57 protein-coding genes (1 of these 57 running past the window's edge) are annotated in these 55,901 nt (G+C 63.4%); 28 read left to right on the forward strand and 29 right to left on the reverse strand.

Annotated elements, in window-relative coordinates:
- The 6 genes from ABEA02_RS00005 to ABEA02_RS00030 all read right to left on the reverse strand — a co-directional run.
- Positions 1-2,064 (reverse strand): retention module-containing protein (locus tag ABEA02_RS00005; protein WP_345530760.1); only part of this gene is annotated, 2,064 nt, incomplete at its 3' end.
- Between the two features lie 148 nt (positions 2,065-2,212).
- Positions 2,213-2,839 (reverse strand): response regulator transcription factor, encoded by a 627-nt coding sequence (locus tag ABEA02_RS00010; RefSeq protein ID WP_345530761.1) that lies wholly within the window; start codon positions 2,837-2,839, stop codon positions 2,213-2,215.
- Positions 2,840-2,851: 12 nt separating this feature from the next.
- Positions 2,852-4,228 (reverse strand): HlyD family type I secretion periplasmic adaptor subunit, encoded by a 1,377-nt coding sequence (locus tag ABEA02_RS00015; RefSeq protein ID WP_345530762.1) that lies wholly within the window; start codon positions 4,226-4,228, stop codon positions 2,852-2,854.
- Positions 4,225-6,411: a type I secretion system permease/ATPase gene (locus ABEA02_RS00020; protein ID WP_345530763.1), complete on the reverse strand. Its 2,187-nt coding sequence runs from the start codon at positions 6,409-6,411 to the stop codon at positions 4,225-4,227. Before ABEA02_RS00020 ends, ABEA02_RS00015 begins: the two co-directional genes overlap by 4 nt.
- Before the next feature lie 21 nt (positions 6,412-6,432).
- Positions 6,433-6,747: a hypothetical protein gene (locus ABEA02_RS00025; protein WP_345530764.1), complete on the reverse strand. Its 315-nt coding sequence runs from the start codon at positions 6,745-6,747 to the stop codon at positions 6,433-6,435.
- A gap of 252 nt (positions 6,748-6,999) precedes the next feature.
- A complete protein-coding gene (locus ABEA02_RS00030) occupies positions 7,000-8,613 on the reverse strand; it encodes a phospholipid carrier-dependent glycosyltransferase (protein WP_345530765.1) in 1,614 nt (537 codons plus the stop codon).
- A gap of 275 nt (positions 8,614-8,888) precedes the next feature.
- On the opposite strand from ABEA02_RS00030, the gene ABEA02_RS00035 reads away from it, so the two are divergent.
- From ABEA02_RS00035 to ABEA02_RS00075, 9 genes are all read left to right on the forward strand, one after another.
- On the forward strand, positions 8,889-10,679 hold the full coding sequence (locus ABEA02_RS00035; RefSeq protein WP_345530766.1) for an ABC transporter ATP-binding protein: 1,791 nt from the start codon (positions 8,889-8,891) through the stop codon (positions 10,677-10,679).
- Between the two features lie 164 nt (positions 10,680-10,843).
- Positions 10,844-12,310, forward strand: coding sequence for a pectinesterase family protein (locus ABEA02_RS00040; protein WP_345530767.1), 1,467 nt, complete (start codon positions 10,844-10,846; stop codon positions 12,308-12,310).
- Positions 12,311-12,647: 337 nt separating this feature from the next.
- Positions 12,648-14,156, forward strand: coding sequence for a pectinesterase family protein (locus ABEA02_RS00045; RefSeq protein WP_345530768.1), 1,509 nt, complete (start codon positions 12,648-12,650; stop codon positions 14,154-14,156).
- Between the two features lie 58 nt (positions 14,157-14,214).
- On the forward strand, positions 14,215-15,342 hold the full coding sequence (locus ABEA02_RS00050; protein ID WP_345530769.1) for a pectate lyase: 1,128 nt from the start codon (positions 14,215-14,217) through the stop codon (positions 15,340-15,342).
- Positions 15,343-15,475: 133 nt separating this feature from the next.
- Positions 15,476-16,948, forward strand: a complete 1,473-nt coding sequence (locus tag ABEA02_RS00055) for a pectate lyase (protein WP_345530770.1) — start codon at positions 15,476-15,478, stop codon at positions 16,946-16,948.
- Positions 16,949-17,079: 131 nt separating this feature from the next.
- Entirely contained in the window at positions 17,080-18,141 is a 1,062-nt protein-coding gene (locus tag ABEA02_RS00060; protein WP_345530771.1) for a pectate lyase, read from the forward strand.
- 101 nt (positions 18,142-18,242) lie between these two features.
- On the forward strand, positions 18,243-18,959 hold the full coding sequence (locus tag ABEA02_RS00065; RefSeq protein ID WP_345530772.1) for a discoidin domain-containing protein: 717 nt from the start codon (positions 18,243-18,245) through the stop codon (positions 18,957-18,959).
- 238 nt (positions 18,960-19,197) lie between these two features.
- Positions 19,198-20,307 carry a pectinesterase family protein gene (locus ABEA02_RS00070; RefSeq protein ID WP_345530773.1) on the forward strand — a complete coding sequence of 370 codons (1,110 nt, stop codon included), beginning with the start codon at positions 19,198-19,200 and terminating at the stop codon, positions 20,305-20,307.
- A gap of 236 nt (positions 20,308-20,543) precedes the next feature.
- Complete coding sequence (locus ABEA02_RS00075) at positions 20,544-21,287, forward strand: PEP-CTERM sorting domain-containing protein (RefSeq protein WP_345530774.1); 744 nt, start codon at positions 20,544-20,546, stop codon at positions 21,285-21,287.
- A gap of 69 nt (positions 21,288-21,356) precedes the next feature.
- On the opposite strand, the gene ispH is transcribed toward ABEA02_RS00075, so the two are convergent.
- From ispH to ABEA02_RS00120, 9 genes are all read right to left on the reverse strand, one after another.
- Positions 21,357-22,295: a 4-hydroxy-3-methylbut-2-enyl diphosphate reductase gene (gene ispH / locus ABEA02_RS00080; protein ID WP_345530775.1), complete on the reverse strand. Its 939-nt coding sequence runs from the start codon at positions 22,293-22,295 to the stop codon at positions 21,357-21,359.
- Between the two features lie 96 nt (positions 22,296-22,391).
- Positions 22,392-22,820, reverse strand: a complete 429-nt coding sequence (locus tag ABEA02_RS00085) for an FKBP-type peptidyl-prolyl cis-trans isomerase (protein WP_345530776.1) — start codon at positions 22,818-22,820, stop codon at positions 22,392-22,394.
- Entirely contained in the window at positions 22,817-23,314 is a 498-nt protein-coding gene (gene lspA, locus ABEA02_RS00090) for a signal peptidase II (protein ID WP_345530777.1), read from the reverse strand. The genes ABEA02_RS00085 and lspA overlap by 4 nt, the downstream gene beginning before the upstream one ends.
- Positions 23,311-26,124 (reverse strand): isoleucine--tRNA ligase, encoded by a 2,814-nt coding sequence (gene ileS / locus ABEA02_RS00095; RefSeq protein WP_345530778.1) that lies wholly within the window; start codon positions 26,122-26,124, stop codon positions 23,311-23,313. Before ileS ends, lspA begins: the two co-directional genes overlap by 4 nt.
- 20 nt (positions 26,125-26,144) lie before the next feature.
- On the reverse strand, positions 26,145-27,080 hold the full coding sequence (locus ABEA02_RS00100) for a bifunctional riboflavin kinase/FAD synthetase (protein ID WP_345530779.1): 936 nt from the start codon (positions 27,078-27,080) through the stop codon (positions 26,145-26,147).
- 70 nt (positions 27,081-27,150) lie between these two features.
- Positions 27,151-28,272 carry a rhomboid family intramembrane serine protease gene (locus ABEA02_RS00105; protein WP_345530780.1) on the reverse strand — a complete coding sequence of 374 codons (1,122 nt, stop codon included), beginning with the start codon at positions 28,270-28,272 and terminating at the stop codon, positions 27,151-27,153.
- A gap of 20 nt (positions 28,273-28,292) precedes the next feature.
- On the reverse strand, positions 28,293-28,643 hold the full coding sequence (locus tag ABEA02_RS00110; protein ID WP_345530781.1) for a hypothetical protein: 351 nt from the start codon (positions 28,641-28,643) through the stop codon (positions 28,293-28,295).
- A gap of 65 nt (positions 28,644-28,708) precedes the next feature.
- Entirely contained in the window at positions 28,709-29,161 is a 453-nt protein-coding gene (locus ABEA02_RS00115; RefSeq protein WP_345530782.1) for a hypothetical protein, read from the reverse strand.
- A gap of 110 nt (positions 29,162-29,271) precedes the next feature.
- On the reverse strand, positions 29,272-30,108 hold the full coding sequence (locus ABEA02_RS00120; protein ID WP_345530783.1) for a hypothetical protein: 837 nt from the start codon (positions 30,106-30,108) through the stop codon (positions 29,272-29,274).
- Positions 30,109-30,330: 222 nt separating this feature from the next.
- Here ABEA02_RS00120 and ABEA02_RS00125 point away from each other — a divergent pair, with 222 nt between their 5' ends.
- On the forward strand, positions 30,331-31,098 hold the full coding sequence (locus ABEA02_RS00125) for a ParA family protein (RefSeq protein ID WP_345530784.1): 768 nt from the start codon (positions 30,331-30,333) through the stop codon (positions 31,096-31,098).
- A gap of 115 nt (positions 31,099-31,213) precedes the next feature.
- Positions 31,214-32,026 carry a polyphosphate kinase 2 family protein gene (locus ABEA02_RS00130; protein ID WP_345530785.1) on the forward strand — a complete coding sequence of 271 codons (813 nt, stop codon included), beginning with the start codon at positions 31,214-31,216 and terminating at the stop codon, positions 32,024-32,026.
- 103 nt (positions 32,027-32,129) lie between these two features.
- Here the strand turns inward: ABEA02_RS00130 and ABEA02_RS00135 are convergent, their stop codons facing one another.
- From ABEA02_RS00135 to ABEA02_RS00160, 6 genes are all read right to left on the reverse strand, one after another.
- Complete coding sequence (locus ABEA02_RS00135; protein WP_345530786.1) at positions 32,130-32,342, reverse strand: DUF3565 domain-containing protein; 213 nt, start codon at positions 32,340-32,342, stop codon at positions 32,130-32,132.
- A gap of 2 nt (positions 32,343-32,344) precedes the next feature.
- Entirely contained in the window at positions 32,345-32,752 is a 408-nt protein-coding gene (locus ABEA02_RS00140; protein ID WP_345530787.1) for a cupin domain-containing protein, read from the reverse strand.
- A gap of 55 nt (positions 32,753-32,807) precedes the next feature.
- Positions 32,808-33,212 carry a hypothetical protein gene (locus ABEA02_RS00145; protein WP_345530788.1) on the reverse strand — a complete coding sequence of 135 codons (405 nt, stop codon included), beginning with the start codon at positions 33,210-33,212 and terminating at the stop codon, positions 32,808-32,810.
- A gap of 74 nt (positions 33,213-33,286) precedes the next feature.
- Positions 33,287-33,550 (reverse strand): hypothetical protein, encoded by a 264-nt coding sequence (locus tag ABEA02_RS00150; protein ID WP_345530789.1) that lies wholly within the window; start codon positions 33,548-33,550, stop codon positions 33,287-33,289.
- Positions 33,551-33,590: 40 nt separating this feature from the next.
- Complete coding sequence (locus ABEA02_RS00155; RefSeq protein ID WP_345530790.1) at positions 33,591-33,806, reverse strand: hypothetical protein; 216 nt, start codon at positions 33,804-33,806, stop codon at positions 33,591-33,593.
- Positions 33,803-35,080, reverse strand: coding sequence for a glutamate-5-semialdehyde dehydrogenase (locus ABEA02_RS00160; protein WP_345530791.1), 1,278 nt, complete (start codon positions 35,078-35,080; stop codon positions 33,803-33,805). The genes ABEA02_RS00155 and ABEA02_RS00160 overlap by 4 nt, the downstream gene beginning before the upstream one ends.
- A gap of 172 nt (positions 35,081-35,252) precedes the next feature.
- On the opposite strand from ABEA02_RS00160, the gene ABEA02_RS00165 reads away from it, so the two are divergent.
- Positions 35,253-36,563 (forward strand): MFS transporter, encoded by a 1,311-nt coding sequence (locus ABEA02_RS00165; RefSeq protein WP_345530792.1) that lies wholly within the window; start codon positions 35,253-35,255, stop codon positions 36,561-36,563.
- Here the strand turns inward: ABEA02_RS00165 and ABEA02_RS00170 are convergent.
- From ABEA02_RS00170 to ABEA02_RS00185, 4 genes are all read right to left on the reverse strand, one after another.
- The gene (locus ABEA02_RS00170) at positions 36,536-37,591 is read right to left on the reverse strand and encodes an extracellular solute-binding protein (RefSeq protein ID WP_345530793.1); all 1,056 of its coding nucleotides are present in this window, start codon (positions 37,589-37,591) and stop codon (positions 36,536-36,538) included. The genes ABEA02_RS00165 and ABEA02_RS00170 overlap by 28 nt on opposite strands.
- 245 nt (positions 37,592-37,836) lie before the next feature.
- A complete protein-coding gene (gene holA / locus ABEA02_RS00175) occupies positions 37,837-38,847 on the reverse strand; it encodes a DNA polymerase III subunit delta (RefSeq protein WP_345530794.1) in 1,011 nt (336 codons plus the stop codon).
- A 10-nt stretch (positions 38,848-38,857) separates the two neighbouring features.
- A complete protein-coding gene (locus ABEA02_RS00180; protein ID WP_345530795.1) occupies positions 38,858-39,409 on the reverse strand; it encodes an LPS-assembly lipoprotein LptE in 552 nt (183 codons plus the stop codon).
- 71 nt (positions 39,410-39,480) lie between these two features.
- Entirely contained in the window at positions 39,481-40,299 is an 819-nt protein-coding gene (locus ABEA02_RS00185) for an effector binding domain-containing protein (RefSeq protein ID WP_345530796.1), read from the reverse strand.
- A gap of 159 nt (positions 40,300-40,458) precedes the next feature.
- Here ABEA02_RS00185 and phnC point away from each other — a divergent pair, with 159 nt between their 5' ends.
- The 9 genes from phnC (at position 40,459) to ABEA02_RS00230 (ending at position 46,898) form a co-directional block, all read left to right on the forward strand.
- Positions 40,459-41,286 carry a phosphonate ABC transporter ATP-binding protein gene (phnC, locus tag ABEA02_RS00190; protein WP_345530797.1) on the forward strand — a complete coding sequence of 276 codons (828 nt, stop codon included), beginning with the start codon at positions 40,459-40,461 and terminating at the stop codon, positions 41,284-41,286.
- Positions 41,287-41,320: 34 nt separating this feature from the next.
- The gene (gene phnD, locus ABEA02_RS00195) at positions 41,321-42,295 is read left to right on the forward strand and encodes a phosphonate ABC transporter substrate-binding protein (RefSeq protein ID WP_345530798.1); all 975 of its coding nucleotides are present in this window, start codon (positions 41,321-41,323) and stop codon (positions 42,293-42,295) included.
- An 87-nt stretch (positions 42,296-42,382) separates the two neighbouring features.
- On the forward strand, positions 42,383-43,210 hold the full coding sequence (phnE, locus tag ABEA02_RS00200) for a phosphonate ABC transporter, permease protein PhnE (protein WP_345530799.1): 828 nt from the start codon (positions 42,383-42,385) through the stop codon (positions 43,208-43,210).
- Between the two features lie 9 nt (positions 43,211-43,219).
- Positions 43,220-43,759 carry an HD domain-containing protein gene (locus ABEA02_RS00205; protein WP_345530800.1) on the forward strand — a complete coding sequence of 180 codons (540 nt, stop codon included), beginning with the start codon at positions 43,220-43,222 and terminating at the stop codon, positions 43,757-43,759.
- Positions 43,756-44,232 (forward strand): GNAT family N-acetyltransferase, encoded by a 477-nt coding sequence (locus ABEA02_RS00210; RefSeq protein ID WP_345530801.1) that lies wholly within the window; start codon positions 43,756-43,758, stop codon positions 44,230-44,232. The genes ABEA02_RS00205 and ABEA02_RS00210 overlap by 4 nt, the downstream gene beginning before the upstream one ends.
- Positions 44,233-44,240: 8 nt before the next feature.
- Positions 44,241-44,888: a DapH/DapD/GlmU-related protein gene (locus tag ABEA02_RS00215; RefSeq protein ID WP_345530802.1), complete on the forward strand. Its 648-nt coding sequence runs from the start codon at positions 44,241-44,243 to the stop codon at positions 44,886-44,888.
- 51 nt (positions 44,889-44,939) lie between these two features.
- Positions 44,940-45,986, forward strand: coding sequence for a permease (locus ABEA02_RS00220; RefSeq protein WP_345530803.1), 1,047 nt, complete (start codon positions 44,940-44,942; stop codon positions 45,984-45,986).
- A 10-nt stretch (positions 45,987-45,996) separates the two neighbouring features.
- Positions 45,997-46,227 carry a thioredoxin family protein gene (locus ABEA02_RS00225; RefSeq protein WP_345530804.1) on the forward strand — a complete coding sequence of 77 codons (231 nt, stop codon included), beginning with the start codon at positions 45,997-45,999 and terminating at the stop codon, positions 46,225-46,227.
- Positions 46,228-46,364: 137 nt separating this feature from the next.
- The gene (locus tag ABEA02_RS00230) at positions 46,365-46,898 is read left to right on the forward strand and encodes a sigma-70 family RNA polymerase sigma factor (RefSeq protein ID WP_345530805.1); all 534 of its coding nucleotides are present in this window, start codon (positions 46,365-46,367) and stop codon (positions 46,896-46,898) included.
- Between the two features lie 219 nt (positions 46,899-47,117).
- On the opposite strand, the gene phnN is transcribed toward ABEA02_RS00230, so the two are convergent.
- The 4 genes from phnN to phnF all read right to left on the reverse strand — a co-directional run bounded on the left by phnN (position 47,118) and on the right by phnF (position 50,601).
- Positions 47,118-47,669, reverse strand: a complete 552-nt coding sequence (phnN, locus tag ABEA02_RS00235; protein WP_345530806.1) for a phosphonate metabolism protein/1,5-bisphosphokinase (PRPP-forming) PhnN — start codon at positions 47,667-47,669, stop codon at positions 47,118-47,120.
- Positions 47,666-48,388 (reverse strand): DUF1045 domain-containing protein, encoded by a 723-nt coding sequence (locus tag ABEA02_RS00240; protein ID WP_345530807.1) that lies wholly within the window; start codon positions 48,386-48,388, stop codon positions 47,666-47,668. Before ABEA02_RS00240 ends, phnN begins: the two co-directional genes overlap by 4 nt.
- The gene (locus ABEA02_RS00245; protein ID WP_345530808.1) at positions 48,381-49,529 is read right to left on the reverse strand and encodes an alpha-D-ribose 1-methylphosphonate 5-triphosphate diphosphatase; all 1,149 of its coding nucleotides are present in this window, start codon (positions 49,527-49,529) and stop codon (positions 48,381-48,383) included. The genes ABEA02_RS00240 and ABEA02_RS00245 overlap by 8 nt, the downstream gene beginning before the upstream one ends.
- A 337-nt stretch (positions 49,530-49,866) precedes the next feature.
- Positions 49,867-50,601: a phosphonate metabolism transcriptional regulator PhnF gene (gene phnF, locus ABEA02_RS00250; protein WP_345530809.1), complete on the reverse strand. Its 735-nt coding sequence runs from the start codon at positions 50,599-50,601 to the stop codon at positions 49,867-49,869.
- Positions 50,602-50,761: 160 nt separating this feature from the next.
- On the opposite strand from phnF, the gene phnG reads away from it, so the two are divergent.
- The 7 genes from phnG to ABEA02_RS00285 all read left to right on the forward strand — a co-directional run.
- Positions 50,762-51,238 (forward strand): phosphonate C-P lyase system protein PhnG, encoded by a 477-nt coding sequence (phnG, locus tag ABEA02_RS00255; RefSeq protein WP_345530810.1) that lies wholly within the window; start codon positions 50,762-50,764, stop codon positions 51,236-51,238.
- Positions 51,238-51,849: a phosphonate C-P lyase system protein PhnH gene (gene phnH / locus ABEA02_RS00260; RefSeq protein ID WP_345530811.1), complete on the forward strand. Its 612-nt coding sequence runs from the start codon at positions 51,238-51,240 to the stop codon at positions 51,847-51,849. The genes phnG and phnH overlap by 1 nt, the downstream gene beginning before the upstream one ends.
- A 2-nt stretch (positions 51,850-51,851) precedes the next feature.
- A complete protein-coding gene (locus ABEA02_RS00265) occupies positions 51,852-53,096 on the forward strand; it encodes a carbon-phosphorus lyase complex subunit (protein WP_345530812.1) in 1,245 nt (414 codons plus the stop codon).
- Entirely contained in the window at positions 53,093-54,004 is a 912-nt protein-coding gene (locus tag ABEA02_RS00270) for an alpha-D-ribose 1-methylphosphonate 5-phosphate C-P-lyase PhnJ (protein ID WP_345530813.1), read from the forward strand. The genes ABEA02_RS00265 and ABEA02_RS00270 overlap by 4 nt, the downstream gene beginning before the upstream one ends.
- A gap of 205 nt (positions 54,005-54,209) precedes the next feature.
- A complete protein-coding gene (gene phnK, locus ABEA02_RS00275) occupies positions 54,210-54,989 on the forward strand; it encodes a phosphonate C-P lyase system protein PhnK (protein ID WP_345530814.1) in 780 nt (259 codons plus the stop codon).
- Between the two features lie 104 nt (positions 54,990-55,093).
- Positions 55,094-55,807 (forward strand): phosphonate C-P lyase system protein PhnL, encoded by a 714-nt coding sequence (phnL, locus tag ABEA02_RS00280; RefSeq protein WP_345530815.1) that lies wholly within the window; start codon positions 55,094-55,096, stop codon positions 55,805-55,807.
- Between the two features lie 10 nt (positions 55,808-55,817).
- Positions 55,818-55,901, forward strand: partial view of an alpha-D-ribose 1-methylphosphonate 5-triphosphate diphosphatase gene (locus tag ABEA02_RS00285; RefSeq protein ID WP_345530816.1) — the start only. 1,065 nt of this gene lie beyond the right edge of the window; the window shows 84 of its 1,149 coding nt (coding positions 1-84); the start codon lies at positions 55,818-55,820; its stop codon lies beyond the right edge, outside the window.

The raw sequence follows: 55,901 nt of genomic DNA on the forward strand, positions 1-55,901 counted from the left end.
ACCGGAGATCGTCACGCCATTCGAGAACGCGGCGTTGGTCAGGGCGGAGGTGTAGTCCGTGCCGCCACCCGTGGCGGTCACATCGGCGAGCGACAGGGTGTAGGTCGTTGCGACGCTGGAGGCATTCGACAGCGTTACCGTATGCACGATGGCGCTGGCTTCTGTCGCGCTATTGCTCGTGACGGAGGCAATCGTCGGTGCGGCGTCGTCGTCGGTGATCGTGCCGGTGCCGATTGCGCTGGTGTTGGTCGTTGTGCCGGCCGTGCGCGTCGCTGTCAGCGTGAAGGTTTCGTCTGGCTCGTCGACGTTGTCGCTGGTGATCGGCACCCGAACGAGCACCGGGCCTGTCGAGCCGGCAGCCAGCGTGCCACTGCTGCTACTGACCCAGGTCGTACCCCCATTCGTGGAGACCTCCATCGAACTGGTGTAGTCGCTGCCCGCTGTGGCTGTGCCGTTGGCAAGCGTGAGGTTGAAGCTGGTGGCCGTGGCGCTTGCATTCGAGAGCGCGACCTGGAAAACGGCGAAGCCGCCGTTTTCTGCAACGGTCGGACTGGAGACGGTCAGCGTCGGTGTGTTGTCGTTGTCGACAATGGTCGTCGTCACGCTGCCCGCGGCACCGCCGGAAAGTGCGAGGTTCTCGAAGTTGCCGCCGCTGGCCGACACGAGGCTGACCGTGAAGCTTTCGGCACCTTCGGCGAGCGCATCATCGATGGTCGCGATGGTGAAGTTCGCACTGCTGCTGCCAGCCGGGATGGTGACCGTAGTCGTGCCGTTGAAATCGCTGCCGTTGGCGGCCGTGCCGCTATAGCTGAGCGTGACGGTGACGGCTGTCTGTGCGGCGCTCGTCAGGGACAGGGCGTAGCTGCCGCTGGCGCCTTCCGTGATGCTTGCTGCACCAGTGAGCGACAGCGTTGTGGTGTTCAGGGTGTCGGTGACGCTGGTCGTCGCAGCGGTAGGGCTGATCGTGACCGCTTCGAAGTTGCCGCCTGTAGTGGAACTGATTGTGGCAGAGACCGTGCCGGCGTCGATGTAGACGTCTTCAGTTGGCGCTGCAACGGAGACGGTGCCCGTGCTGCTGCCCGCGGCAATGTTGATCGTGGCGCCGGTGGACAGCGTGACGGTCATGGCTGTGCCGGCCGGGTTGGACAACGACGCGGTATAGACGATGCTGCCGCCTTCGGCCACCGACGGCGTGGCGCTCAGCGAGACGGTGGTGGCGTCGGCGTCGTCGACGACGTTGACGCTGATGGGTGCGGGCAGCACATAGGTCGTGAAGTTGCCGCCAGTTGCGCTGGTCACACTGGTGGTGACAACGTCGGTGCCTTGTACGTAGGAGTCGTCGGCGCGCACGGTTTGCGGTGCGCTGGTCGCCGAAGTGGCGCCAACCGGAATGGTGACCGTCATGCCGTTGCTGAGCGTGACGACCAGTGGCGAACCGGTGGGTGCGCTGCCCGAGGTGACGGTGTAGACGATGCTGCCGCCTTCGGTGATCGTGGCGGCAGCGACCGAGATGGTGACCTCGTTGGGGTCGAGCGGCTTGGCGGGTTGCTCTTCGCGTGCAGCAGGTTCGTTGGCGGCGCCCGTGGGCAATTCGTCGGTTTGCGGCGGGCCATCGTTGGGGCGTTCGAAGCCCAGCGGGCTGATGTCTTCGACGATGCGCAGCAGGCGCACGAAGCCGTGGCCGTTGTCTGCACCGCCACCGGCGAGACCGGCGGCAGGGGCTTCAAGGTCGGCGAGCGGATCCTGGCCGGCATTGAGCGCGGCGATGATGCGATCCGCTTCGGTGCTTTGCTGGGTGATCGCTGCTTCGCTGCGATCAGTCGGTGTCTGGGTGACGACGCTGTCGTCGATGCTGACCGTACGGTCGCTGCCGATATCGACAAGGCCGCCGTCGCCGCGCTTGATGCTGACGTGTGCGCCAGACGCCGTCACGATGACCTGTCCTGCGCCGACGTGGTCGCCCACGCGCAGGGCGACGAGGCGTCCGTCAGCCATGCGCAGCCATGCCTGGCCATCGATGCGCTGGATCGTGCCTTGTTGGGCGGGGTTGTTGGTTTCAGCCATTGCAGGGACTCCGGTCAAAGGTCGGGAGAAGTCGGAAAACGGAACTTCTCTTTTAACGGTCAATGAACCGGAGACTAGAGCGATGCAAGGCGGGGCGCATCGTACCCGGGTACTAGGGGTTATCCGCTGCGGCGTGAATTTGTGTGACTTACTTCACGCCATGCACGCGCAGGGCGAGCTGCAGACGGTCACCGAGCTGCAGCTTCTCGAAGACTGTCGTGAGGTGCGACTTGACCGTGCGTTCGGTGATGCCGAGTTTTTCGGCGATCACGAGGTTGGATTCGCCATTGGCGGCAAGCTGAGCGACCTCGGCTTCGCGATCGGTCAGCGAGCGGCGCCAGCTCTGATCGGGTCGGCGCGGCAAGTTCTCGCTGACACCTCGCAACAAGCGCGTCAGCAGGCTGCGACCGACCCACAGTTCGCCTGCGGCAACAACGTCGAGCACTTGCAGCAGGGTCGCTTCGTTGGCGTAGGTGTGGCAGTAGCCGGCGGCACCGGCTTCCATGGCGCGAATGCCTTCGGTGTCGTGCGGTTCGCTGCTGGCCACGATGATGGAAAGGTGGCCACACCAGCTGCGCCAGCGTGCGTCCTCCCAGGCGGGCAGTGCGGCGCAAGCGGTATCGACGAAGACGAGACTTCCGGTCGGCAGACTGCCCAGCTCGCCCGTGCTGCCCAGTCGATGCGCTTGCCAGCGTTTGTCGAGGTTGTGCATGCGCCGTGCGACCGTATCGTCATCGGTCAGCAGGTAGAGGGCGGGAAGGTCCAGGCGACGCATGTGGTGGTCTTGTCAGCGCTCCGTCATGGCACGTTCGTGCGCACGCAGTACGGGCTTGAGCAGGTAGCTGAGGATGGACTTCTTGCCGGTCAGGATGTCGACTTCAGCGACCATGCCGGGGATGATCGGCAGTTTCTCGTGACCCAGGGTAGAGGAGGCGGTGCGCACGCGCACGACGTAGTAGGTGTTGCCTTTCTCGTCGGTGATGCTGTCTGCACCGATGTGTTCGAGCGTCGCTTCGAGTCCGCCATAGATGGAGAAATCGTAGGCGGTGAACTTGACGAGGGCTGCCTGACCCGGGCGCAGGAAGGCGATGTCGCGCGGTGAGACACGAGCTTCCAGGACGAGAGCGTCGTCGCTGGGCACAACTTCGATGATGTCCTTGCCGGGCTGAACGACGCCGCCAACTGTGTTAACGAAAAGTTGCTTGACTGTGCCATTGACGGGCGAACGGATATCCGATTGCTTGACGCGGTCGGCGAGGCCGACGCTGCCCTCGGACAGGCGCGAGAGCTTGGCCAGGGTGTCAGACAGCTCAGTGCGTGCGAGGTTGCGGAAGTTGATCTCGACTTCCTGGATCTTGCGCTGAGCCTCGCTGATGGCGGCCTGGATGCGCGGGATCTGTGCGTTGGCAGAGTCGCGCTCGCCACGGTAGCGGCCTACATCGCGTTCGAGGCGCAGCAATTCGACTTCCGAGACCGCACCGGTGCGGATCAGCGGGCGTGTCTTGTCCAGCTCGCTTTGCGTGAGGTCCATGCTCTGCGCGGCGTTGTCTCGGCGCCCACGCATCTCGATGAGCTCCTGCTGGCGCTGCTCGAGTTGCTGGCGCGCGATGCCGAGGTTGGCGTCGAGTTCGCTGCGCTTGGCGTTGTAGAGGCTGCGTTCTTCCTCGACCGAGGCGGCAGCTTCGGATTGCACTTCGGGCGGTACTTCGAAGGGTTTGCCGTCGGCCAGTGCACGTAGCCGCGCGGCCTTTGTCTGCAATGAGAGATAGTCGGCACGGTTTTCGTTGAGCGTGGAGACGAAGCGCGTCGGGTCAATCTTCAGCAGCAGCTCGCCCGCTTTTACCGTTTGACCTTCTTTCACGAGAATTTGCGAGACCATGCCCCCGTCCAGGCTCTGGATGATCTGCAGTTGGCGTGAGGGGATGACCTTGCCGTCACCGCGTGTCACTTCGTCGAGCTTGGCAAAGGCGGCCCACAGGATGACGACGCCGACGAACGCGAGTGCAAACCAAACGACGATGCGTGCGCCGCGCGGTGTCTGGTTGTTCAGCGTCCACTCCGCATCGGCATCGAAGTCGTCTTCGGCGTGGCGAGCGAGGGGCTCGTGGCGATCGAGCGCTTCCTTGATGTGCAGTGTGAACCAGGCGAGGAATCCGGACTTCATGCGGCCCTCCCGATGCGGCCATGCTGCAGGGCTTCGACAACCTGGGCCTTGGGACCGTCGGCGACGATGGCTCCGTTGTCGATGACGATGATGCGGTCGACGAGGTCGAGCAGGGATGTGCGATGCGTGATGAGCAGGACGGTTTTGCGCGTGGCGTAAGCGCGCAGGCGCTGTTTGAGCTGTTCCTCACTCTGGTGGTCCATGCTGGCACTGGGTTCGTCAAGCAGCAGGATGGAGGGGTCGCTCAGCAGGGCGCGGGCGATGGCGACGGCTTGCTTCTGACCGCCGGACAGGGATTCGCCACGCTCGCCGATCAGCATGTCGAAGCCTTGCGGATGGGCATTGACGAATTCGGATAGACCGGCGAGTTCGGCTGCGGTGATGATGGCGTTGTCATCGGCAAAGGGGGCTCCCATGGCGATGTTCTCGCGCAAGGTGCCGTAGAACAGGGTCGAGTCCTGGGCGACGAAACCGATGGCCCGGCGCAATTCGGCCGGGTCGATCTGGCGTGTGTCGATGCCGTCGATGAGTACCGAGCCATCGGTGGGGGGGTAGAGGCCGAGAATGAGCTTTTCGAGTGTGGTTTTGCCTGAACCGACGCGACCGATGACGCCGACCTTTTCGCCAGCCTTGATCTTGAAGCTGATCTTGCGCAGCGCTTTCTGCTCGCGGCCGGGGTAGGCGAAGCCAACGTCCTTGAACTCGATGTCGCCATTGAAGTGGGCGCGATGCACAAAGGGGGCTCCCTCGGGGCGCTCGACCGGTAGCTGCATCTGATTCTCGAGTGAGGTCAGGCCGGTGCGTGCCCCCTGGAACTGCATCATCAGCCCGGCGACCTGACCGAAAGGCGAGATGGCGCGGCCCGACAGCATGCTGGCGGCAATGATCGCGCCCATCGAGATCTGGCCCTCGGAGAGCAGGTAGACGCCCAGCATGATTGTCGTGATGTTGACCAGCTGCTGTACGGTGGAGGAGAAATTGACCGTGCCTGACGAGAGGAGGCGCGTCTGTGTGCTGACCTGGGCGATGAATTGCGTGGCGCGCTCCCAGCGGCGCTGGAATTCTCCTTCAGCGCCGAGTGTCTTGATGGTTTCCAGCCCGACCAGGCTCTCGATGAGGGTGGCGTTGCGTTGCGCACTGGCGCGATAGGTGGTTTCGGTCAGTGCGTGCATGCGTGCCTGCGTTATCCAGGCGGTACCGATGATGAGGATCATGCCGATGACGGTAGGGATCAACATCCAGGGGGAGAGCCACAGCAGCACGAGCAGGAAGACCAACACGAAGGGCAGGTCGATCAGGGCGGTGACGGTGGCCGAAGCGACGAAGTCGCGCACGCCTTCAAAGGACTTGAGGTTGGCCGAGAACGAGCCCACGGAAGCGGGGCGCGATGACATGCGCATCCCCAGTACGCGCTCCATGATGAGGGCGGAGAGGCTGACGTCGACGCGCTTGCTGGCAGTGTCGATGATCCAGGCACGCACGGTGCGAAGGACCAGGTCGAAACCCAGCATTATCAGCGCGCCGATGGAGAGTACCCACAATGTATCGAAGGCGTGATTGGGCACCACGCGGTCGTACACGTTCATGGAGTAGAGAGGGATGATGGTGGCGAAGATGTTGACCAGCAGGGCGGCCAGCAAGGCGTCGCGGTAAAGGCGCCAGTTGGCGAAGATGGCGCTCCAGAACCAGTGCTTTCCCGCCGAAGGACGTACTTCCGGTGTGCGGCTGTCGAAGCGGAAGCGCGGGCGTACGATGGCCATGGTGCCGTTGTAGCGCGGCAGGAGTTCGCTGATGGGCATTTCGACCAGCTCGTCAGGATTCTCGGGCTCACGGATGACGCACAGGCCATTGCCGCGTCGTTCGACCAGAAGGCAGGCGCCACGGTCCTTGAGTAGCAGCACGACGGGTAGCTGGCGGGGTTCGATACGCAGAAGCTCGCGGCGCACCATGCGTGAGTTCAGACCGGCGCGGTTGGCTGCGCGGGCGAACTGCGAAGGTGGCAGCAGGTGATCGACGCGCGGCAGACCCGCTGCGAGCGCCTCGGCCGTCCAGGGCTGGCCGAAGTCGCGGGTGAGCATCACCAGGCATTCGATCAGGGGGTCGACGTGAGTCGCATGCGGATTGACCTGCCAGCCGGGAGCCCGGGAGCGGGTGGGGTCGAACGTGCGAGCGGTTTCGGTCATGGCAGGCGGATGGTGTCCTGGTCAGATGACGTCGCGGTCGCCCAGCAGGTCCAGTGCGCCGTTGAGACGGCGGCGCATGTCCTTGCGGGCCAGCAGTTTGCGTTGGGCTTCAGGAGGCAGGTCGGTCAGGCGCAGTACGCCTTTTTCAATCAGCACATCAATGAGGTCTTCCATGACGCGAATGAAACTGGCGTCGAGGCCGGTGAATTCGTCGGCCTGGGCAAAGAACTCCCGCAGCTCGGGGTGCGTTCCGGGAAGGAACTCGTCGTTACCCAGCTCAGGTGATTCCAGCAGGGCGACGATACGCCCCCCGGCATTTCTGCGTACATACGGCATGGCTGCTCGCTTTGCAAGGGACAGCGGAATTTAGCATTCGCGGACGTGACTGGCGCCGGGCAGTTTGTCAGGCTCTGTTTCTGCTACGACGGCCGTGAAGGGTGTCACGGTTTCCCCGGAACACAGGGCGACTGGGAGCTTAACGGCAGCCGCCCCGCCGGGCTTGAGGCCGGGCGGGGCGGGCAGTCGTTCAGCATCCCTGGGGTTTCAGGGGTGGCAAGGGCAGTTTATCGCGCAGTAGTTCAGCCGGTTTTATTGGCAATCGACGATATGGCTGAAGATATTGCGGCGCTCGCACTGGCTCTTGGTGAGGGGCTGGTGATTGGTCAGCGGCAGGAAGAACTGGTTGGTGCCGATGATGCACAGCGCCAGCACGATTGCCGAGCCCACCCGTATGCGGGCTGTCGCCTTGTGCAGGTTGCACAGGTACTGCCAGCACAGCACGACCAGGATGTAGGTGATCAGCAGGCCGATGAAGTAGTGATACAGGTACATCACGCGCTGCGTGCCCAGGTAGAGGTGCAGCAACATGAAGACGCCGTACAGGCCGGTGAAGAGCTCGATGTAGGTATAGGTTTTCTGGTCGCTGACCGGCAGCTTGTTGAGCCGGTGGTTCATGATCAGCATCAGCGAGTAGATGACGGCGGCAAGGCCCAGGAACCAGCTGAACTGGTTGCCGGCGAGCTGGACGTAGCGGGTGAAGCCATCAGCCGAGTCCCAGCGGTAGTTGATGGTTTTGTGGTGCCAGAGCCAGTTGGAGGGGTGGGAGCCGTTCTCGCCGGGTTTGCAGACGTCCAGCTTGGGTACGCCCAGGTGGTCCTTGTCCATGAACTTGAAGTAGTCGCGACCAACGCTGGCGACGAGGCCCGGGGTGACGGCGCCGCCTTGTGTGACGTACTCCTTGTAGATGGGCGACATGTTTTCCAGATCCTGCTTGCCGGCGGAGCTGGCCGGGTCGGGCATTTTTGTGCCGATGGCCGTGTGCAGGCTGAAGACGATGCCGAAAACGACAAGGATCGCAAGGATGGTGCTGCCCGTCTTGAGGAGGAAGTCCAGCGGGCGTTCGGAGAAGGGGGTTTCCTGCGTGAAGGCGTCCTTGAAGTAAAGGACGGGGAACATGATCAGCAGCAGGGCAGCATTGATCTTGACCATGATGGCCAGACCGCAGAGCGCGCCGAGACCGGCGTAGTCCATCCAGCGCAGGGGTTCCTCACGTTTCCACAGGCGTACGAATTGCCACAGCGCCGCGATGCAGAAGAACATCTGGAAGCTGTCGAGGTGCACCGCGCGGAAATGCACGATGTAAGCGTTCTCGAAAAGGTAGAGCGTCGAGAACAGCAGGGCCAGCAGGCGGTTGCCGGTCAGAGAGAACATCAGGCCGAAGAAGAGCAGGCCGGCGGCGGCGGCAAACAGGCTTGGCATCAGGCGCATGCCGAAAAAGCTGAAGCCTGCAGGCATCTTGTCGCCGTTGATGTACTTGTCGACAACCAGTTGCTGTTTGTCGATGTTTGCGTTCGCACCGCTGAGCTTTTCGCCGACTGCGATCAGCATCAGCCCCAGCGGGGGGTGCGGCTCGAAGTGCGCGATGCCATCGATGTAACGTTGTGCGGACGTCATATGGTAGTTCTCGTCCCAGAACGGGTAGGGCGGCTGGTCTTCGCCGGCGACGAAGTTGAAATAGCCGAGGATGGCGACGAGGATGACGCACAGCAGGGTGCGCACAAGTGCCGGCAGGGCGGCGATGGTGTCCAGCATCGGTTGCACGGGCTTGAGCCAGCTGGATGTTCCGGAGGACGCGGTGTCAGGTGCGGCGGCGGCCGGTGCAGGAGTGTTGCTGGCCGGAGGCGCTTTCCGGGGTTTTGCCATGATTTCCTCGGGGTCTGGAGCAGGTAGCTTGGTGGATTGGACTTCAAACGGTGCGCGAGTGTGCAAGCCGTGAGCGGGCGGTGTCAATGTGCTGCGGCGTCGGTGCCGAGCCGGCAGGCGAGTGGCAGGCAAACAGGCAGGCGCAGGAGGTGGTCTGACAGATTTCTGGCTGCACCGCAGCACGATCTAATATCTCTGTCATGCGGCCGTTAATACGGTTGTCGCGCGTCCGCAACAGACGGTCGCCGGTCTCTCAGCCCACAGGAAGCACAGCAATGCCCCATTCGCCCAGCCCCAGCGGAAGTCCAGGCCTGGAGGCTCGTTTCTCGTTCGCCGACCTGCCGCGCGCGCTCTGGTACTTCCTTGCCGCAGAGCGCTGGACCTACGTTGGATTCCTCGCGGTGCTGCTGGTCAGCCTGGCGTTCCCCCTGGTGCCGCCATTCATCATCGGGCTGATCGCCAATTTTCTCATCGACGTCGTCAAGGCGCCGATCGGCAGCGTGTCCATCACGCCGCTGTTGTGGATGGCCTGCGGGCTGGGCATTGCACACGCTACGGTTGCCATGGTGCGCCTGTCGGCCAAACGCATCCTTGGCCGCATCAGCCTCAATGCGCGCTACCGCGCCAAGGTCTGGGGCTTCGAGCGGCTGCTTGACTCGTCGCTGGCCTGGCACCAGCAGGAGAACACGGGCAACAAGGCACAGCGCATCCTGACTGGCGCAGAGGCCGTACGCGAGTGGACAGGTGATGTGCTCAACAACTTCTTCCCGGCAGTGGTGGTTTTCATCGGTTCGCTGATTGCCTGCCTGATGCTGCACCCGGCTTTCATCCTGTTCTTTGCCTACTACCTCGGTGTGCTGGCGGCGACCGAGTACTACTTCGACAATCGCATTGCGCGCCTGTCCGACCGCATCAACAAGTCGATGGAAAACGCCAGTGGCAGCTTCGTCGAGAGCGCTTCCAACATCCTCGCCGTGAAAGCCATGGGCGCGGCGGATGGCATGACGGGCAATATTGCGCGGCGCGAGGAACTCGCGCGCGAGTTGTCGTACGAGCGTCTGAGGCTTGGCAACAGCAAATGGATGTGCTTCCAGGCCCACAACGCCATCTGCTGGACCTTCTATCTCGTCGTCATCGGCTGGATGGTGATGCAGGGCAAGCTGGCGGCTGGCTTCTTCCTGACCTACTCGGTGTATTTCGACAAGCTGCGCGATTCGTCAGTAGAGTTCACCGATCGCTTCCAGTTGCTCATCGAGCGCAAATCCAACCTCGCACGCATGATGCCGATCTTCTGGCAGGACAACGCGCTGCAGAAAGGCGACAAGCCTTTCCCGATCGAATGGCGCAGCATCGAGGTGAAGGATGCCGTATTCCGTTATGGCGACAGGCCGGCCGTGGGCCCGCTGACACTGTCCGTGGCGCGTGGCGAGATCATCGGCATTGCCGGCCACTCTGGTTCAGGCAAATCCACACTCATCAAGCTGTTGCTGGGGCTCTACCACATCGAGCAGGGCAGCCTGCGCATCGGTGAAGTGCCGGTCAGCGAGATCCGCCACGAGGCCCTGACGGCGAATGTAGCTGTGGTGTTGCAGGAGACCGAGATGTTCAATTTCTCGCTCAAGGACAACATCACGATGACGCGGGACATCTCGCCGGAGTTGCTGCAACGTGCCTGCGCAATTGCCTGTCTCGGTGACCTCATCGCCCGCCTGCCGGATGGCCTCGACACCATCGTTGGCGAGCGCGGCTATTCGCTGTCAGGCGGCGAGCGCCAGCGTGTGGGCATAGCTCGCGCCGTTTGCCGCAATGCGCCGGTGCTGTTGCTTGACGAGGCCACCTCGGCCTTGGACTCTTCGACCGAGCAGAGGGTCATGGAAGGCCTGATGACCGAGTACGGCAATGGCCGCACCATGGTCATCGTCGCGCATCGCATCAGCACCTTGCGCGAAGCCGACCGTATCTTCGTGTTTGAGAAGGGGCTGCTGGTCGAGCAAGGAGCTTTCCGGGAGCTGGCTGACGATCCGCAGACCCACTTCGGCGCGATGTACGCCATCCAGCAAGCCTGAAGCCATCCTCGGCTGCGCATTTGACGATTTTGTTGATGTCTGTTGCGTTGCGTAGTGACTCTCGTTTGTTACCGGTCTACTGTCGCGCCAGCGGTAAATGAGACCGCCCACATAAGCGATGAGGTCGTGTTCTCGTCGCCATAATTCCAGACTGGAGACAAGCAATGTTCCGCATCAGCCTCGCAGGCGCTTTGGCGTTTGCCATGGTTGGTGGCGCTTTTGCCGCCACCGACTACCCATCCGGTTACACCAAGTGCGTCCAGAACACCGGCGCAACCTGCACGATGTCTGGCACGCGTTCGACTGCGCTGGGCAAGTCTGGCGAGTTCGTCTACGCCACCAAGACTGGCAGCTTCGTGTGCTCGAGCAGCAACTTCCCGAGCAACAGTTTCACGACCAGCGCCTGGTGTTCCTACGCCAGCACCACGACGAGCTCCAGCAGCGTGGCCTCCTCGGTCGCCAGCAGCGTGGCCTCCTCGGTCGCCAGCAGCAGTGTTGCCTCATCAAGCTCGTCCAAGGCCTCGTCTTCGTCGAGCAGCGTCGTTGCGTCGAGCTCCTCGTCGTCCAAGGCCTCCAGCTCGTCTTCGGTGACCACCAGCGCACCGGCTTCGACATCTACACGCCCGCAATTGAGCGCCGCGGTGGCTGCCGAATATACGGTTGCCAAGTTCCTCGGCAGCTGGACGCCGGCTGCCATCAGCACGCCGTCGTCGCCCAACTACACCGTGGGCGCCAGCGCAACCTACAAGACCGTGCAGTCCGCCATCAATGCGGCGATCAATGCAGGTGGCTCGACCCGCAAGTACATTCTCGTCAATCCCGGCACCTACAACGAGATGATCTTCGTGCCTTCCGGCACGCCGATTACCCTGTATGGCACGGGCGACGCGAGTGCCGTGAAGATCCAGATCGCCACCAGCGCCTTGCAGACCGGCAGTGCCTACAAGTCCATGGTGGGTACCAACTTCACGACCGACGGCCAGTCCTGGGTCAACAGCTGCGCCAGCAAGAGCGCCATCGGCACCACTTGCTCGGCAGCCTTCGTGATCAAGAACACGGGCTTCGAGGCAAAGAACCTGACCATCACCAACAGTCGTGTCGAAAGCGGCTCGGGCACCGATCAGGCTGTCGCTGTCTACACAACGGCTGACCAGGTGCACTTCGACAACGTGCGCATGTACGGCAACCAGGACACGCTGTGGATCGACGGCGCTGGCAAGCGGTTCTATTCGGAGAACTGCTACGTCGAAGGCGACGTGGACTTCATCTTCGGTGCCGGCACAGGCGTGCTCGACAACTGCCAGATCAACTACACGGCTGCGCGTGGCAAGAACGGCAGCACTATTGGTGCGCCGAGCACCCAGGCCAGCAACTACGGCATCCTGATCAATGGCGGCTCGATCACTGGTTCCAACGGCGCCAGCGGCGTGGCCTTTGCCCGCCAGTGGCCGCAGAGCAGCTTGTCCAGCCCGATCGGCAAGATGATCATCCGCGGCGCCAACATCACGCTGAGCGTCGACACTTCACGCCCCTGGCGTGACTGGGACAGCTCGCACCCCGCCAACTACGGCTCAAGCAGCTCACCCAATCTTGGCGAATACCTGAACACCGGATCAGGTGCCGCGAAGTAAGCGACCTCCGTACTTGGGAAAAAGGCCGGCGTCTGATGCCGGCCTTTTTCGTTGACTCGCCGAACTTTTGATGGTGCGACGCACAATCCGGTGGTTGTGGATTTGCTCCGGGCTGCTCCACGCCAGTTCTTGTGTTCCCGGAATCGCCCCGGAAAAGGCTGATCCTTGCTCTGATGATTTTGATGTTTTGTGCTGCATGGCGGAACGACTGAGCCGTTTTCAGTGCTTGATTAGTCATCCGGAAATGCTAATTTGACGCCGCCTAGCACAGCCAGCGAGGGTCATCTGTGACCACTTGCACGGTTGGCAAACAATAATCAGTCGTCAGGAGACAGTCGTGAAAGCAAAGCTCGCCCTGAGCGCGGTGCTGTTGTGCGCCGCATTCCAGTCCCACGCCGCCAATCGTCCCGCCGGTTACGTCACCATCTGCAGCGAGGGCAAGACCTGCTCGGTGGCCACCTCCACCAACGTGGCTTTCGGTCGGGCCGACAAGTTCTTCTACAAGGTGCTCGTAGGCAGCTTCGTCTGCAACGAGGCCACTTTTGGCGGCAAAGTGTCGGGCGGCGTGAATGAATGCTCGGTGCCTTCAGGCTCGTCTTCATCCAGCGCACCGAGTTCGTCCAGCTCCTCAAGTTCGTCGAGCTCTTCGAGCAAATCTTCCTCGTCGTCGTCTTCCTCGACACCCAGCTCCAGCAGCTCATCGAGCAGTGTGGCTTCCTCGTCGGGCAGCAGCGGCTGGCCTGCCAGCACGGCAACGCGTCCGCAGCTTACCGACGCTGTCGCTGCCAACTACGACGTGGCGCAGTTCCTCGCCAAGGCTGGCACGTTGGGCTCGCTGGTGACGGATAACTGGAACCCGCGCGCCACGACGATCCAGACGCCTGCCAGCCCGACCTACACGGTGGCCAAGAGTGGTGGCACGCACACAACCATCCAGGCTGCCATCGAAGCCGCCACAAAGTCTGGCGTGACAACCCGCCAGTACATCAAGGTCATGCCCGGCACCTACAACGAGCTGGTGATCGTGCCGCTAGGCCCGACCATCACGCTTTACGGCGGTGGTACGGATCCCTCGCAAGTCGTGATTGCATTGCCCACAGCCGCCAAACTCACCGGCGCGCAATATGCAGCGCTTGGAAACCCGGGTGGCACGGCATTCACCAGCAGCACGCCAGCCTCTATCAAGTCGACTTACGACGCCTGCGCCACCAAGACCAGCAGCATCGGCACGACCTGCTCGTCGCTGTTCGTCGTGACGGCCAATGACTTCGAGATGACCAACGTAACGGTGCAGAACACCTACGACGAGGGTGGTGGCGAGAGCCAGGCTGTCGCGCTGATGGTGGTGGGCGACCGCAACCTCTTCAACAAGGTACGCCTGCTGGGTAACCAGGACACGCTGTACGTCAAGACCACCGCGCTGACCGTGGTGGCACGCAGCTACTTCGCCAACAGCTACATCGAGGGTGATACCGACTTCATCTTCGGTCGTGGCACGGCGGTGTTCGACAACAGCCAGATCCACTTCACGCGTGTGCGCAAGAATAGCAGCACGATTGCCGCGCCGAGCACCGCAACCAGCAACCCCTATGGATTCCTGTTCACCAAGTGCCTGTTCACCGTGGATACCGGGCCCGCAACGGTTTCCTTTGCACGGCAGTGGCCAGAGTCTTCGTCCAGTGGCGGCACGATCGGCAAGGTGATCATCCGCGAGTCGAACATCAGCGCCTACATCCAGAACCCGCCCTGGGCTGACTGGAGCAGCAGCAACCCGGCCCAATACGGGACGGCAAGTGCGCCTTATCTCGCCGAATACCACAACACCGGTGACGGTGCCGCGAAGTAGGGAGTGTCACGCAGCAATCAGCCGGACCAACCAGGCAGCAACAACCAGGAGGCGCACCATGAAATTCAGGCTTTTGCTGGGTACGCTGGCGCTCGCGACGATTTCCACGAGTGCTTCAGCGGCCAACCGTCCGAGCGGTTATGTGACGATCTGTACCGAGGGCAAGACCTGTTCCGTCGCGGCAATCACCAACGTCGCATTCGGTCGTGCCGACAAGTTCTTCTACAAAGTGCTCAGCGGCTCCTTCGTATGTAACGAAGCTACGTTCGGTGGCAAAGTCAGTGGGGGTGTCAACGAGTGTTCGGTACCGTCCGGTACGTCGTCGTCGAGTGCTCCCAGCTCTTCTTCGTCATCGAAGCCGTCCAGCAGCAGCTCGTCTTCCTCCTCTTTGACCTCGTCGAGCAGCTCCAGCAGCGCGACCTCGTCGACGGGCAATCTGGGCTATTACCCCGGCTGCCAGATGCCAACGCCGACCGAAACAGTGCAGCTGTCCGCTACCTATGTCGTGCCTGCTGGTACGACCTTTGATGGTGGCAACAAGCGCTACAACCTGTCGGGCGGTTCGCAGGCTGAAGGTCAGCCTGCCGTCTTCGACGTGCAGGAAGGCGGCTCGATCAAGAATGTCGTGATCGGCACGCTGGCGGCTGATGGCATCCACTGCCTGGGCAACTGCACGCTGCAGAACGTCTGGTGGGAAGACATCGGTGAAGACGCTGCAACGGCGCTCGGACCTGTCGGCACAGTGATGAACATCAACTGCGGTGCCGCCTACAAGGGTTCGGACAAGACCTTCCAGCACAATGGCCGTGGTGAGCTGCGCCTCTCCAACTTTTTTGCTGCCGATGCCGGCAAGCTGTATCGCTCCTGCGGTGATTGCACGGGCAACGGCGGTCCGCGCAAGGTGACGATCAACAACGTCATCACGCGCGACCTGCCGACCATCGTGGGCATCAACAGCAACTTTGGTGACGTGGCAACGATCCGTGGGCTGACGCTCAATAACAGTGGCACCACCAAGACCAAGATCTGTCAGGTCTACAAGGGGGTGGTGAAGGGCTCGGGCAGCACGTCGGCGCTTGGTGTTGAGTTCAACACTCCCAATTGCAACGTCAGCCAGTCTGATGTGACGCTGTTGCCGCCCAGCATCATGAACACCAGTGCTTGCGCGGGCTCGTGCCCGTATTGATTTGTCGTACCAGCCGGGCAGCGTGAGCTGCCCGGTTTGTTTTGCCGTGGCGTCACGCCACACAGAGAGAGCCGCACAGACGGCATCGACATCGGGCCACAGGCCCAGCTACGAATCACCAGGAGACCATCGCATGAAGTCGCATCAGCTTTTGCTGGGTATCGTTGCGCTGTTTGCAGCCAACTTCGCCTCAGCAGCCAATCGTCCGGCAGGCTACGTCACGCTCTGCACCGAGAACAAGACCTGTTCTGTCGCCACCAGTACAAATGTGGCCTTCGGTCGTGCAGACGTTTTTTTCTACAAGACACTCGTGGGCAGCTTCGTCTGTAACGAAGCGACTTTCGGTGGTCGCACGGCCGGTGGGGTCAATGAGTGCTCGGTGCCTTCCGGTACCAGTTCCTCCTCCGCCTCGTCGTCTTCGAAGTCCTCCTCCAGCGTCAGCTCGGTGTCGTCTTCCAGCGTGTCTTCCAGTGTCTCGTCGTCGATCTCGAGCAGCTCAAGCTCGTATTCGACTTCGACGTCCGGCGGCTATGTCCTGACCAATGTCGCCGCATCGGGCGTGGCCACCGCCATCAGCGCAGCGGCATCCAGCCAATCGGCTACGGCGGCAGTGGATGGCAACTTCTCGACCAAGTGGGTGCCTGCCAGCAACGTGGCCGGAAACTGGCTGCAGATCACTTTCCCATCGGCCGTGCAGCTTGGCCGCGTCGTGCTCAGCGAGTCGGGTGAGGGGGTAACCAGCCACGACATTCAGGTTCTGGTTAACGGCAGCTGGGTGACGGTGTCTTCAGGTACAACCATCCGGGCCAACAAGGGGCACGACTTCGCCATCGTCAGCACGAGCGCGGTACGGGTCTTCTTCTCGGCCGTGCAGGCCGGCAAACCCAACATCCTTGAGTTCCAGGCTTACGCTGTGGCCAGCAATGCGCAGGCTTGCGCGCCGGGTAACGTGCTGGTCGATACGGTTGTTGATTGTGGTGGTGTGACCGTGGGTACGACCTGTGCCGGTGGTAGCGAGACGCAGCAACCGGTGTTTACGCTGCGCAATTCGACAATCCGCAACCTGCGCATCAACAAGAACGCGGCTGACGGCATCCATTGCACGGCGGGTCACTGCCGCATCGAGAACACGGTGTGGGAAGACGTCTGCGAAGACGCCGCCACGCTGAAGGATCAGGGGCTGTCGCTGACCATCTCGGGTGGTTCGGCCAATGCGGCGGACGACAAGGTGTTCCAGCACAACTCGGTGATTGCTGGCGGCAGCACGATCAACATCGAGAACTTCCAGCTCTACGGCCGCATCGGCAAGTTGTATCGCTCCTGCGGTGACTGCACGGGCAACGGAGGTCCGCGCTACGTAAAGATCAACAACGTGCAAGTGAATGGCTCGATTGGCACCGTTGTCGGCGTGAATCGCAACTACGGTGACAAGGCCACGATCCGCAACCTGCGCATCTACAAGTGGCAGCCGCCCGATAGTGGTGGCGAGATCTGCATGGAATACAACGGTGTTCAGAAAGGCAGCGGCAGCTCAAGCGAGTTGGGCCTGTTCTTCAACACGGCGACCTGCGATGTCAGCCTGAGCGACGTATCGGGCTTCCAGTAAGCCTGTCAGAGCCACGGAGAGGGCGGCCAGGATCCGCTCTCTCCGCGTAAGCAGCGCTGGCCTGCGGGTTGGCGCTCACTATAGATAGTGCGCCTCGACAGATGGCGTACACCACACACCAGGAGATGGTAATGAAGTACGTGAAGTTCTCTCTGGGCCTTGCGGCCCTGTTGCTGGCGGGTAGTGCATCGGCCGCCAATCGTCCGTCCGGTTACGTGACGATCTGTACTGAAGGCAAGACATGCGCCGTGACGAGCTCCACCAATGTGGCGTTCGGACGTGCCGACAAGTTTTTCTACAAGACGCTCGTTGGCAGCTTCGTTTGCAATGAAGCAACGTTTGGTGGACGCGTCGCTGGTGGCACCAATGAATGTTCTGTTCCCTCAGGCACCTCAACCAGTTCGGTGAGCAGCAGCAAGTCGTCAAGCAGCGTTGCGTCATCCAGCAGCAGCGTTGCCTCTTCCAGCAGTTCAAAGTCCTCGTCTTCGGTTGCTTCAAGCGTCAGCAGCGTACCGGCGAACAGCTGTACGCCGGGTAGTGTGATTACCAACACCACGGTCGATTGCGGCGGTATCACGGTCGGTACGTCGTGCAACGGCGGGAGTGAATCCCAGCTGCCGCTATTCACGCTCAACAACGCCACCATCCGTAACGTGCGACTCAACGCCAATGCAGCCGACGGCATCCACTGCGTAAGCGGTAATTGCCGTATCGAGAACGTGGTATGGGAAGACGTCTGTGAAGACGCGGCAACCAACAAGTCTGAAGGTGGCACGCTCACCATCTCCGGCGGATCGGCCAACGCGGCGGAAGACAAGACCTTCCAGCACAACTCGAAGAACAGCACCACCGTTATCGAGAACTTCAACACCTACGGTCAGATCGGCAAGCTGTGGCGTTCATGCGGTGACTGCTCCAATAACGGCGGCCCCCGTTATGTGAGCGTCAACAATGTCACCATCAACGGAACGGTGACCAGCACGGTCGTCGCGGTCAACCGTAACTATGGTGACAAGGCGACGATTCGCAATCTCAAGGTCAAGGGTCTGACGCGTCCGACAGCCATCACGACCAAGCCACGTATTTGCGAAGAGTGGCTGGGCGTTGAGAAAGGTGGGTCAACGGTGAAGTACGGCGAGTTCTTCAATACGCAGTACTGTGACGTGAGCCCGAGCGACGTCTCGAGCTTCTGATCGAAGATGCCGGGTCTGCGTCTGATTGGCGGGCCCGGTGCTTCTCTTGCATCACGGATTTTCCGGGTGCAGGTCTGACAAAAATTATTTGGAGCAGCAAGATGCGCAAGCGTTCGGGGGTGTGGGCAGCGATTTTGTGGGTTGTGTGTGCGTTCGGCATGTCGAATGGGGCATTGGCGCAGTCGTCATCGTCCAGCAGCAGCCAGCGGCCGGCGACTTTGCCGCCGCTGACATCCGGCTATGTGGAATGTGCCGGCCAGGGCGGCACCTGCAGCTTTACGGGGACGCGTTACGTCATTACCGACAGCTGCTTTGAATACACCTGCTGGTTCTCGAAAACGGTGGCGACTTCATCACATGTCTGCCGCGGCTATCTCTCGATGGGCGTGGCGCGCTGCGCGTACTCGGTGACTACGCTTGGTGCACTCACCGGTCTGACGGCTTCGGCTTCGACGCAGTCCGGCGTGAATCGTGGTGCCGGCAAGGCGCTGGACGGTTCGCTGGATACCCGCTGGGAAGCCAGCAATTCGACGGCCGGTAGCTGGCTGATGATTCAGAGCCCGAAGCCCTTCAATCTCGAAAAGCTGGAAGTGATCGAGTATGGCAACCGCATCCGTGGATACCGACTCGAATACCTCAGTGGTAGCGTATGGACGCCATTGCAGGTGGGGTACGGCCTCGCGGATTCGCCAGTGCTGTTCAACAATGCGGCCTATCCACTACTGACCAGTGCGATCCGGATCGTGATGACTTCGTCATCAGCAGGGCAGCCTTCCATTTCCGAAGTGCGGGTCACGGGGACAGTACCGCAGCCCTGAGTCCTGTCGGCAGGCGCTGGAGGCCTGCCATAACGACTTCACCTGACGGGGGCTGCAAGCCCCCGTTTTCTTTGCACGACTCATCCAGCAAGTGACAGATTCCCGCGGCTTGCGGTGTTGCAGCAAGACTTCTGGTTCGTGCCGTGCTTGAATGGTACCGGTAACAACCGATGGAAGATTGCTAGCCCGGATTTCCATCATGCGTTCCGTATCCACAAACAAGAACACAGGAGACCACATGAACATTCAACAGACTCTGCGTCAAATGACGTTGCTACTGGCGGTTCTGTCTGCAGCGGGCGCACAGGCAGCTACCTCGACAGCGACACGGCCGTTGCTATCCAGCTCCGAGGCTGCGAGCTACACCAAGTCCACCTTTCTTGGCAGTTGGGCGCCTGGCAGCGTAGGTACCACTGCGGGCAACTATGTAGTGTGCTCCAGCTGCACTTACACCACTGTGCAGGCCGCTGTGAATGCGGCTATCAAAGCGGGGGGCTCGACGCGCAAATACATCCAGATCAAGGCAGGAACCTACACCGGGCTGGTGGTGGTGCCGTCTGGCGTGCCACTGACCATTTATGGCGACAGCCAGACGGGTGTGGTGCTGCAGCTCGGTGCGTACTACGCGCAGACTGGCTCGGCCTACAAGTCCATGGTCGGCAACAGCAGCAACTACGGCTCTGCCGCCGCCAGCGCCGTGCAGAGTTACTACAATGATTGCACGACGCGCAGCACCATCCAGACCAACTGCACGGCGACAGTCGTGACCTACGCAAGCAGCCTGCAGATCAAGAACCTCACGATCAAGAACACCTACGGTGAAACCGCCAGCGGCAGCCAGCATCAGGCCGTGGCGCTGCTGAAAAACGGTGGTGACCAGCTGGTGCTCGACACGGTGCGCCTCATCGGCAACCAGGACACGCTGTGGCTGCATGGTTCAGGCACGCGTGCCTATATCCGCAACAGCTACATCGAAGGCGATGTCGATTTCATTTTCGGTGATGCGACGGCTGTCTTCGAGAGCTGCGAGATCCGCTACAACAACTCGCGTACCAGTGCCGGTTTCATCACGGCGCCGAGTACCGAGGCGGGCAAGAAGGGCTTCCTGTTTGTTGGTGGCTCCTTCACCACCACCGGGGGCAGCAACACGGTGTACCTCGGCCGTCAGTGGCCGCAGCATGGTTCCACCACGGGCCAGACCATCATCCGCGACGCTACCCTGGGTGCTCACATCCGTTCCACGGCGCCGTGGGCGGACTGGAGCAGCTCGCAGAAGGCGACCTATGGAAGCTCGGGGGATCGCCGTCTGGCGGAGTACAACAATTCCGGCACGGGTGCCGCCAAGTAGTCCTGCCTGCGTCATCGTCAGAGCCCGCTACGGCGGGCTTTGTCATGTGGCGGCCACCTTCTGCATTGCAGCCGGTGGCCAGTGCGAGCGTGAAATAGTTCCAGCGAGAGTGTCGGCCCCGTTAACAACGTTACGGCATCGATATTTGTGGATATTTGAAATTCAACGACTTTTTGTTGTGGCCCGATTCCTGCGTAACGCTGGTGCAGCACTCACAACAACAAGGAGTTACAACAATGTTCAAGAAGGCAATTCTCGCCGCAACGCTGGGGCTGACCCTCGGCGCTGCACAAGCAGTGCCGGTGCTTCATCAAGGCGGCCAGGGGTCTTACACGACCAATTCTCTGGGCGGCTCTGCATGGAGCACCTTCACGTCGATGATGACCGCACAGCACACGCTGACGACCACAGCGAGCTTCTCCAACCTTAGCCAGCTTGATCTATACGGTGCCGTGTGGGTCAACCAGGAGCTGTACGGATCCCTGTCCGCGTCCGAAGTGAGCGCGCTGACGGCTTATATTTCCGAAGGCCACAAGGTCGTGCTGATCGGCGAAAACAGCTCGTGGAATGCCTGGAACAGTTCGATCATGAGTGTTGTTGGTGGCGCCATGACGACCTCCGATTGCTCGTGGTCCGTGGGTAGCGCGCTGGTCAGCAACAGCCTCACTGATGGCGTGGGCCAGGTGCAGAACATCTGCGGCAGCCAAGTCATTGCCGCTGCGGGCGGCGTGCAAATGCTGTTCAGCAACAACATGGCTGGCCTGTACAAAGTGGGTGCTGGTGAGGCGCTGGTGATTGCCGACAGTAACTGGAACGACAACAGTTACATCAACAGTTACAACAACATCGCTTTCGCACAGAACGTCATTGACTGGCTCGGCGAGCCGCTTGATGGCGCCGTGCCGGAACCGGGTACGCTAGCGCTGCTGGGCCTTGGCCTGGCAGGTCTGCATGCCAGCCGTCGTCGCAAGGCTGCTTGAGGCGGCGGTTCGACCGACAACAAAAAACGGTCCGCATTGCGGACCGTTTTTTGTTGACCAGTGCAAGGGTTATTCCCGCGCCTCCTGCAGCTCCTTGGGGAGCGGGAAGGTCACATTTTCGGTGACGCCTTCCAGCGTGCGAACTGTCTTTGCACCGAGTTCGCGAATGCGCGCGATCACGTCATTCACCAGCACTTCTGGCGCCGACGCGCCGGCCGTTACGCCGATGCGCTTCTTGCCTTCCAGCCACGCGGGGTCAATGCCGGCGGCGTTGTCGACGAGCCAGGCGGGAATGTTGCGAGCCGCAGCGACTTCACGCAGACGATTGCTGTTCGAGCTGTTCTTCGAGCCGACAACGATCACGGCATCGACCTGCGGCGCCATGAACTTCACGGCATCCTGGCGATTCTGCGTTGCGTAGCAGATGTCGTCTTTCTTCGGGCCAACGATGCTGGGAAACTTCGTCTTGAGCGCATCGACGACGACCTGTGCATCATCGACCGACAGCGTAGTTTGCGTCACGTAGGCGAGCAGCTCGGGATTGGTAACCTGCAGCGCTTCGACATCGCCGACGGTCTCGACGAGATACATGCCTCCTTCGGACTGCCCCATGGTGCCCTCGGCTTCCGGATGCCCCTTGTGGCCGATCATGATGATCTCGCGGCCTTGTGCGCGCATCTTGCCGACTTCGACGTGCACCTTGGTCACCAGCGGGCAGGTTGCGTCGAACACGCGCAGGCCCAGCGCCTCGGCTTCGCGACGCACGGCTTGCGGCACACCGTGGGCCGAAAAGATCAGCGTGGAGCCGGCGGGTACGTCGGCGAGGTCTTCAATGAACACCGCGCCCTTGTTGCGCAGGTCTTCGACGACGAACTTGTTGTGCACCACTTCGTGACGCACGTAGATCGGCGCGCCGTGGATGGCCAGCGCGCGCTCGACGATGCCGATGGCGCGCTCGACGCCTGCACAGAAGCCGCGCGGATTGGCGAGAAGGATTTCGGTGTTCATTTCATTCACACAGTGAGGAGTAAGGAGTGAGGAGTGAGGAGCGGTGGCTGTGTGGTGGTTTACTCCTCACTCCTAACTCCTGTCTCCTCTCGGCAGTTAGATGACGCCGATGATTTCAACGTCGACATCGACAGCCTTGCCAGCCATCGGGTGGTTGAAGTCGATGAGGGCGTATTCATCGGTCAGCTCGCGCACCAGGCCGGGGTAGGTGCTACCGTCAGGTGCCGGGAAAGAATAGACCGTGTCGACCTCAAGATACAGCGTGGGCGGAATGTGCTGGCGTGCGACCTTCTCGACGAGCTGCTCGCTGTAGCTGCCGAAGGCTTCGCCGGGGCCGAAGTGAAAGGTTTCGCGCGCACCCGGGCCAAGGCCGATCAGGCGCGCTTCGAGCGCCGGGCTCAGCTCACCGGCACCGAGCTGCATGGTGGCCGGCGTCGCCTCGAAGGTCGAGATCAGGGTCATGCCGGTCGCGGGATGCGTGACACGGAAATTGAGAGTGACGAGGCTGTTGGCGTGAATGCTCATGATGAAACCTGTTTGTGCGAGTTGTCACGCGATTCGCGGAACTGGGCGATCAGCATGAGCGCAACGCCTACGCAGATCGCCGAATCAGCAATGTTGAATGCAGGCCAGTGGTGGCCGGCGACATGGAAGTCGAGGAAGTCGACGACCTTGCCGTAGGCGATACGGTCGATGACGTTGCCAATGGCGCCACCGACGACCAGCGAGAAGGCCAGCGGCTGCAGGCGTTCATTCTGGTGGCGGTGGATCATCGTCAGCAACCAGGCGCTCACGCCGAAAGCCAGTGCGGTGAAGAACCAGCGTTGCCAGCCCGAGTGATCGGCGAGGAAGCTGAACGCGGCGCCCGGGTTGTAACGCAGCACGAGGTTGAAGAAGCTGGTGACCGGGAAGCCATCACCTTCAAACGCGAATGTCTGCAAGGCCCACAGCTTGGTGAGCTGGTCGAGCGCCATCACCAGCAGGATGACGCCCAACCACAAGCCGAAACGGCGACTCATGCGCGACTCCGTGCTTCCCCTGCGCCGTGCAGGTTGTCATCGCAGCGACCACACAGCTCGGGGTGCGCTGCATTGCGGCCCACGTCGGCGCGGTAGTGCCAGCAGCGCGCGCACTTGGTGTGCGCACTGGGTGTCACCGAAATGCCTTCGTCGGACGATTCCGTCACCCTGGCTTGCGAAGTGATGAAGACGAAACGCAGGTCGTCGCCCAGCGATGTCAGCGCACGGTACTTGTCGCCGCTGGCGCGTACTTCGACTTCGGCCTGCAGTGAGGAGCCGACCTTGCCTTCGGTACGCACGGCTTCGATCTGCTTCGCCACATCGGCACGCACGGTGCGGATCAGTTCCCAACGGCTTGCGTCAGCCGCGTAATCGTCGGTTGCGTAACCTGCCGTGACGGCAGCCGTTGCTTCTGCTGCGTCGAACCACTGGTGCAGCATCACGCTGTCGTCGTCCCGGCCAGTGATGACCTGCCAGGCTTCTTCCGCCGTGAAGGACAGGATGGGCGCCATCAGGCGCACAAGGGTGTGCGTGATGTAGTACAGCGTGGTCTGCGCCGAACGGCGTGCAACAGACTTCGGTGCGCTGGTGTAGAGACGATCCTTGAGGATGTCGAGGTAGAAGGCACCGAGATCTTCGGAGCAGAAAACCTGCAGGCGCTGCACGACCTTGTGGAACTCGTAGGTGCCATAGTCCGCCTGGCACGCCGTGTTGAGCTGGGTAGTGAGCCACAGCGCGTAGCGGTCGATGTCGAAGCACTCTTCGGGCTTCACCTTGTCCGCATCGAAATCGAAGTCGGCCGTGTTGGCGAGCAGGAATCTCAAGGTGTTGCGCACGCGGCGATAGCCTTCAACAACGCGATCGAGGATTTCCTTGCTGATCGACACTTCGCCCGAGTAGTCGGTCGAGGCGGCCCAGAGGCGCAGGATTTCGGACCCCAGCTTGTCCGACACTTCCTGCGGCACCACGGTGTTGCCGAGCGATTTGCTCATCTTGCGGCCCTGGCCGTCGACGACGAAGCCGTGTGTGAGCAGGGCCTTGTAGGGCGCGCGGCCATCGATGGTGCAACCGGTGAGCAAGGACGAGTGGAACCAGCCGCGATGCTGGTCCGAGCCTTCGAGGTAGAGATCGGCCGGGAAGGCATGGTCGGCAGCGTGTGAGCCGCGCATGACGTGGTCGTGCGTGGTGCCGGAGTCGAACCACACGTCCAGCGTGTCGCTGATCTTGTCGTACTGCGCCGCTTCGGCGCCGAGCAGCTCGGCCGCATCCAGCGAGAACCAGGCTTCGATGCCGGCTTTCTCGACGCGCTTGGCCACCTCTTCCATCAGCTCGGCGGTGCGCGGATGCAGCTCACCCGTCTCCTTGTGCAGGAAGAAGGGGATAGGCACGCCCCAGTTGCGCTGGCGCGAGATGCACCAGTCGGGCCGGTTGGCGAGCATGGCGTGCAGGCGCGGCTTGCCCCAGGCGGGGAAGAAGGCCGTGTCTTCGACAGCCTGCAGCGCGCGCTCGCGCAGCGAGCTCGTATTGTCGGGACGCGTGTCCATGCCGACGAACCACTGCGCGGTGGCGCGGTAGATCAGCGGCGTCTTGTGGCGCCAGCAGTGCATGTAGCTGTGCGAGATGGACTCATGCTTGAGCAAGGCACCGACTTCGCGCAGTTTCTCGACGATGTTCGGGTTGGCCTTCCAGATGAACTGGCCGCCGAAGAATTCGAGGCTGGGAACATAGACGCCCGAACCCTGCACGGGATTGAGGATCTCGTCGAAGCCGCGGCCGTTCGCGCGCCAGATGTTGAAGTCGTCAACACCATAGGCCGGTGCGCAGTGCACGATGCCGGTACCGGCGTCGACACCGACGTACTCGGCGAGATAGACGGGCGAGATGCGGTCGTAGAACGGATGCTTGAACTCGATGCTGGCGAGGCGCGCGCCTTCGGCCTTGCCGATCACTTCGCCCTGCAGGCCGTAACGCTTCAAGCAAGATTCAACCAGGTCGGCCGCCAGCACCAGCAGCTTGTCGCCCACATCGACGAGCGCGTACTCCAGCTCCGGATGGATGTTGAGCGCCTGATTGGCCGGGATGGTCCAAGGGGTCGTCGTCCAGATGACGGCGTAGCCGGGCTTGGGTAGCGAATCGAGCTGGAATGCGACGGCGAGCTGCTCGGGCTGTGCGCAGGCGAAGGCCACGTCGATGGCATCCGACTTCTTGTCTTCGTATTCCACCTCGGCTTCAGCCAGCGCGGAGCCGCAATCGAAGCACCAGTTCACCGGCTTGAGGCCCTTGAACACCCAGCCGTTCTTCACCATCTTGGCGAGCGAGCGGATTTCGCCGGCCTCGTTGCCGAAGTCCATGGTGCGATACGGATTGTTCCAGTCACCGAGCACGCCGAGGCGGATGAAGTCCTTGCGCTGACCGTCGATCTGCTCGGCAGCGTAGGCGCGGCACAGCTCGCGCACCTTGTCGGCGGGCAGGTGCTTGCCGTGCGTGACTTCGACCTTGTGTTCGATCGGCAGGCCGTGGCAGTCCCAGCCTGGCACGTAGGGCGCGTCGAAACCGGCGAGCGTCTTCGAGCGGACGATGATGTCCTTGAGGATCTTGTTCAGCGCGTGGCCGATGTGGATGTTGCCGTTGGCATAGGGCGGGCCGTCGTGCAGGATGAACTGCGGACGGCCACGCGACGCCTTGCGGATCTTTTCGTACAGCTTCTTCTGTTGCCATTGCTGCACCCAGCCGGGTTCGCGCTTGGGCAAATCACCGCGCATCGGGAACGCGGTATCGGGCATGTTCAGGGTCGGTTTGTAGTCAGCCATGGTGTTCTCGGTTCAATCTTTCAGAATGTCTGTTCGCTGGCGAAGTATCTGCGGACCTGATTGCAATCTTCATCGATTGCCGATTTCAGTGCGTCCAGCGAGTCGTACTTCGCTTCGTCGCGGATCTTGCGCCAGAAGCGCACGGAGAGCCGCTGGTGATAGAGGTCGCCAGCGAAGTCGAGGACGAAGACTTCGAGTCGCAGCGCCAGCCTGTCACCGATCGTGGGCCTGACCCCAATACTGCATGCGCCAGGGGCATGGCGCAGGGGTCCTCCGTCGACGGTGACCGCGAAAATGCCACTCAAGGGCATCGTGGTCTGGCGTAGCTGGATATTGGCGGTGGGAAAGCCGATGGTGCGGCCGATCTTGTCGCCGTGCATGACGCGGCCGACGACTTCGAACGGCGCGCCGAGCAGCATGTTGGCGTGAACCATGTCGCCGGCGAGCATGGCTTCGCGCACAGCGGAGCTGGAGACACGTTCGCCGCCGAAATCCACGGTGTCGAGAGATTCGACCTCAAAGCCGAACTCGCGGCCTGCCTGCTGCAGCATCGCGAAGTCGCCTTCGCGGCCCTTGCCGAAGCGGAAGTCATCACCAATCATCAGGTGGCGGACGCGCAGGCCTTGCACGAGGATCTTCTCGATGAATTCGCGCGCGGTGAGCGAGGCGAATTGCCTGTTGAAGGCCTGGACATGAACGCGGTCAACGCTCTGTTTGGCGAGCAGGTCGAGCTTGCGGCGCAGGCTGGTGAGGCGGGGAGGCGCATCGTCAGGTGCGAAGAATTCGCGCGGCAGCGGCTCGAAGGTCATGACTGTCGCGGGCAGGCCGAGCATGGCCGCGCGCAGGCGCAGCCTTGCGAGCAAAGCCTGGTGGCCAAGGTGCACACCATCGAAGTTGCCGATGGTCAGCACACAGGGCTGGTTGCCGAAGCGGGGGATGCCCCTGAAAACCTGCATAACTGCCTGAGAAAAAAGGGCGAATTATAGCAGGACAGGTCCGGGAGCCGGCCACGCGCGGACCGGGCGGCTAGGGCGCACGCGACGGACCGTTCTGCGCGGCGCGGGCCTCGATCAGGGCGCTTTGCGCTTCGATGAGATGCTGCTCTGCCTGTTGCAACAGGCTCTGGCGGCCGCTGCGCAGCCCCTCGGCGAGCATCTGCAGTCCCTGCAGGCGCAGCGTGGTATAGCGCAGCAGGGCATGATGACGTTCGCGATCGGCTTCATTGACCTCTTCGCTGCCGAGGCGCTCGATCTGTTGCTGCCAAGCCGGGATGACGCGTGTCTCCAGTAGTTCTGCAGCATCCATCGGCATCAACTGGCGTTGCCGCAAACCTTGCAGCACAGCCTGAAGTTGCTGGTTCAGCACCGCGTCGTGCAGTGCGAGGCTCTGGGTGATCTCGGCGAACTCGACTTTGCGTTGCCAGGTGATGGCTGTTTTCGGCGCACGAACCCACAGGAAGGTCGCACAGCACAGCAGGGCCAGCGTACCAAGCCAGAAGCGCTTCTGCCGCCACGGCGAACGGGCGATGCCAGCGATGGGGCGTTGCACACTGAGCGCCATCAGTACGCCAGCCAGCAGCCCCCCGATGTGGGCGGCGTTATCGATGCCTTCCAGCGTGAAGCCGGCGAACAGCGAATAGCCCATGAAGACGATCAGGGTGCTGCGCATGGGGTTGAACAGGCTGCCGGGCATGCGTTGGCGGTTCTGCAGTAGCCATACGAGCAGGGCGCCGTAGAGGCCGAAGATGGCGCCCGAGGCGCCCACGCTGAGCGTTTGCGCCTTCCACCAGATGCTGGCGAGGCTGCCCAGCAAACCGCTGCCGAAGTAGAGCACCAGCATGCCGCAGCGGCCGTAGATGCGTTCGATGAACAGGCCGGCCTGCCACAGCGACAGCATGTTGAGACCGATATGCAGCAGGCTGCCATGCGCGAAGATCGCGGTCAGCAGACGCCAGACCTCGCCCTCCTGCACCTTGAGGCCGGACACACCGCCGAACTGCAGCAGAACCGGCGAAGGCAGGCTCCAGACCCAGCCGGCTTTCCATTGTTCCAGCGCGAAGACCACGACACAGCACGCAATGAGGCATTGCGTGAGCCGGATACGGGGAACGCGCTTTTCCAGCGCGTCGAAGAACTCGTCTTCGGTCAAGGCGTCAGAGGCCAGCGGCCTCAGTGCTTGCGTGCGTCAAGCACGGCTTGCGACTTGGCCTTCTGGCGATCAACGTCCGCAGCGCGGATGGCGGATTTCTGCTCGTCGCTGAGTGGCTTGCCTGTCGTCAGTTCGAGGCTGGCGATCACGCGCTCGGCCGGGTTGGTGATACGGCTGGGGGCAGGGCGCGCGTTGTCCACAACCGCGCGCTTGACCTGCGCGATGTCGGCAACGGTCTTGACGAAGGCTTCGTCAGCCTTGCGCATCTGCGTGTTGAGCCAGGCCGTCTGGGCAGGCGTCAGCTGCACGGGTTGCGCATGCAGGGATAGCGATGACAGGGCAAACAGGATGGCAGCGAATAGCGTGCGCATCGGGGACTCCGTGGAGGTCTCAGGGGACTTCAGGCTTTGGCGATCGTACAGGTTTCGTGTTGAGGCTAATCGATTCGCCACTTGAACTGCAACACGACAGCGCCATCGACATAAGGTTTCACGGTGGGCACAACATAAGCCTGGACGCCGAAGCGCTGGATACGCCACTCCGCGAAGGGCATCACCAGGGGTACGACGGCGGCGTGGTGATAGCCGGTTGACAGGCCAGCCGTGACGCCGATGCGCACGCCGTCGGCGGGTTGCCACAGGGCGTAGTTGGCCGTGCCGAAGAAAGCCGCGCGGCGCAGGCTGTTCTTGAACACGCCGACGCTCCACGACAGCTTCTCGTCGTAGTCACGTTCGTAGCCAATGCCCGGATTGACTTCGTTGTGGCCGAGGTCGCGCTCGAAGTGATATGAAAAACCGCCGAAAGTCAGCTGTTGTGCGGCTTGCAGCGGCGTGAAAACGAGCGCGAGGCAGCAAGGCAACAGGAAACGGATCGCGAAGGGGATCGACATGGTGCGCGGGGGTTCCGAGAGCGGGACGAAGCCCGGAGCGCGCATTGTACTGGTTACGATCTCCCCCACGGATCCCGGACGCCGAAGGTTTTCGGGCGGCATTTCCGGCTTTAGCGCATCCAGCGTGTGCGGCGCAGGCACATGAAAAGCAGCAGTCCGCAGCCCGCCAGCAGGGGGGCTGCGGGTTCCGGCACCGGGCTGACGTCGGCCCAGGTCGTACCGATGCGCAGACGGTCGATCAGCACCGTGTCGCCAGCATCCAGGTTGGCGCTGCGCAGGCCCAGCCATTGCAGCGACGAAAGGCCGGAGTTGCCGGTAAAGCTGGCATCCGCTGCACCCGCTGTGGCGGCGTCCGGGTTGAACCAGAGATCGAAGCGATCATAGTTTCCGCTGCCGGATTTGCTCAGGCGCCCCACCAGGGTGAAGGTCTGTCCGGCGGTGACGTTACTGCCGGCGGCAAAGCTGCCGGCCGTGCCACGCGTGCGCACGAACACATCATTGACGCCGCTGCCGTTGGCCTTGATGCCAAGCTGTGGTGTGTTGGTATGGCTGCCCGTGGTCACGTTGTCGAACCACAGCGATACGAAATCGTTGTTGTTGAGCGTGCCGCTGGCCAGCTGCATCTCGAAGGACACGAACACTTCGCTGCCAGCGTAGGCCGTTGCCAGCGAGCGCCATGCTGCGCTGTTGTTGTTGCCGCTGATTGCCAAGGCCCGATTGCCGGAAAGGTCAACGAGCGGATCCACGACCGAAGCGTTGGCCGAGGCAATCCAGCTGCCGGCCCAGCCGCTGCCGCCGTTCTGGCCGCTCAGGGCGCCTGTGCCATAGTTGAAGTCGTCCTGTGCCAGCAGGGCCGCTGTGGCGGGATGCAGGCTGGCGGTCAGAACAATGCCAAGGCCAAGCAGGGCGCTGTAGCAGGTGCGACTGAAATTCCTGAGTGCAAACATGGTGATAGCTCCTGATCGAGCATGTCGATGTGCGCACTGTAGGGGCCGACAATTTGCGCGGCGTGGAACTATTTAACGAAAACCATAAAAACAATAAAATTAACAATTTCGCAAGAGTGGATGGGTCTCGGGATGCAATGCAGCACGCGCCATGGCGCGCCAGCCGCGGAGGTGGTGTGATTTTTGGCACAATGCAGCAAAGTCACGAACGGGAGTCATGCCATGAAGCGCGTCGTGTTCAACCAGAAGGGCGGCGTCGGCAAATCGACCATCGCCTGCAACCTCGCCGCGATTGCCGCCTCGCAAGGCAAGCGCACCTTGCTGGTCGACCTCGACCCGCAAGGCAATTCCACCCACTACCTGCTGGGCCATGCCGCGCCCGAAGGCAGCAACACCGTTGCCGAGTTGTTTGAGCAGACCCTGTCCGTGCGCTTCGAGCATGCGCCAGCCAGTGACTACGTGCAGCAGACGCCTTTCGCGCAGCTGTCGCTCATGGCCTCGTCTCCAAGACTCGAAGAGCTGATGGGCAAGCTCGAATCGCGGTACAAGATCTTCAAGCTGCGCGAGGCCCTCGAAGAACTGAGCGAAGCGTTCGACTACGTCTACATCGACACGCCGCCCGCACTCAACTTCTACACGCGCTCGGCCCTCATCGCCGCCGACAGCTGCCTGATCCCCTTCGACTGCGACGACTTCTCGCGCCGCGCGCTCTACGCCCTCCTCGAAAACGTTGAAGAAATCCGCAGCGACCACAACGACAACCTGCACGTCGAAGGCATCGTCGTGAACCAGTTCCAGCCACGCGCCAGTCTGCCCCAGCGCATCGTGCAGGAACTCAAGGATGAAGGCCTGCCCATTCTCGCCAACTACCTCTCGGCCTCCGTACGCATACGCGAATCGCACCAGCTCGCCAGGCCCATGATCCACCTCGATGCGAAGCACAAGCTCACGCAGGAATACGTTGCCCTGCATGACTCGCTGAACGGTTGACTCGCCTCCGATCTGTCGGTGCGACTTCAGTCGCACACCACTGTGGTCAGGTCAGCCGAAGTCGGCCCTACAATCCGTCCTCGAATCTGTTCAGGCAGATCAAGGAGGTACTTCAATGACACGTCTGTCATCCTGGCGCATAGCCCACGGCCATTCACTGGCACTTAGCAGCTTCGACCCTTCCGCCAAACCGTTCAGCCAGGGCGACAAGGCGACTGACAAGGCACGCATTGCCGAGCTCTCCGAGCAGATCGGCGCGGTGCAGGAACGCCTCTACGCGACGCGCCAACGCAGCCTGCTCATCGTGCTGCAGGGCATGGACACCAGCGGCAAGGACGGCACTGTGCGCAGCGTGTTCTCGGGCATCAATCCGCAGGGCGTGCGCGTCGTCAGCTTCAAGGCGCCGACGCAGGAGGAGCGCGAGCACGATTTCCTGTGGCGCGTGCATCGCCACGTACCTGCTGCGGGCGAGATCGCCATCTTCAACCGCAGCCATTACGAAGACGTGCTCATCACCCGGGTGAAGGGCTGGATCGACGACGCAGAGGCCGAGCGTCGCCTCGCGCACATCCGTCACTTCGAGCAGTTGCTGGCGGATCGGGGCACAGCCATCCTCAAATGCTTCCTGCACATCAGCAAGGACGAACAGAAAGCGCGCCTCGAAGAGCGCCTTGCCGATCCTGCAAAGCACTGGAAGTTCGACCCTGCCGATCTCGTGGAGCGCAAAGCCTGGGACGACTATCAGTGCGTCTATGCCGAAGCGTTATCGGCGACGAGCGAAGCACACGCGCCCTGGTATGTGGTGCCTGCCAACTCTAAAACGCATCGCAACCTGATGGTTGCCGAGCTGGTGCTGGAGGCCTTGCAGGGCATGAAGCTGGAACCGCCGCAAGCGAATCCGGCGTTGGCAGGGATGAAGGTGGCGTAGAGGGCATGGCGCACCGCTGATTGAGTCGTTGGCAATCTGGCGCTTGAGCTGTAGGTGCGACTTCAGTCGCACGCAAGACTTTGCTGACCGACTGAAGTCGGCCCTACACGGCCGGCATGTCGCGTGGCGCGCCTTCATCGCACTTGCGACAGTTCAGTAAACGGCCCAGCGTCGCTGTGCGGCCTGCTTCGGTGATCACCCAAGGGCGGTTTGTCCAGGGCGGGTTGTGGCGCACGTGCTGGTTGTGGCCGCAGGCGAGCTCGGCGACCCAGTGTTGTTCCTCGTCGAGATGGAAGCCGACGATGGCTTGCTCCATGCTCAGCCGGCCTGCTGTGCGTCCGGAATGTACGCGCGCACGCTTTCCTGCTCGTTCGCGTCATTGCGGGCCACCAGCGCAATCGCGGCCTCGCTGTTGCTGAGGTTCACCGGCTGATGCGGCACGCCGGCCGGGATGAACAGGAAGTCGCCTTCGCGGTTGATGCAGGATTTCGACAGGTTCTCGCCGTAGAACGTCTGCACTTCACCCTTGAGGATGTAGATCGCCGTCTCGAATCCGTCGTGGTAGTGCGGTTGCGCTTTGGCGGCAGCGGGAATCACGACGACGTTCATCGAGATGCCCGTCGCGCCGGCCGTCATTGCAGAGATGCCTACGTAGTTGGGCAGTTTCTGCAGCGTCTCGACGGCGACTTCGGGGCGGACGGTGATGATTTCTGCGTTGATGTTCATGATGGCTCCTCGGCTGGGTAGGGTGGAGGTCTCTCTCCGCTCGACGCGCTGAGTGTTACTTGCGCTTGTCCCGGATTGCTCTCAGACGGGCAAGGGACTTCTGTGCGGGCTGGCTGATCTCAAGAGCCATTTCACTACCCTCACAACGTGATGTCCGGTTGCGATCATCAATGAAAAGGATGTAGGTGTAGCCAGGCAGCATGTGAACGCTGCAGTTGGAGGTGTCTTCGAACACGATGCCGGTTTTGCCGGAGGCCTGGGGCTTGAACGCTTCAAGCACTTTGTACGAGACACGAACATCTTCTTGCTCGCCAGGCATCAACTCAGCCGATGTCACCTGGACGTATGCGACGGATGCTGCTCTTTCATACATGGCGTCCAGGCTGGCATTTCCGCATTTGCAGGCAGATGCATTACTGCTACACATCATCAGCATCAGGAATACAAATGCACGGGGCATCGGGAATACCTCTTGAGCGCAGCGCGTGGGCTCACCGAGCCCACCCTAATTGGCTCGGGGTAGCGCGTTGGGCGTCAGGGGAAAAACGCTTTGAGAGTGGCGATTACCAACGCGACTGCAGTGATTACGATAAAAGCGATCGTGTTGCTTGCTACTTTTGTTTTTTGCCGGTTTGAAAGCTCTTCACGCTTGGGTGGCGAAAGGTGAGATCCATCATATCCAACGAGCTTTTCCGTTTCTGCAGGGGGCTGTTTGCTGAAGAGCTTAAGCCACCCGGTAGTTTCCAGGAGTGCAAAGACGGCGAAGCCGGTGAGCGCAAGGAGAAGCCATTTAGTCATAGCGGAGCCGGCGGAAACTATTCACTCAGGACGACAAGCCTCACCGCCCCGCCCAGCAATTGATAATCCCCAGCACCAGCAGCGCCATCCCCGTCCACCAGAGGATGCCGCCTGGTTGGCGCATGTACTGGTGTGCCTCGCTGAAGGGGGCGAAGGTGAGGAACTTGTGTTCCTTGTGGCGGAAGAAGGTCCAGGCGACGAGGCAGAAGGCGATGCCGATAAGTAGCAGCGCTACGCCCAGCGTGTAGTTGCTCACGCACGCACCTCGCCGTTGCCGAAGACGATCCATTTCTGCGACGTGAGGCCTTCGAGGCCGACGGGGCCGCGGGCGTGGATCTTGTCGGTGGAGATGCCGATCTCGGCGCCGAGGCCGTATTCGAAGCCGTCGGCGAAGCGCGTGGAGGCGTTGATCATCACGGAGGCGGAATCCACCTCGCGCAGGAAGCGCATGCTCTTCGTGTAGTTCTCGCTGATGATGGCTTCGGTGTGCTGCGAGCTGTACTTGTTGATGTGCGCGATGGCTTCATCCAGCCCGGCTACGATCTTGATGGCGAGGATGGGGGCGAGGTATTCCTCGTACCAGTCCTGCTCGGTGGCCTCTACAAGCTTGGCGCCGGGAATGTCGGCGGCCTTGAGGATGGCGAGCGATTCGGCGCAGGCGTGCATCTCGTTTTCCTTGCGGGCAAGCATGCGGCCGATGTCGGGCAGGAAGCGCCGGGCGACGCTGCGCGCGACGAGCAGGGACTCGGCGGTATTGCAGGTGCCGTAGCGCTGGGTCTTGGCGTTCTCGACGATGGGCAGCACCTTGGCGGCATCGGCGTCGTCGTCGATGTAGACGTGGCAGTTGCCGTCGAGGTGCTTGATGACGGGCACGCGCGCCTCGCGGCTGATGCGTTCGATGAGGCCCTTGCCACCGCGCGGCACGATGACGTCGACGTACTCGGGCATGGTGATGAGCGCGCCAACGGCGGCGCGGTCGGTGGTCTCGATGACCTGCACGCCGGTGGCGGGCAGGCCGGCGGCGGCGAGGCCGTCACGCACGCAGGCGGCAATTGCCTGGTTGCAGTGCAGGGCTTCCTTGCCGCCTCTCAATATGGTGGCGTTACCACTCTTGATGCACAGGCCGGCAGCGTCGGCGGTCACGTTGGGGCGGGCTTCGTAGATGATGCCGATGACGCCCAGTGGCACGCGCATGTGGCCGACCTGGATGCCGCTGGGGCGGCGCTTGACGTTGGTGATTTCGCCGATGGGGTCGGGCAGGGCAGCGATCTGCTCGAGGCCTTGCGCCATGCTCTCCACCCCTTTGGCGCTGAGGGTGAGGCGGTCGATCATCGCGGCTTCGAGGCCGTCGGCGCGGGCCTGTTCGAGGTCGCGCGCGTTGGCGGCGAGCAGGTCGGTGCTGCGCTCGCGGACGAGGCGGGCGATGGTGTTGAGGGCTGTGTTCTTGGCGGCAGTGGAGGCGGAGGCCATGGCGCGCGAGGCGCTGCGGGCATTCTGGCCGACGGTCTGCATGTATTGCTGGATGTCCATGGTCTGGCGCGTGAAGCAGATGGGGAATCCGGAATTAGAGCATTGATGCGGTGCAGGGCCAAGTCGGTGAGGGGCGTCGTTCTACGTGCAAGCTTGTGCGGGGGTATTGCAGCCCTTGACCCTGCATGCCTGCGTCGCCAGACTGTGCGCCCGTTTTTGCCCCTGATTGCCCGTGTCCGGCCTGTCCCTGCTTTCCCGCTTGCTTCCTGCTTCGGTGCCCGTCGATTCGCTGTGGCGCGACCGCGACTTCATGCGCCTGTTCCTCGCCACCTTCCTGACCGTGCTGGGTACGGCGGTGTCGCAGATGGCGCTGCCGCTGACGGCCGTGCAGCACCTGCACGCAAGTGCGACCGAGATGGGCATCCTCGCTGCCTGTCAGCTGTTGCCTTTCGTGACCGTGGGCTTACCGGCCGGGGTGTGGATCGACCGCAGCGCGAAGCGTCGTCTGGCGGTGATGTTCGATCTGTTCTCGGCGGTCGGGCTGGCGCTGGTGCCGCTGGGGGCGTGGTTCGGCTTTCTGTCCATGCCCTTGCTGTCCGTGGTGGGCTTCATGGTGTCGACGACCGAGGCGATTGGCGGCTCGGCGCTGCAGGTGTTCGTGACACAGCTGGTGGGGCGCGAGCGGCTGGTGATGGCAAACAGCCGGCTGGCGGTGGCCTCGTCCGTGGCCTTTGTGATCGGCCCGGCGCTGGCGGCTTTGCTGGTGGCCATGCTGGGTGCGCCGATGGCGGTGAGTCTCGATGCGCTGAGCTTCGTGTGCTCGGCGGCGCTGGTCGGCAGCATTGCGCATCGCGAAGTGCTGGCGCCAGCGACGGGTGACTCGCTGCTGGCACAGATGCGCGAGGGCCTGATGCTGGTGTGGCACAACCGCGTGCTGCGCGCCCTGGTGGGCGTGGTGGCGGTGTGGATCATCCTCAACGATGCGTTCAAGGCGCTGTACGTGCTGCATGTGACGCGCAACCTTGGACTGGGCGCCGGCGATGTGGCGCTTATCAACACGCTGGGGGCGCTGGGCGGGTTGGCCGGAGCGCCTTTGGCGCATTGGCTGGAGCAAAGGCGCGGTATCCGCGATGCGCTGGTGCTGGGGGTGCTGGTGGCGGCGCTGGGTTACCTCGCGTTTGCCATGCCGCAGGCCGACTGGCGCTGGAGCAATCTGGCGGCGGGGGCGGCGCTTTTTGTGGTCGATTGTGGCGCGGCGATCTACGTCATCAACTACCTGAGCCTGCGTCAGGCGGTGACGCCCGATGCCCTGCTGGGCCGCATGGTGACAAGCATGCGCTTCGTGACGATCTTGCCTGGGCCGCTGGGCACGATTGCGCTGGGCATGACGGCCGATGCGCAAGGCGTGAGAGCCACCCTGTGGATGCTGGGTGCGGGCTGCATGGCGATGGGCCTGGCAGCCTGGTGGGGTTTGCCGCGAGGCATGGGGCGTTCAGCCTCGGCCAAAGCGGCCAATCAGGGCGTGGCGGCTGGGGGGGACTGAACCGGCGCGGCGGTCGGTACGGATTGCGGGCGCGGCACAGCGCCGCGCGCACCGGCCATGAAGCGCTCCCATTGGCGGGCGCGGTTGAGCGGGGCTTCAACGGGTTCCAGCCAGACCAGCTTGTCGCGATCTGCCCGTGGGCCGGACTGGGCTTCGCGCAGGGTGTTGGAGAGGCCCTGGTTCTCCGTAAGGTGTTGCGCCACATTGCTGCTGAGCATGTGGTTGAGCCAGGCGTGGGCGAGAGATTTGTCGCTGGTGTGGCTGAGCACCGCCCAGCAGTCCAGCCAGGCCAGGGCGCCTTCGCTGGGCAGTACGTAGCCGACATCGAAGCCAGCCTTGCGCAGCAGGCGCACCTGTTGGTCGCCGTAGTTGGCGAAGGCCAGCGCGATGTCGTGGTCACGGAATAGCGTGACGAGGTCTTCGGGGGTGGCGTAGAAGCGTGGCTCGTTGTTGCGCAACGACAGAAGGCGGTTGAATGTGCTGCGGAACTGCTCGCCTTCGAGCTTGAATGGCGTGCGCACACCCAGACTCAGCGCGGTGAAGCTGAAGTGATGGCTGCCGCTGTTGTGCAGGGCGATACGCTGCTGGTAGCGCGGGTCCCACAGGGCGCTCATTGACCGAGGCGCTTCCTTGACGAACTTGCGGTTGTAGATGAGACCCATGGCCGAGTAGGTGAAGGGCAGGGCCCAGGTCTTGCCGTCGGCCACGACGCCCGGGATGTTGCCGGCGCGGAAGCGACGTAGCTGTTGATGCACGTTGGGCAGGTTGCTGCTGTCCAGCGGCAGGACCAGGTTTTTCTCCATGTAGCGCCGCAGTTCGGCGGTGTTGACGGCCAGCACGTCGAAATGGCGTTCATCGCTGAGGTTGGCGCGCTCCCAAAGCTCCTCGTCAGAAGTGACTTCGACCAGCTCGACGCTGACCTTGTGGCGCAGCTCGAAGGCGCGCACTGCTTCGGGAGCGACGTATCCCGGCCAGCTGAGGACCCGCAGCGTCTCGGCGGCCTGCGCGCTGTGGGCAAATAGCCCCATCCCGCAAAGGAATGCGGCCGCGAAGACTCGCGGGTGCCGGAGGCGCAGGAGACGCTTGAGCTGATTGGCCGTATGCAGCATGGTCTGGGCTGAGCAGAGCGGGCAGGGTGGCGAACGGGGAGGGGAACCAGGTCCGCGTACAGCCCTTGGCTGCGGGCAAGTGCGGATGCCCGCCGAGAATAACAGAAAGCCTGCGGGCTTATGCCAATGGCCTGCCATGGGTTCCGATGGGCGAAAGGGGGCAATCAGGCGGCGCGCAGGCGCAGCGCCAGTTGCAGGAATTCGTCCCACACGTCGCCATCGGTGAGGCCCTTGGCCATGCGGTCGATGCGTGCGGCATGCATCAGCGCGGCCCGCAGCGTGGCGCCACGCAGGCGCTGGGCGGCGCGCTTGAAGGGCTGCTGGCGCGGGCCGAATACGCGCTCGTTCTTCAGTGCAGAATCAATTGGCTGGCCGGCGTCGATGGCCGCACGGATGTTGGCCAGCGTGCGGATCTCGTTGGCCAGCGCCCACAGCACCAGTGGTGCGGCAGCGCCTTCGCCCTGCAGGCCTTCGAGCAGGCGCGCGCAGCGGGCGGCGTCGCCTTCGACGAGAGCAACGCGCAGTTTTTCCGTGTCGTAGCGCGCAACGTGCAGCACGGCATCTTCAACCTGGGCTGTGTCGAGCTTGCCGGCGGGGTAGAGCAGGCCGAGTTTCTGGATTTCCTGGTGGGCGGCGAGCAGGTTCCCTTCAACGTGTTCGGCAATGAACACGAGGGCGTCGCGTTCGGCGCTCTGCTGCTGGCGCGCGAGCCGCCCGGCAATCCACTGCGGCAAGCCCGCCAGATCGGGCGCGTTGCACTCTACCGTGACGCCAGCTTCGGTCAGCGCGACGAACCAGCTCGCCTTGCGCGCAGCCCAGTCCATCAGCGGCAGGGTGATCAGCGTAATCACGCCGCCCTGGGGGTCGAGTTCGCTGGCGAAGCGGGTCAGGAATTCGCCGCCATTGCGCCCGGGCTTGCCGGTGGGCATGCGCAGGTCGACGAGCTTGAGGTCGCCGAACAGCGACATGTTGCCGCCAGCGAGACCGAATTCTTCCCACTTGAAGTGCTGGGTCACCATCAGCACCTCGCGCTCGGTGACGCCCTTGGCGCGCGCCGCAGCACGAATGGTGTCCCCGGCCTCGATGGTCAGCAGCGGCTCGTCGCCATGCACCACGTAGAGCGGCGCCAGCTGGCCTTCGAGGTGCGCGGCGAGTTGCTCGGGGCGCAGGTTCATGGCGGTGCGCTCAGCGCGCGGCAGGGGCTGCGGTCGGCGCCGATGCAGCCGGAGCTGGCGCGTTCGGGTCGATGCGGATGGCGGCGAGGCGCCGCATGATCTGCTGCACGAGGTCTGCTTGCATGTCGCGCTGGAGGATGAGTTCTTCCTGCTCCTTGGCCAGCGCGATGTTGTCGTTGTAGGTGATGTCACGCGTGACGGCGATCTCGGCCAGCGACATCACTTCGCGGCCTGCCTTGTCGAGTACGCGGAAGCGGAATTGCCGCTTGAGCTGGAATTCACGCACGGTACCGCCCGAGCTCAGCGAGAGAATGTTCTTCTCTCGGTTGTCGGCGACCACGATCATCCTGACCTCGGCATCGGACGCCGTGCTGACAGCCTCGGTCGTGCCCGTGGTGCGCAGTTGGCGCCGCAGGTCGTTGGCGAGGTCGGAATACTCGCTCATGCCCAGGTGAATCGTCTTGAAAGCCATGGCCTGCGGGCCACGCAGGTGAAAACCGCAGGCGGCCAGCGACAGGCTGAGCACGAGGAGCAGGGCGAACTGGCGGGAGGATTGCAGCATTGGGGGCCGGGAGCAGGGAAGGCGGAGGCCGCCATTGTACCGCCCCCCGCGCTGCGATCAGGCCACCGCGATCAGGCGATGGGGATGTGGATATCCACCTCGGACAGCGGGTGCTGCGGGCCCTTGAAGCGCTCGTCGTGCAGTTCGAACTGTGGCCCCAGCTGGTGGCGCAGCTGCCAGACCGGCTCCAGCGATTCCCAGATCTGGCGGTAGGTCTCGACCACGGCGATGGCCGGGCCGACATGGGTGAAGCGGGCGTAGCGCTGGGCGGGGATCACCAGGCGCTCCATGCCCTCGGGCACGGGCGTACCAGGTTCGGAGCCCCAGCTGGCGTAGTAGCGGAAGCGCTCGGCGCTCTCCGGCACCCCAACGCCGTAGGCGCGCTGCGGGTAGGCCTTGGGGACGATTTCGTGACTGCGCACGATGAAGTTCTGCCACAGGACCGGGATGGGTGTGGGGTCTTCGCAGAGGACGGACATGCCGATGACCTCGAAGGCGGGCAGTTCGACGATGACAGGTTTCAGGGTGGGGCCTTGCATGGGGCTTCCTTTCTCGACGGTGGCAATCAGGCGGTTGAGTTCGTCGAGCAGACGGATGCGGCTGGCGAGGTCGCCCTGCAGGGCCTCGCGGTGTTCGTGCAGGAAGCGGGCAAAGCTCTCTGCATCGTCCAGCAGCCCCTCGGTGACACAGCGCTTGATGGCCTCCAGCGGTACGTCCAGACGGCGCAGCTGCACGATGCGCTCCAACAAGGCAATCTGCTCGGGCCGGTAATAACGATAACCATTGTCCGGATGCAGTTGCGCAGGCGGGAACAGACCGATCTGGTCGTAGTGCCGCAGGGTGCGGCTGGTCACGCCAAGAAGCCTTGCCAGTTCGCCGATCAGGATCATCGTTTGCCGTTCTCCGTGTGCTCAAGCGGCACTGTGGGGTTTGACGCAGCGTCAAGGTCAAGCGCTGCCGCCAACACAAACCCGCAACCAAACCGCAACGAATCCTTAACACCCCGCGCCTAGCATCCCGCCGGTCCAATCAGAAATCCGGGAGCCGCCATGCAGGCCATCAGTGTAACCAGCCTCAGCAAGACCTTCGGCAAGCGCCGAGCGCTCGATGACGTGAGCCTCACGCTCGCGCCGGGCGAGATGGTGGCCCTCATCGGGGCGTCCGGGTCGGGAAAGTCCACCCTTCTGCGTCATCTGTCGGGCTTCGTCGCCGGGGACGCCGGCAGTGGCGAGGTGCGCATCATGGGCGAGCTGGTGCAGAAGAATGGCCGCATCGCGAAGAACGTGCGCCGCGTGCGCTCGCACATCGGCTTCGTGTTCCAGCAGTTCAACCTTGTCGGTCGCCTGACCCTGCTGACCAATGTGCTGACTGGCCAGCTGCATCGCATCCCCACGCATCGTTCGATCTTCAAATTGTTCACGCGTGAAGAGCGCGCACTTGGCCTGAAAGCCTTGGCCGAAGTAGGTATAGACGACTATGCCTTTCAGCGCGCATCAACCCTCTCCGGCGGCCAGCAGCAGCGCGCCGCGATTGCTCGCGCATTGGTGCAGGGCGCCAAGGTGGTGCTCGCAGACGAACCCATCGCCTCGCTGGATCCCGAGTCATCGCGCAAGGTCATGGAGATGCTCACGCGCGTCAATCGCGATCACGGCTGCGCCGTGCTGGTCTCGCTGCACCAGGTCGACGTCGCCATCAAGTACTGCCAGCGCGTTGTCGCCATGCGCGACGGCAAGGTGGTCTTCGATGGCTCGCCCGCTGCGCTCAACACCGCCTTCCTGCAGGAGCTCTACAGCAGCGAAGCCGAGGCTGTGGCCTTCACCAGCGGCGTACCCACGCCCCGTTTCCCCGAGCCGGTTGCCATCCAGGCGGCTGCCTGAACTTACCCGCATTACTCACTGATAGGAGCCAACCATGTTGCGCAAATTCCTCATCGCCGCGCTGGCGACCCTGGGCTGTACGCTGTCGTACGCGCAGGAAATCAACTTCGGCATCATCTCCACGGAAGCGGCCGCCAACCTCAAGGCCGACTGGCAGCCCATCCTCGACGATATGGAGAAGAAGACCGGCTACAAGGTGAAGGCCTACTTCGCCAGCGACTACGCCGGCATCATCGAAGCCATGCGCTTCAAGAAGGTCGACGTGGCCTGGATGGGTAACAAGTCGGCCATGGAAGCGGTGGACCGCGCCGGTGGCGAAGTCTTCGCGCAGACCACCTATGCCGATGGCTCGCCGGGCTACTGGTCGCTGCTTATCACCCACATCGACAGCCCCTACAAGACGCTCGACGATGTGCTGAAGAATGCCAAGAACATCAACTTCGGCCTCGGTGACCCCAACTCCACTTCGGGCACGGCCGTGCCGGGTTACTACGTGTTCGCCCTCAACAAGGTCGACCCGAAAACCGCCTTCAAGACCGCCCGCTCAGCCAACCACGAAGCCAACCTGATGGCAGTGGCCAGCAAGCAGGTCGACGTCGCCACCAACAACACCGAAGTGCTCGACAAGGTCGAAAAGCGCTCGCCCGAGATCGCGAAGAACATCCGCGTGATCTGGAAGTCGCCGCTGATCCCCGCTGACCCCATGGTGTGGCGTGCCGATCTGAATGCCGACATGAAGAAGAAGGTGAAAGAGTTCTTCCTCTCCTACGGCACCGCCACCAACGACCAGGGCAAGCTGGAGATGGCGCGCCTCAACAAGCTGACCTACGGCCTCTTCAAGAACTCTTCCAACACCCAGCTCGTGCCGATCCGCCAGCTCGAACTCGCCAAGGAAAAGCTCAAGATCGAAGCCGACGCCAACCTCGCCGCCGCCGACAAGGAAGCGCGCATCGCCGAGATCGACAAGAAGCTCGCCGCGCTCAACACCTCGCTGGCCTCGGCGAAGTAATCCGCCAGTCGCATTCCACTCATCGCGTAGCTGAGCAGGGCCGGCACCGTCCAGGTGCCGGCCATTGCCGGTCCGCAGGTCACGATCATGTCCAACACTACGCTTGCCGCGCCCGCTGCACCGCCCACAGCCCCGCAGCCATCGCTGCAGAACATGCCGCCGCGCGCCTCGCTGGCCAGCCTCATCGTGTGGGGTCTGCTCTTCGCCGTGCTGGCCGCATCGTGGCAGGGCGCTGACATGCGCCCCATGGCCCTGTTTGCCGACTCCGGCAACATGGCCACCTACATGAAGGATTTCTTCCCGCCGGATTTCCGCGAGTGGCGCATCTACGTCAGCGAGATGCTGGTCACCGTGCAGATTGCCGTGTGGGGCACGGCACTGGCCGTCGTGTGCGCCATTCCCTTCGGGCTGCTGTGCTCGTCCAACATCACGCCATGGTGGGTGCATCAACCGGTGCGCCGCCTCATGGACGCCGCCCGCGCCATCAACGAGATGGTCTTCGCCATGCTCTTCATCGTGGCCGTCGGCCTCGGGCCGTTCGCCGGCGTGCTCGCCCTGTGGGTGCATACCACCGGCATTCTCGCCAAACTGTTTTCTGAAGCCGTCGAGTCCATCGACCCGCGCCCCGTCGAAGGCATTCGTGCCACCGGCGCCAATGCGCTCGAAGAGATCGTCTACGGCGTCATCCCGCAGGTCGTGCCGCTGTGGGTGTCGTACGCGCTCTACCGCTTCGAGTCGAACGTGCGCTCGGCCTCCGTGGTCGGCATGGTCGGCGCGGGCGGCATCGGCGTCATCCTCTACGAAGTGATCCGCAGCTTCCAGTACGCCCAGACCACTACCGTCATGCTCATCATCATCGCCTTCGTGACGGTGATCGACATCCTCTCATCCCGCCTGCGCAAGGCCTTGCTCTGAGCCCGCACCATGAACCAACGACTCACCATTGAAGACATCCAGGCCGTGTTCGAACGCCAGGGCGCCACCTGGTACGGCGACGAGGCCGTCTCGCAACTCGAACACGCCCTGCAGTGTGCGCAGCTCGCCGAGCAGGCGGGTGAGCCGCCCAGCCTCATCCTCGCCGCGCTGCTGCACGACCTCGGCCACCTGCTGATCCAGGAGAGCATGAGCGAAGACCGGCGCCACCAGGACATCCCCGGCCCCTTCATCGACTGGCTGGGCGAGGCCGTCATCGAGCCCATTCGCCTGCATGTCGCGGCCAAGCGCTACCTATGCGCTGTTGACCCGGCATACCACGCCAGCCTGTCGCCCGCCTCGCAGCACACGCTGGCCCTGCAGGGCGGCATCTACAACACGGCCGAAGCCACAGCCTTTGCCGCACTGTCCTTTGCACAGGAGGCCATGCGTCTGCGCCGCTATGATGATCTCGCCAAGGTTCCCGGCCTGCCCACGCCGCCGCTCGCCCACTTCCTGCGCCACGCGCGCGAGATGGCAAACGCCGCATGACGCAGCCATCGACGCAAGCACTCAGCTTGCGCCCCGTGCGCGAAGACGAGTTGCCCCTGCTCGGCACACTGCTCGCCGAACTTGATGGCACGCCACCCCTGCCGCTCGAACGCCTGCAGGCCACCTGGCGCGCCATTCATCGCTACCCCGACTACCAGTGCTACTTCGCCGAGCGCGATGGCGAAGTGATCGGCAGCCTCAGCATGATCGTCTTCCCCGTCTTCGCGCACGACCTTGCCAGCGAAGCCATCATCGAAGCCGTCGTCATCCGCCCCGCGTTTCGCGGCATTGGCCTGGGCCGCGAGATGATCCGCGCCGCCATGCAGATCGCTGCGCAGCGCGGGGCCTACAAGCTCGCCCTCTCCAGCAACCTGCGCCGCCTCGACGCGCACCGTTTCTACGACGGCATGGGCTTCGCGCGTCATGGCTACAGCTTCCACATCGACACTCGCGCCGAAGCGCTCGCTGAATGAGCACCTGAATGAATACCTACGTCGCCGCCCACAACCTGCCGCCGCCAGTGCGCCTCAGCGAAGCGCCCAGCATCGCGCCCGACGCCATCATCCGCGACAGTCACTTCGGCCGCTATACCGAGATCGGCGCCTCCTGCCGCATCGAGCACAGCAGCTTTGGCGACTACAGCTACATCGGCCACCACGGCGACGTGATGGCCGCCGACATCGGCAAGTTCGCCAACATCGCCTCCATGGTGCGCATCGGCCCGACAGCACACCCCACCGAGCGCCCATGCCAGCACCACATCCTCTACCGCGCCAGCATGTACGGTATTGGCGAAGACGATGCCGAGCTCTTCCACTGGCGCCGCCTGCAGCGCGTCACCATCGGCCACGACACCTGGATCGGCCACGGCTCCGTCATCATGCCCGGTGTGCGCATCGGCAATGGCGCCGTGGTTGGCAGCGGAAGCATCGTCACGCGCGACGTTCCTGCCTACACCATCGTCGCCGGCAACCCCGCCAAACCCATCCGCCCACGCTTTGCACGCGCCATAGCCGAGGCGGTAGAGCAGACCGCATGGTGGGACTGGGACCACGCCACGCTGGTGGAGCACATGGACGACCTGCGCGACATGCGGCGCTTTCTCGCGAAGTACGTCGACCAGCCCTGAGAATTTGCGCGCCTGCCTGCATCCTTTTGCAGGGGCCCGCGTCTACCGGGCATGAGCGCAACACTCCTTCTCCTCCGTCAGTGGCCCCGGCGTCAGCCCGTCGCGTTTCTCGCGCTGGCCACGTTGGGCTGGTTTGCCCTCTATTGGCCGCTGCAGCCGATTGCCGCAGCGCTGGTGGCCACGCTGCCACTTGCGCCAGGCAGCCATCTCGCCGGGGCAGTCGAGTTCTTCCTCTACGACACGCCCAAGGTGCTGATGCTGCTCACCGGCATCGTGTTCGTGATGGGCATGATCAATTCGTACTTCACGCCCGAGCGCACGCGCGCCTTGCTGGCCGGGCGCAGTGAAGGCGTAGCCAATGTGATGGCCGCCAGCCTTGGCATCGTCACGCCATTCTGCTCGTGCTCGGCCGTGCCGCTGTTCATCGGCTTCGTGCAGGCCGGTGTGCCGCTGGGCGTGACCTTCTCGTTCCTGATCTCGGCGCCCATGGTCAACGAAGTGGCGCTCACCCTGCTGTTCGGCATGTTCGGCTGGCAGGTGGCATGCCTCTACCTCGGCCTTGGCCTGCTGGTTGCCATCGTGTCGGGCTGGATCATCGGTCGCCTGAAAATGGAGGCCCACCTGGAGGACTGGGTGCGCAACATGCCGAAGGTATCGGCCAGTGTGGATGATGCACCGCTGACGCTGGGCGAGCGTATCGAGGCCGGCTTTGCCTCGGTGCGCGAGATCGTCGGCCGGGTGTGGCCCTGGATCCTCGGCGGCATCGCAATCGGTGCGCTCATCCACGGCTATGTGCCGGCCGACTTCATGGCTTCGTTCATGGGCAAGGACGCCTGGTGGTCGGTGCCGCTGGCCGTGATCATCGGTATTCCGATGTACACCAACGCGGCAGGCGTCATCCCCATCGTGCAGGCGCTGCTGGCCAAGGGCGCGGCGCTGGGCACGGTGCTGGCGTTCATGATGAGCGTGATCGCGCTGTCGCTGCCCGAGATGATCATCCTGCGCAAGGTGCTCAAGCTGCGCCTGATCGCAACCTTCATCGGCGTTGTCGCGAGCGGCATCCTGCTCGTCGGCTACGTCCTCAATGCAGTGCTCTAGGAGAAACACCATGAAGAACGTCAAGGTACTCGGCACGGGCTGTGCCAATTGCAAAAACACGACCGCGCTGATCGAGGAAGTCGCGGCGACTCATGGCGCCGAGATCAGGCTCGAGAAAGTCGAGAAGATCGAGGACATCATGCGCTACGGCATCATGAGCACGCCGGGCGTGGTCATTGATGATGTCGTGGTGCATGCCGGCGGTGTGCCGGCGCGCGCCAAGGTTGAGAGCTGGTTCTGACCTTTGCCTTGCTGGCGCAACGCTTCGGGCAAGGGGCGATCTGTCGGGTGTTTGCGCAAAGTGGCGTAGCAGTGCATCAGGCCCATGCATACTGGCCCGGTTCTGTTCATCGTTCCGGGGGTGAGATGAGCTGTCTGATGAATGCCTGGCACGCCCACGAACGCGAGCTGCGTGGCTGGCTGCTGCATCACGGCCACGACGCAGCGCTGGCCGAAGATCTGCTGCAGGATGTGTTCCTCAAGGCCATGCGCCAGGGCAGCCAATTCTGCGAGATTGCCAATGCGCGTGCCTGGCTGTTCGAGGTGACGCGCAATGCGCTCAGCGATCACTTCCGCCGCGAGCGCGCCAGCTTGCCGCTGCCTGATGATCTGCCAGCCGAGATCGAAGAGATCGCCACCGTCGACAGCCTCGCCAGCTGCCTGCCGCGGGTGCTGAATGAACTGGCCCCGCAGGACCGCGAGGCACTCGTGCGCTGCGACCTGGAGGGCATGAGCCAGGCCGAGTTCGCCCGCCAGCAGGGCATCAGCCTGCCCGCCGCCAAGTCGCGCGTGCAACGGGCACGCAGCCGCCTCAAGGCGCAACTGGGCAGCGCCTGCCAGGTTGCCTTCGACGATCAAGGGCTGATCAGCGGATTCGTGCCGCGCCCACCGCTGGCGTCAGCCCCTGACTGATTCACTGCTTGGCCCAGGTACCAGCGACTGACTTTCCATTGACGGTCGGGATTACTGTTCAACCAGTTCAATCCGCCGATTCTTTGCGCGCCCGGCGTCGCTTGCGTTGCTAGCGAGCGAGAGCGGGAAAGAAGCGTTGCAGGGTCATGGTGTGTCTCCGGGTGGTGGGCAGGCAGAGACGTGTAAAGGTATAGACGATCTGTGACGCTGCCTTGACGCTCACATGTCAGCGGTGTGACGTACCCAGCCCAGCAGGTGGTCGACGGTGTCGGCCAGCGGCCCCTCGTTGGCAATGCGCAGGTCGGCATCGCTGGGGGGCAGTTCGCGGTGGCGGGCGAGGCGGGCGTCGAGTGCTGCGGCGTCCTCGCGACCGCGTGACTGCAGGCGTTCGCGCAGCACCCATTCGCTGGCGGTAATCTCGACCACGAGGGCCTGCGGGTAGCACTCGCGCAGGCTCGGCAGGTGGCCTCGCGAGCCGTTGAGGACGACGCTGAGGCCGCTGGCAAGCCATAGCTCGATCTCGCGGCCGATGCCGTACAGGAGGCCGTGGCTCTGCCAGTGCAGGGCGAAGCAGCCGGCGTTGCGGCGTAGCTGGAATTCGGCTTCGCTGAGCGCGATGTGGTTCTCGCCGCCGGCGTCGGCCGCTCGGGTGATGTAGCGATGGGCGATGACGATGCGGTCGTCTGGCGTGAGCGCGCTGCGCAGGCCGGCGAGCAGGCTGTCCTTGCCGACGCCGGAGGCACCGACCACGCAGATGAGCTTGCCGCTCATGCTGGTGCGCCGAGCGGGAAGCGGCGCCAGTGGACGAGCTCGGCGCCCTTCGATGGCTGCACGAAGATGTCCAGCGCGTCGAAGACGAGGGCTTCGTCGGCGAGTGCGGCGCTGTGCTCGCGCAGGGCGGCGAGCAGGCGTGCCGATTCGTCAGCGTCGTCAATGCGGTCGCTGAGCGTGATGTGGAAGCGGAACTGGTCGAACACGTGCGGGTAGCCCCAGCGCAGCAGCAGCTCGCTCTCACGCGGGCTCAGGCCGTGGGCACTGCGGCGCGCGAGCTCGGCGGCGTCTGGCGGGCGGCGGAAGGGGTCGAGCTCGCGCACGCATTGGTCGGCGACGGCGCGGATCTGCTCTTGCGCATCGCTGGCGACCCAGGCGAGGAAGCCGTGCAGCGGCGCAAGCTCGACGTTGAAGTGGAAGGGCGCGTGCGCGGCGGCGATGGTGGCGACAGCGGCTTCGAGTTGCGCCGGGTTGCTTCCCTCGGCGAGGTACATCGGCGGCTTGAGCGTGGCGTGCAGGCCGTAGAGGCGCGGCGCGCTGGTGAGGGCAGCGAGGCGCTCGGGCGTGAAGCCGGCGACGGCGGGTTGCGCAGGGCGTTCGCCCGTGCGGGCGTCGCGCCCCAGCCAGTGCGTGCCGAAGCGGTCGTGCGCGCTGCCGGCGGTGGGGGCGAAGTAGAGGGCGAAGCGTGCTGCGGCCAGGTCGAACGAGAGTTCAGCCATGCAGGCGCGCTCCTTCAGCGAGATAGACGATGCGCCCGGCGGCAAGGGTGGCGACAAGGCGTGGCAGGGTGGCGTCGAGCGCGTCGACCACCAGCAGGTCGGCGCGCTGGCCTGTGGCGATGTGCCCACGATCACGCAGGGCCAGCGCCTGCGCCGGGTTGTGTGAGACAAGTGCCCAGGCTTGCGCGAACGGCAGCAGGCCCTGCGCGGCGAGCTTGAAGGCGGCGTGCAGCGGGGCAGGGTAGTAGTAGTCGGAGGCGAGGATGCTGCAAAGGCCTTCGGCAGCCAGCGTGGCGGCACTGGGCGCGCCGATGTGGCTGCCGCCGCGCAGCACGTTGGGCGCGCCGCAGACGACGGGCGAGTGGTTTGCCCGCGCATGCTCGGCGACTTCGCGCGTGAGCGGGAATTCGGAGATGTGGCAGCCGCGTTGCTGGAAGGCATCGCGCATGGCGATGCTGTGGTCGTCGTGCGAGGCCATCGGTATGTTCAGCGCGCGTGCCTTCTGCGCGAGTCGGTCGATGACGCCGGGCACTTCGTTGCTGCGCGCAGCGGCTGCCTCCATGCGTGCCTGGAAGCCGGCGATGTCGGTGGCAGCGCGGTCAGCGTACTCCTGCAGCTTGTGGGTGCGCTTGCGCATGGCGTCGATGTGTTCGTTGAAGGCCAAGAGGCTCACGCGGCCCGACTGCAGCCAGCGCTGGGCATCGTCTTCGCCCTCGACGTTGTGGCACTCGAAGCGCAGGTGGACGCGGTGGTCGACCTGCAGGCGGGGCCGCAAGGTGTCGAAGGCGGCGAACAGGCCCTCGGCGGTGTCGCGCCCGCGCAGGCCGCCTTCCCACGAATGCGTGATGCCGTGCAGGGCCGTGGTGATGCCGTTGGCAGCGAGCTGGCGGTCGGTGTCGAGCAAGGCTACGTCGAGCGGAAAGCTGACCTTGGGGCGCGGCATGATCTGGCGCTCGAAGGCGTCGCCGTGAAAGTCGACGATGCCGGGCAGCACCAGGCAGTCACTGGTGTCGAGCCAGGGGCCGGCGGTGGCGGCATCGCTGATGAGGCCGGCGGCCACATGCAGGGGGGCATCGTCCCAGCTGTGGTCGGGGCGCAGCGTCTGGCCCCCGCGCAGTGCGAGATTCTCAATGGTCGACATGGGTTTGCCCGTGGTGAAAGTGCTGGCAGCCTAGCTCGGCCAGTTTACAGATTCGTGTAGACGACTCGATCACTGTTGATCTTTTCGAACTTCATGGCAGCGGCCCTCACCCGGCGCTTCGCGCCACCCTCTCCCTAATGGTGAGGGTTGATGAGCCCCTCTCCCGACGGGAGAGGGGTTGGGGTGAGGGCCAGAATCAAGGCCGAAATCTTCCACGAGCAGCGGTGCGCGGAGGCGGCAATTCAGGGGCTGTGGGAGGCGGCCGAACGACGCTGGATTCCCGCCTTCGCGGGAATGACGACATGCAGGTGGTTTGCTGATTCGGGAAAATGCACCGTCAGAGCAGCGCGCCCGGATCAAACACCAGCTGCACCCAGTCACCCGAGAAGTTGGCTACCGAGTACTGCATGGGTTCACCATCGGCATCGAGGTTGATGGATTCGACCTGCAGCACCGGGCGTGTTTTCGGTTGCGAGAGCAGGCGTGCCGTTTCTTCGTCTGGCAGGCGCGCGGTGACGCGGGTCGTGCCGCGCGTGTAGTCGTCTATACCGAACTCGCGCAAGGCTTGCGTGATCGAGCCGGTTTCGCGCACGCGCTCGGCAATGCCGGCGAAGCGCGCGGCCGGGAAGTGACTGCTCGCAACATTGATCGGCCGGCCTTCGGCACGACCCACGGTCACCACCTGCACGATACGCGCGCCGCGCTTGAGGCCCAGTGCCTTGGCGATCTCGCTCGATGCGGGCAGTTCGCTCGTGCGCAGCATTTCCATGCTGGCGGCGAGGCCCACGTTCTCGAGGTTCTGCGAGAAGCGGGTGCGGCGGCCGATGGTGTAGTCGATGGCGTAGTCCTGCACGAAGGTGCCGCGCCCTTGCTCGACGCGGATCAGGCCGCCGCGCTCCAGCACGCCCAGCGCGCGGCGCACGGTGTGGCGGTTCACGCCGAATCGCTCGGCCAGTTCGCTTTCGTTGGGTAGACGCTCGCCGGGGGCGAAGTGCTGCTGGCGGATGTCGTCGACGAGGGCTGCCTCGATCTGGCGCCAGACTGCGACGCCGTTGCCTCTTTCCAGTGTCATGGGCTTTCCGTTGTGCTGCGGGTTGCGTGAAGGGCTCAGAGATTAGAGGCCTTTCACGAAAGTTTCATGAAGGTCCGCAAGAATGCGCTCACGGCAACACACGCCGCAGTCGCGGCAAGGTTGTCTATACGTTTAAACGAATGTCGACGACAGGACTGTCATGAGCGCCCAGGCGGCTTCCACTGAAAACGATTCACCGCGCAGGCAGGCGCTCGGTCTGCTGGCGCGCGCACCGCTGGCCGACCTGGCCGCCCGCATGCAGCGCCTGCAAGCGGTGTGCGAGCTGCCCGCGCACACCTGGCTGCGCAAGCCGCAGACCGGCATGGTGATGCTGCGTGCCCGCATTGGCGGCAATGGCGAGCAGTTCAACCTGGGTGAGGCGACGCTGACGCGTTGCACCTTGCGCCTTGCGGATGGCACGGTAGGGGTGGGCACGGTGCGCGGGCGTGCCGCGCAGCATGCCGAATACATTGCGCTGTGCGATGCGCTGCTGCAGCGGCCCGACTCGGCCGCACACGTGAACAGCGAGGTGCTGGATGTGCTCGCGAGCGCCGAGCGTGCGCGCCATGCGCAGCGCGCCGCCGAGGTGGCGGCCAGTAAGGTCGATTTCTTCACCTTGGTGCGAGGTTCCGACTGATGAACACTGTGACCGAACTTGATCTCGCCCATATGCAGCCGGGTTTCGCCGAGCCGGTGCACGAGGCGCAGGCGGCATTCCGCTGCGTGCTCGATGCGCTTTCGCAGCCGGGTCGCGTGCGGGTGATGCCTGCGGCCATCACGCCGCCGGCCGGGCTGTCGGTCGCACGCGCCGCGATGCTGCTGGCGCTGGCGGATTACGACACCCCCGTGTGGCTGGCGCCTGCCTTGCGCGACGGCGCGGCCGGGCACTACCTGCGCTTTCACTGTGGCTGCCCGCTGACGGCTGGCCTGAGCGACGCGCATTTCGTGGTGCTTGACGGGCTGGCCGCGCTACCCGATCTGGATACGCTGCGTCTGGGCGATCCGGCCTATCCGGATCGCTCGGCGACCCTGCTGATCGAAGTGTCTGAGCTGGCCGAGGGCGGGCCGATCACGCTGCGTGGCCCGGGTATCGAAAGCACGCGCAGCATCAGCGTGGCGGGCTGGACGGCGCAGACCACTGCCTTTGTGCAGCAGAATCGCGCAGGCTTTCCGCTGGGCGTGGACATCGTCTTCAGTTGTGGCGACCGCATCATGGGTTTGCCGCGCACGAGCATCGTGGAGATCTGATCATGTACGTAGCCGTCAAAGGTGGCGAACGCGCCATCGAGCAATCACACGAGCTGCTGGCGCGCGCGCGGCGTGGCGATGCGGGTGTGGCCGAACTCTCCATCGCGCAGATCAAGCAGCAGCTGCGTCTCGCCGTGGCGCGTGTGATGACCGAGGGCTCGCTGTACGACGAAGACCTCGCCGCGCTGGCCATCAAGCAGGCGAGTGGTGATCTCATCGAAGCCATTTTCCTGCTGCGTGCCTATCGCACCACGTTGCCGCGTCTGGCGGACAGCGTGCCGCTCGACACCGGCCGCATGCGCATTGAGCGGCGCATCTCCTCGGCCTTCAAGGATCTGCCCGGTGGACAGATTCTCGGCCCGACCTATGACTACACGCAGCGCCTGCTGGACTTCAGCCTGCTCGACGAGAGTGGCCCGCTGGTTGCCGAGTCGCACAGCGAAGGGGCGCCCATCGCTGCACCACGCGTCACCGACCTGCTGGCCAGCGAAGGCCTGCTCGAAGCGACGCGCATTCCCGAGGGCGACGCTGCACCTTTCGATCTGACGCGTGAGCCCCTGCTGTTCCCGACCAATCGCAGCACGCGTCTGCAGAACCTCGCACGCGGTGACGAGGGCTTCTTGCTGGCCATGGGCTACTCGACGCAGCGTGGCTACTCGACCACACACCCCTTCGCTGCGGAGATCCGTTTCGGCGCCGTGCCGGTGGAGGTGTTCGTCGAAGAGCTGGGCTTTGCGGTGGAGATTGGCGAAGTCGAGCTGACCGAGTGCCAGCTCATCAATGACTTCGAAGGTTCGGCGACTGCCGCGCCGCAGTTCACGCGCGGCTACGGGCTGGCCTTCGGGCATGCCGAGCGCAAGACGATGGCGATGGCATTGGTAGATCGCGCATTGCGCGCCGGCGAGTTCGGCGAAGGCACTGACATGCCGGCCAACAACGAGGAATTCGTGCTCTATCACAGCGACAACGTCGAGGCCTCGGGCTTCGTGCAGCACTTGAAGCTGCCGCACTACGTGGACTTCCAGACCAATCTGGAGCTGCTGCGTCGGTTGCGTGCGGAGTGGATGAGCACTGACGATTCCCGGGCGGAGAACAAGCAGCCCTCACCCGGCGCTACGCGCCACCCTCTCCCGCCGGGAGAGGGCTACGGTGGCCCCTCTCCCGGCGGGAGAGGGGATGGGGTGAGGGCAGCCGGAGAGGCGCCGGGGTCTGGCGTGGCCGAGGCCTACGAAGGAGACGAAGAATGATGCACGTCACGACACCCGGCAACGATCAGGACTGGAACACCACGCCTGCGTCGCAAGCAGCCGGCTACAACTTCGCCTACCTCGACGAGCACACCAAGCGCATGATCCGCCGCGCGCTGCTCAAGGCTGTCGCCATCCCCGGCTACCAGGTGCCCTTCGGCAGCCGCGAGATGCCTTTGCCTTATGGCTGGGGAACGGGCGGCATCCAGGTGACCGCCTCGGTGATCGGTCAGCGCGATGTGTTGAAGGTCATCGACCAGGGCGCGGACGACACGACCAATGCGGTGAATATCCGCAACTTCTTCCGCAAGGTCACGGGTGTCGCGACGACAGAGAAGACGCGCGAGGCGACGATGATCCAGACGCGCCACCGCATCCCCGAAACGCCTTTGGCCGAAGGGCAGATCCTCGTCTACCAGGTACCCATCCCCGAGCCTTTGCGCTGGCTGGAGCCGCGCGAGACGGAGACGCGCACCATGCACGCGCTGCGCGAGTACGGCGCCATGCACGTCAAGCTCTACGAAGACATCGTGCGTCACGGCCGCATCGCCACCACCTACGACTACCCGGTGATCGTGAACGGTCACTACATGATGCGGCCCTCTCCGATCCCGAAGTTCGACAACCCGAAAATGCACCGCAACCCCGCCCTGCAGCTTTTCGGCGCTGGCCGCGAGAAACGCGTCTACGCTGTGCCGCCTTACACCGATGTGCGCTCGCTGGACTTCGACGATCACCCGTTTGCCATCGAGCGCTGGGAGCAGCCCTGCGCGCTGTGCGGCGCGACGGATGCCTACCTCGACGAGATCATTCTCGACGACAAGGGCGAGCGCATGTTCGTCTGTTCCGACACCGAGTACTGCGGCACGCGGCAGGCGGCGGGGCACAAGGGGGAGATGGCGTCGTGATCAAAATGCATTTACCACAGAGGCACAGAGGCACACAGAAAGCCGAAGCCGTGAAGCCCCCACAATTTCGTCATTCCCGCGAAGGCGGGAATCCAGTGACTTTGGTGCGCGCACGACGCTGGATTCCCGCCTTCGCGGGAATGACGGCGCGGTTTTTCCTCTGTGCCTCTATGCTTCTGTGGTTCAAGGATTCTGGGTGTGCACAATGAAGCCAACGAATCCACTCCTGCAAGTCCGCAATCTCGCCAAGCACTACGGCCGCCGCATCGGCTGCGAGCAGGTCAGCTTTGACCTCTATCCCGGCGAAGTGCTGTGCATCGCCGGCGAATCCGGCTCGGGCAAGTCGACCCTTCTGAACACCCTGGCCTTCCAGCTGCGGCCCGATGCGGGGCAGGTGATCTATGACCTGAAAGATCGCGGTGCCACCGATCTGGCGACGCTGTCGGATGCAGCGTTGCGCGAGTTGTGGCGCACCGACTGGGGCTTCGTGCGGCAGAACCCGCGCGACGGCTTGCGCATGCGTGTCTCGGCCGGCGCCAACATCGGCGAGCGCCTGATGGCGGTCGGCAGCCGTCACTACGGCAGCATCCGCGAGGTGGCGCTGGACTGGCTGCAGCGTGTCGAGATCGATGCGACGCGGCTTGACGATGCGCCGACCTCGTTCTCGGGCGGCATGCAGCAGCGCCTGCAGATTGCGCGCAACCTCGTGACGCATCCGCGCCTGGTGTTCATGGACGAGCCGACGGCGGGGCTGGACGTGTCCGTGCAGGCGCGCTTCCTCGACCTGCTGCGCGGCCTCGCGGCTGAGCTGCACATTGCTGTCATCCTCGTCACGCATGATCTGGCCGTGGCGCGCCTGCTGGCGCATCGCCTGATCGTGATGAAGGACGGGCGCATCGTCGAGTCGGGCCTCACCGATCAGCTGCTGGATGACCCGCAGCATCCCTACACGCAGTTGCTGGTTTCTTCGGTGCTGGCGGCGTGAACGTTATTGATCGTCATTCCCGCGAAGGCGGAAATCCAGTGACTTTTCAAACGCCGCTGGATTCCCGCCTGCGCGGGAATGACGGTGTTTGAGTGAGCATGCACATGACCCACACAACCCAGATCAAAGTCGACGCCCTCACCAAGGCCTTCACCCTGCACACCCAGGGTGGTGTGCGCATCCCCGTGCTCGAAGCGATCTCCTTCGAGGTCGCTGCAGGCGAATGCGTGGTGCTCGATGGCCCCTCGGGCGCGGGCAAGAGCACGCTGTTGCGCTGCCTGTATGCGAACTACCTCGCCGCAAGCGGCAGCATCCTGGTGCGCGATGCCGCGACGGGCGCGATGCGCGACATCGTGCGCGCCACACCGCAGCAGATCATCGAACTGCGCCGCACGACGATCAGCTATGTGAGCCAGTTCCTGCGCGTGATCCCGCGCGTGTCGTCGCTCGATATCGTCGCCGAGCCGCTGCTGGCGTTGGGCGAAGACAGGTCCGTGGCACGCGACAAGGCGGCGGCACTGCTGGCGCAGCTCAACCTGCCCGAGCGCCTGTGGCAGCTGCCGCCGGCCACGTTCTCGGGTGGCGAGCAGCAGCGCATCAACATCGCGCGCGGCTTCATCGCGGCGCGCCCCATCATGCTGCTCGACGAGCCGACCGCCTCGCTGGATGCGATCAACCGTGCCGTCGTGATCGACCTGATCCGCCAGCGCTGCGCGGCAGGCACGGCCATCGTCGGCATCTTCCACGATGCCGAGGTGCGCGATGCCGTTGCCACCCGCCGCCTCGCCATTCAACCCGTCACCGCGCTTGCCGCCTGAGGCCCGAACCATGAAGCAATACCTGACCCACGCCCGCGTCGTGCTCGACGATCAGGTGCTCGAAGACGCTGCCGTGCTCGTCGACGAAGGCCTG

The organism is Viridibacterium curvum, assembly GCF_039544165.1.
In the GTDB taxonomy this organism is placed as follows: Bacteria; Pseudomonadota; Gammaproteobacteria; order Burkholderiales; family Rhodocyclaceae; genus Viridibacterium; species Viridibacterium curvum.

Coding starts and splice junctions, on each gene's coding strand:
- ABEA02_RS00205 (WP_345530800.1), top strand. CDS start 43,220: ATGAACCAACGACTCACCATTGAAGACATCCAGGCCGTGTTCGAACGC.
- phnE (WP_345530799.1), top strand. CDS start 42,383: ATGTCCAACACTACGCTTGCCGCGCCCGCTGCACCGCCCACAGCCCCG.
- ABEA02_RS00070 (WP_345530773.1), top strand. CDS start 19,198: ATGAACATTCAACAGACTCTGCGTCAAATGACGTTGCTACTGGCGGTT.
- holA (WP_345530794.1), bottom strand. CDS start 38,847: ATGAACCTGCGCCCCGAGCAACTCGCCGCGCACCTCGAAGGCCAGCTG.
- ABEA02_RS00130 (WP_345530785.1), top strand. CDS start 31,214: ATGACACGTCTGTCATCCTGGCGCATAGCCCACGGCCATTCACTGGCA.
- phnD (WP_345530798.1), top strand. CDS start 41,321: ATGTTGCGCAAATTCCTCATCGCCGCGCTGGCGACCCTGGGCTGTACG.
- ABEA02_RS00085 (WP_345530776.1), bottom strand. CDS start 22,820: ATGAGCATTCACGCCAACAGCCTCGTCACTCTCAATTTCCGTGTCACG.
- ABEA02_RS00125 (WP_345530784.1), top strand. CDS start 30,331: ATGAAGCGCGTCGTGTTCAACCAGAAGGGCGGCGTCGGCAAATCGACC.
- ABEA02_RS00145 (WP_345530788.1), bottom strand. CDS start 33,212: ATGCCCCGTGCATTTGTATTCCTGATGCTGATGATGTGTAGCAGTAAT.
- ABEA02_RS00140 (WP_345530787.1), bottom strand. CDS start 32,752: ATGAACATCAACGCAGAAATCATCACCGTCCGCCCCGAAGTCGCCGTC.
- ABEA02_RS00030 (WP_345530765.1), bottom strand. CDS start 8,613: ATGGCAAAACCCCGGAAAGCGCCTCCGGCCAGCAACACTCCTGCACCG.
- ABEA02_RS00230 (WP_345530805.1), top strand. CDS start 46,365: ATGAATGCCTGGCACGCCCACGAACGCGAGCTGCGTGGCTGGCTGCTG.
- ABEA02_RS00025 (WP_345530764.1), bottom strand. CDS start 6,747: ATGCCGTATGTACGCAGAAATGCCGGGGGGCGTATCGTCGCCCTGCTG.
- ABEA02_RS00180 (WP_345530795.1), bottom strand. CDS start 39,409: ATGCTGCAATCCTCCCGCCAGTTCGCCCTGCTCCTCGTGCTCAGCCTG.
- ABEA02_RS00270 (WP_345530813.1), top strand. CDS start 53,093: ATGATGCACGTCACGACACCCGGCAACGATCAGGACTGGAACACCACG.
- ABEA02_RS00075 (WP_345530774.1), top strand. CDS start 20,544: ATGTTCAAGAAGGCAATTCTCGCCGCAACGCTGGGGCTGACCCTCGGC.
- lspA (WP_345530777.1), bottom strand. CDS start 23,314: ATGAGTCGCCGTTTCGGCTTGTGGTTGGGCGTCATCCTGCTGGTGATG.
- ABEA02_RS00015 (WP_345530762.1), bottom strand. CDS start 4,228: ATGAAGTCCGGATTCCTCGCCTGGTTCACACTGCACATCAAGGAAGCG.
- ABEA02_RS00050 (WP_345530769.1), top strand. CDS start 14,215: ATGAAATTCAGGCTTTTGCTGGGTACGCTGGCGCTCGCGACGATTTCC.
- ABEA02_RS00020 (WP_345530763.1), bottom strand. CDS start 6,411: ATGACCGAAACCGCTCGCACGTTCGACCCCACCCGCTCCCGGGCTCCC.
- ABEA02_RS00185 (WP_345530796.1), bottom strand. CDS start 40,299: ATGATCCTGATCGGCGAACTGGCAAGGCTTCTTGGCGTGACCAGCCGC.
- ABEA02_RS00110 (WP_345530781.1), bottom strand. CDS start 28,643: ATGCGCACGCTATTCGCTGCCATCCTGTTTGCCCTGTCATCGCTATCC.
- phnL (WP_345530815.1), top strand. CDS start 55,094: ATGACCCACACAACCCAGATCAAAGTCGACGCCCTCACCAAGGCCTTC.
- ABEA02_RS00040 (WP_345530767.1), top strand. CDS start 10,844: ATGTTCCGCATCAGCCTCGCAGGCGCTTTGGCGTTTGCCATGGTTGGT.
- ABEA02_RS00220 (WP_345530803.1), top strand. CDS start 44,940: ATGAGCGCAACACTCCTTCTCCTCCGTCAGTGGCCCCGGCGTCAGCCC.
- ABEA02_RS00135 (WP_345530786.1), bottom strand. CDS start 32,342: ATGGAGCAAGCCATCGTCGGCTTCCATCTCGACGAGGAACAACACTGG.
- ABEA02_RS00100 (WP_345530779.1), bottom strand. CDS start 27,080: ATGCAGGTTTTCAGGGGCATCCCCCGCTTCGGCAACCAGCCCTGTGTG.
- ABEA02_RS00065 (WP_345530772.1), top strand. CDS start 18,243: ATGCGCAAGCGTTCGGGGGTGTGGGCAGCGATTTTGTGGGTTGTGTGT.
- ABEA02_RS00160 (WP_345530791.1), bottom strand. CDS start 35,080: ATGGACATCCAGCAATACATGCAGACCGTCGGCCAGAATGCCCGCAGC.
- ABEA02_RS00170 (WP_345530793.1), bottom strand. CDS start 37,591: ATGGGGCTATTTGCCCACAGCGCGCAGGCCGCCGAGACGCTGCGGGTC.
- ABEA02_RS00060 (WP_345530771.1), top strand. CDS start 17,080: ATGAAGTACGTGAAGTTCTCTCTGGGCCTTGCGGCCCTGTTGCTGGCG.
- ABEA02_RS00120 (WP_345530783.1), bottom strand. CDS start 30,108: ATGTTTGCACTCAGGAATTTCAGTCGCACCTGCTACAGCGCCCTGCTT.
- phnN (WP_345530806.1), bottom strand. CDS start 47,669: ATGAGCGGCAAGCTCATCTGCGTGGTCGGTGCCTCCGGCGTCGGCAAG.
- ABEA02_RS00150 (WP_345530789.1), bottom strand. CDS start 33,550: ATGACTAAATGGCTTCTCCTTGCGCTCACCGGCTTCGCCGTCTTTGCA.
- ABEA02_RS00240 (WP_345530807.1), bottom strand. CDS start 48,388: ATGGCTGAACTCTCGTTCGACCTGGCCGCAGCACGCTTCGCCCTCTAC.
- phnH (WP_345530811.1), top strand. CDS start 51,238: ATGAACACTGTGACCGAACTTGATCTCGCCCATATGCAGCCGGGTTTC.
- ABEA02_RS00035 (WP_345530766.1), top strand. CDS start 8,889: ATGCCCCATTCGCCCAGCCCCAGCGGAAGTCCAGGCCTGGAGGCTCGT.
- ABEA02_RS00115 (WP_345530782.1), bottom strand. CDS start 29,161: ATGTCGATCCCCTTCGCGATCCGTTTCCTGTTGCCTTGCTGCCTCGCG.
- ABEA02_RS00210 (WP_345530801.1), top strand. CDS start 43,756: ATGACGCAGCCATCGACGCAAGCACTCAGCTTGCGCCCCGTGCGCGAA.
- ABEA02_RS00055 (WP_345530770.1), top strand. CDS start 15,476: ATGAAGTCGCATCAGCTTTTGCTGGGTATCGTTGCGCTGTTTGCAGCC.
- ABEA02_RS00245 (WP_345530808.1), bottom strand. CDS start 49,529: ATGTCGACCATTGAGAATCTCGCACTGCGCGGGGGCCAGACGCTGCGC.
- phnC (WP_345530797.1), top strand. CDS start 40,459: ATGCAGGCCATCAGTGTAACCAGCCTCAGCAAGACCTTCGGCAAGCGC.
- ABEA02_RS00010 (WP_345530761.1), bottom strand. CDS start 2,839: ATGCGTCGCCTGGACCTTCCCGCCCTCTACCTGCTGACCGATGACGAT.
- ABEA02_RS00215 (WP_345530802.1), top strand. CDS start 44,241: ATGAATACCTACGTCGCCGCCCACAACCTGCCGCCGCCAGTGCGCCTC.
- phnG (WP_345530810.1), top strand. CDS start 50,762: ATGAGCGCCCAGGCGGCTTCCACTGAAAACGATTCACCGCGCAGGCAG.
- phnF (WP_345530809.1), bottom strand. CDS start 50,601: ATGACACTGGAAAGAGGCAACGGCGTCGCAGTCTGGCGCCAGATCGAG.
- ABEA02_RS00225 (WP_345530804.1), top strand. CDS start 45,997: ATGAAGAACGTCAAGGTACTCGGCACGGGCTGTGCCAATTGCAAAAAC.
- ispH (WP_345530775.1), bottom strand. CDS start 22,295: ATGAACACCGAAATCCTTCTCGCCAATCCGCGCGGCTTCTGTGCAGGC.
- ileS (WP_345530778.1), bottom strand. CDS start 26,124: ATGGCTGACTACAAACCGACCCTGAACATGCCCGATACCGCGTTCCCG.
- phnK (WP_345530814.1), top strand. CDS start 54,210: ATGAAGCCAACGAATCCACTCCTGCAAGTCCGCAATCTCGCCAAGCAC.
- ABEA02_RS00265 (WP_345530812.1), top strand. CDS start 51,852: ATGTACGTAGCCGTCAAAGGTGGCGAACGCGCCATCGAGCAATCACAC.